We start from the raw sequence: 55,836 nt of genomic DNA on the forward strand, positions 1-55,836 counted from the left end.
GGCTCCCAGTAGACGACTGGGTTGATAGGCCGGATGTGGAAGCCCAGTAATGGGTGGAGCTGACCGGTACTAATAGGCCGAGGGCTTGTCCTCAGTTGCTCGCGTCCACTGTGTTGTTCTGAAACAACGACCCCACACCGTCAGGACGGGTGTGGTGCGGTTGACAGTTTCATAGTGTTTCGGTGGTCATAGCGTGAGGGAAACGCCCGGTTACATTCCGAACCCGGAAGCTAAGCCTCACAGCGCCGATGGTACTGCAGGGGGGACCCTGTGGGAGAGTAGGACGCCGCCGAACAATTTTTCAGAGAAGCCCCGACCGGGAAACCGGTCGGGGCTTCTCGCATTTCCGGGGATTTCCACCGAAGAAATTTTCCGGCCGAGCTGACAGAACCCTCGGTCACTCCGCCACCCGCCGCTGACACGGCGTAAGGTCGTGCCATGACTGCCTCGAACTCCCACGCGGCCGCCAACGCCGGCCAGCACCCGCAGCCCCGCCGTTCCCGTTCGGTGAACCTCGGACAGGTCGAGAGCCTGGTGGTCACCTCGCCGGTGCTCTCCGAGGGCGAGTCCCGTGCCGCTGCCGAGATCCTCGGGGTGGCGGCGGTGACGGACGAGCGCCAGGCGGTGTCCGAGCAGGGGCGGCTGCGGCTGAAGGCCTCGGAGCCGCGGGCCGGGATCGTGCATCTGCTGCAGTCGGCCGTCCAGGGTGACCACCGCGAGGACGTCGGGTACGCGCAGCTGGAGACCCCGGGTGAGGGGAAGTCCGGGACGGCCGAGCTGGCGGTGGTGCCGGGGCAGCGCGGGCGGGGCTTCGGGCGGGATCTGGTCGATGCGGTGCTGGCGGCCGCCGCGGAGGCGGCGCCCGATGGTGCGGTGGAGTTCTGGGCGCACGGGGGGCACCCGGCGGCCCGGCACCTGGCGGAGGTGTACGGCGCGGAGCTGGTGCGCGAGCTGCGGCAGATGCGGCGGCCGTCCACGCCGGCCACCGAGGCGGCGGAGCTGCCGCCGCTGCCCGAGGGTGTGACGGTGCGGACCTTCCGGCCGGACCGGGACGGGCCGCAGTGGCTGGCGCTCAACGCGCTGGCCTTCGCCCACCACCCGGAGCAGGGCGCCTGGACGGAGCAGGACCTGGCGGACCGGGTGGCCGAGCCGTGGTTCGACCCGGAGGGCTTCTTCCTCGCCGTCCGGGGCACGGGCGCGGACGAGAAGGTGGTCGGCTTCCACTGGACGAAGGTGCACCCGGAGGGCCTCGGCGAGGTCTACGTGGTCGGGGTGGACCCGGCGGAGCAGGGCAACGGACTGGGCCGGGCGCTGACGGCGATCGGCCTGCGCCACCTGGCGCTGGAGCGCAAGCAGGACACCGTGATGCTCTACGTGGACGCCGACAATTCGGCCGCCGTCCGGGTGTACGAGAGGCTTGGTTTCACCATCCACGAGATCGACCTGATGTACAGGGTGGAGAGCGCCGGCAAGCGGGGCTGACGCGGCACCTCACGCTGGGTGTTGCGGCGGCTCACGGGGGTGACCGACTCAGCTTTCCTCCTGGCCATGCGGTGTTTACCGTGGATTAAATTGCCGCCGCGAAGATCACAGGATGACGTCAGCAGTGCCTCGCCCGCGCGCGGCCGACCGCACCCCGGGAGACCCCCGGGAGGACGGTCGGCCGACGGCCGCGCCCGGTGGTTGGGAGTTGGTCCCCCACTCGGACGGGTACCGGGACAGACACTCGGACCTCGTCCTGCTGGAGGAGCTGGAACCCATGAGCGTCCCCCGCCCTGCCCACCTTGCCCGGGAGACCGGTGGCGCCCAAGGCGCCGGCCAACCGGGCTCGACGGCCACCACCGTCGCCACCTCGCTCCCCCTCGAGTCCCTCAACGGCGTCAGCCACGCCATCGACCTGACGGAGCTCGGTGAGCTGCCCGAGGGCCGCTTCCTGGACCGCGAGCGCAGCTGGCTGGCGTTCAACGAGCGGGTCCTGGAGCTGGCCGAGGACGCCCAGATCCCGCTGCTCGAGCGGGCCAAGTTCCTGGCGATCTTCGCGAGCAACCTGGACGAGTTCTTCATGGTCCGGGTGGCCGGCCTGAAGCGCCGGATCGCCACGGGGGTGGCGACGCGTTCGGCCTCCGGCCTGCAGCCGCGCGAGGTGCTGGACCAGATCTGGACCCGCTCGCGCGAGCTGATGGCCCGCCACGCGGCGACCTTCCAGCACGAGGTGCTGGCCGATCTGGCGGCCGAGGGCATCGAGCTGGTCCGCTGGTCGGAGCTGACGGACAAGGAGCAGGGCCGCCTGCACACGCTGTTCCGGGCGAAGATCTTCCCCGTGCTGACCCCGCTGGCGGTCGACCCGGCGCACCCGTTCCCGTACATATCGGGGCTGAGCCTCAACCTGGCCGTCGTGGTGCGCAACCCCGTCTCGGGGCACAAGCACTTCGCCCGGGTGAAGGTGCCGCAGTCGCTGGCGCGGTTCCTGGAGGCGTCGCCGCAGCGGTACGTGCCGCTGGAGGACGTGATGGGGGCTCACCTGGAGGAGCTCTTCCCGGGGATGGAGGTGCTGGCGCACCACGCCTTCCGGGTCACTCGCAACGAGGACCTGGAGGTGGAGGAGGACGACACCGAGAACATCCTGAAGGCGCTGGAGAAGGAGCTGATGCGCCGTCGGTTCGGGCCGCCGGTGCGGCTCGAGGTGGAGGAGTCGATCGACCCCTACATCCTCGACCTGCTGGTGCGCGAGCTGAACATCACCGAGGCCGAGGTCTTCCCGCTGCCGGGGCCGCTGGACCTGACCGGGCTGTTCGGGATCGCGGGTCTGGACCGGCCGGAGCTGAAGTACCCGAAGTTCGTGGCGGGCACGGCGCGCGGGCTGACCGACGTGGAGTCGGCCTCGCAGCCGGACATCCTGGCGGCCATGCGCGAGCGGGACGTGCTGCTGCACCACCCGTACGACTCGTTCTCGACCTCGGTGCAGGCCTTCCTGGAGCAGGCCGCGGCCGATCCGGACGTGCTGGCGATCAAGCAGACGCTGTACCGCACCTCGGGTGACTCGCCGATCGTGGACGCGCTGATCGACGCGGCCGAGTCCGGCAAGCAGGTGCTGGTTCTGGTCGAGATCAAGGCGCGCTTCGACGAGCAGGCCAACATCAAGTGGGCCCGCAAGCTGGAGGAGGCGGGCTGCCATGTGGTGTACGGCCTGGTGGGGCTGAAGACGCACTGCAAGCTCTCGCTGGTGGTCCGGCAGGAGGGTGACATCCTGCGGCGCTACTCGCACGTGGGCACCGGCAACTACCACCCGAAGACGGCCCGCCTGTACGAGGACATCGGCCTGCTGACGGCGGACCCGCAGATGGGCGCGGACCTGTCCGACCTGTTCAACCGGCTGTCGGGGTACAGCCGCCGGGAGTCGTACCGACGGCTGCTGACGGCGCCGCGCGGGCTGCGGGACGGGCTGGTCTCCCGGATCCACGGGGAGATCGCGCACCACCGGGCCGGGCGGCCCGCCGGGGTGAAGCTGAAGCTGAACTCGATCGTGGACGAGGAGCTGATCGACGCGCTCTACCGGGCCTCCCAGGCGGGGGTGCCGGTGGACGTGTGGGTGCGCGGGATCTGCGCGATCCGGCCGGGGGTGCCGGGTCTGAGCGAGAACGTCCGGGTGCGCAGTGTGCTCGGGCGGTTCCTGGAGCACTCGCGGATCTTCGTGTTCGGCAACGGGGGTGAGCCGGAGGTGTGGTTCGGCAGCGCCGACATGATGCACCGCAACCTGGACCGCCGGATCGAGGCGCTGGTGCGGGTGACCGACCCGGCGCACCGGGCCGAGCTCTCCGGGTTGATCGACCTGGGGATGTCGGACGAGACCGAGTCCTGGCACCTGGGCCCGGACGGGACGTGGACCAGGCACTCGCAGGACACCGAGGGCAGGCGCCTGCGGGACGTCCAGGAGCTCCTGATCGACTCCCGGACGCGCCGCCGGAGCTCCTCCGGGACGCGCTGACCCCGCCGTCGGCGCACCGACCACCAGTGCACCCAGCCAGCAGCACCGCCACATCAGCCCCCGGGGACGTCCCCGGGGGCGAGGCCCTCGGGGGACGAGGTTTACCTGCCATGACCGACGTGCCGATGCCGGCCCGGACGACGGCCGACGCCAGCGCCACCGCCGGGGAGTTGCTCTCCGGCCACCTCACCGCGCAGGCGGGGGTGTTCCTGCGTGCCCTGCCGCAGGCGGTCGGGGAGGCCGGGGCGAGACCGGGGGAGCGGGCGGCGTCCGGGGCGGCCGGTACGGCGGAGCTGCTGCGCTGCGTGCGGCGGATCGGCGGTGCGCTGCACACCTTCGGCGCGGCCTTCGAGCCGGCCTGGGCGCAGGAGACCAGGGCGGAGCTGCGCTGGCTGCTGGACCTGCTGGCGCAGGAGCCGGCGCTGGTGCGGCGGGGCGAGCGGCTGCTGGCGGCGGTGGACTCGCTGAGCGAGACGGATCCGGGCGGCCCGGGGATGCTGGCCGGCCACGCGGGTGCCCCGAAGGCCCGGGCGCTGCTCGAGCGCCAGCTGACGCTGGCCCGGACGCGTGCGCACAGCGCGCTGCTGCAGGAGCTGCGGTCGGCCCGGCTGCACGCGCTGGCGGACCGGATGACGCTGCTGGCGGGCGAGACGCCGCTGGTGCCGGGGGTGCGGGCCCAGCGGGCGGGGGTGCTGCTGCCGCAGGCGGCGGCGGCGCTGGCGGCGCTGGGGGCGGGGGTCGAGCTGCTGCCGTTGCTGCGCTCGGCCACGCCGTACGGCGGTGAGGGGCTGCACCGGCTGGGGCTGCGGCCGGCGCTGGTGCCCCAGGCGCGGGGCGCCGAGCCCAGGGACGGGGACGCGGTGGTGGCGGCGGACGACGCGCCGTGGCTGCGGGTGCGGATCCTGGTGAAGCGGGCCCGGTACGCGCTGGACGTGTGCGGGGCACCCTCGGCGGAGCTGGACGAGGCGGACGGGACGCTGGCCCGCCACCAGGAGGCGGCGGACGCGGCGGTGACGGTGGCGACGGCGGCTCGGACGCCGAGGATCACCCCGGCGACGGCCTACGTGCTCGGGGTGGTGCATGCTGATCAGCGACTGGAGGTGGAGGCGGCCCGGTACGCCTTCGGCCACCAGTGGCCGAAACTCCCGCATCACGGATGGCATGCATGGGCGACCGTCTGAGCGCACCGCAGCGCTCGTACCGCAGCGACTCCTTCGGCGTGGCCGCGCCGCTGCCCCGGCGGCGCTCCACGGTGTTGGCGGCGGGGGCGGTGCTGTGGGTGCCGGGGCCGTTGAAGAAGGACGGCTGGACGCGGAAGAAGCCCCGGCTGGCGCTGGTGCACCGGCCGAAGTACGACGACTGGAGCTTCCCGAAGGGCAAGCTGGAGCCGGGGGAGGGCTGGCGGGCGGCGGCGCTGCGCGAGGTCCGGGAGGAGACCGGCCTGTCCTGCCTGCTGGGGGCGGAGCTGCCGACGCAGCACTACCGGGCCCAGGGGCGGCCGAAGGAGGTCCGGTACTGGGCGGCGGTGCCGACCGACGGGGTGTTCGTGCCCAACCGTGAGGTGGACCGGTTGGAGTGGCTCTCGCCGCGCAAGGCGCGGGAGCGGCTGACCCATGAGCGGGACCAGGTGTTGGTGGACGCGTTGCTGGCGGCGCTCGCGGGGTGACCGGCAACCTGGTTGACCTTGCCGAGTCTTGGCCGTGACGCAACCGTTACTACCGGGCGGTGTTTCCTGTCATCCGTTCGAGGTTCACCGTCCGTTCACTTACGACCGCCTGATGCGTCACCTACCCGGCCTAACTTCGGTATCACCGGAGGGCCGTACGGGCCCCGGACCACAGCAAAACCTCCCCCGCCGCAAGGCCTTTTCAGGTCTGCCGGACGGAGGTTGAGCCACAGAAAGGGACACCCTGTGAAGCTCCAGCGGAACGGCCGCACCAAGGCCCTCGCAATCGGTGCCATGGCGCTCGTCAGCTCGCTGTCGCTCGCTGCGTGCGGCTCCGACAACAACCCGGCCCCGACCCCGAGCGGTTCCGCGGCCGGCTCCGCCGCCGCGTCGAAGATCGACTGCGGCAAGGGCGGCAACCTGCTCGCCGCGGGCTCCACCGCGCAGGGCAACGCGATCGACGTCTGGAAGGCCGCCTTCGGCAGCGCCTGCTCCGGCACCACGATCACCTACGGTGGCGGCGGCTCGGGCGCCGGTGTCCAGCAGTTCAACCAGGGCAAGATCGCCTTCGCCGGCTCCGACTCGGCCCTCAAGCCGGCCGAGGTCGAGGCCTCCAAGGCCGTCTGCAAGACCGGCCAGGGCATCGACCTGCCGATGGTCGCCGGTCTCGTCTCGATCGTCTACAACGTGGACGGCCTCGACAACCTGGTCCTCGACGGCCCGACCACCGCGAAGATCTTCGACTCGCAGATCACCAAGTGGAACGACCCGGCGATCGCCAAGCTGAACCCGGGCGCCACCCTGCCGGACGCCCCGATCCAGGCGATCCACCGCTCGGACGACTCGGGCACCACGGCCAACCTCACCACCTACTTCTCCAAGGCCGGTGGCGGCGCCTGGACCTACGACCCGAGCAAGACCTGGAAGGGCAAGGGTGGCCAGGCCGCCGCCCAGTCCGCCGGTGTCTCGGCCCAGGTCAAGCAGGTCAAGAACTCGATCTCCTACGTCGAGCTCTCCTACGCCCAGACCAACAACCTGAAGAGCGCGCAGATCGCCACCGGCGCTGCCAAGCCGGTCGAGGCCACCGCCGCCAACGCCGCCACCACCTTCGCGAACGCCAAGGTCGCCGGCACCGGTGCGGACCTGGCCCTCTCGCTGGACTACGCGACCAAGGCCGAGGGTGCCTACCCGATCGTCCTGGTCACCTACGAGATCGTCTGCGACAAGGGCAACAAGCCCGAGACGCTGGACGCCCTCAAGTCCTTCCTGAACTACACCATCAGCGACGCCGGCCAGCAGGCCATCGGCGCCAAGGGCTACGTGCCGCTGCCGGCCGAGCTCGCCGCCAAGGTGAAGGCCGCCGTCGGCGCCCTCGCCTGACCCTCCAGCACCACCCGCGGGACCAACTGAACACCGGCCGGGCGGCCCTCATCGGGGGGCAGGGCCGTCCGCCGGTCAGAACCACGAAGCACGTCCGGGGCACCGCCGCCAGGTGCCGCCCTCCACGGGGCAGCGCCGCCAGACCGGAGTAGACCATCATGACTTCATCCCCCCCTACCGCCACACGCGGCAGGGACCGCCGCCGGTCGGACAGCCGACGCGGCGACGCCGTGTTCTTCAACCTCTCCCGGGGCGCGGGCATCCTGCTGCTGGTGGTCATGGCCGCCATCGCGGGCTTCCTGGCCTGGCGCTCGGGCCTGGCCCTCGGCAAGAACCAGGGCAACTTCCTCACCACCTTCGAGTGGGACCCGGACAACATCACGAAGCCGGTCTTCGGCGTCGCCGTCCTGGCCTTCGGCACGGTGGTCAGCGCGGTCATCGCGATGGCGATCGCCGTGCCGGTCGCGATCGGGATCGCGCTCTTCATCTCGCACTACGCGCCGAAGAAGATCGCCCAGCCATTCGCCTACCTGGTCGACCTGCTCGCCGCCGTCCCCAGCATCGTCTACGGCCTGTGGGGCGTGCTCTGGCTGGTGCCGCACATGGCCGGCCTGACGTCCTGGATGGACACCTACCTCGGCTGGACGTACGTCTTCGACCAGACCCAGGCCGGGGTCACCCCGCGCAACCTGTTCACGGTCGGCGTGCTGCTGGCGATCATGATCCTCCCGATCATCACCGCCGTGACCCGCGAGGTCTTCCGGCAGGTGCCGCGGACGCACGAGGAGGCGGCGCTCGCCCTCGGCGCGACCCGCTGGGAGATGGTCCGCACCGCGGTGATCCCCTTCGGCAAGCCCGGCATCATCTCGGCCTCGATGCTCGGCCTGGGCCGTGCGCTCGGCGAGACCGTCGCCGTGGCCACCGTGCTCTCGCCCAACAGCAAGCTCTCGCTGCACGTGCTCGACCTGGGCAGCGGCACCTTCGCGCAGAACATCGCGCTGAAGTTCGGCGAGGCCTCGTCCTTCGGCCGGGACGCCCTGATGGCCTCCGGTCTCGTCCTGTTCGTCATCACCCTGCTGGTGAACGGCGCCGCCCGTCTGATCATCGCGCGCCGCAAGGAGTACTCGGGGGCCAACGCATGAGCGAGCGGAGCGAGCGAATCATGGAGAGGCGCGCATGGTGCTCTTGCACCCCGACGAGCGCAGCGAGGAGGGTCGCATGAGCACCGTGACCGTTGACTCGCGCCCCGCTCCGCAGCTGAGCCGCAACCTCACCAACGCCCGGCTGCCCAAGTGGGCCCCCGCCGGGGTGGCCGTCCTGTCGGTCGCGCTCGGTGCCGCCATCGGCGCCGGGGGCGGACTGAAGAGCCACCTGCAGTGGGGCCTGATCGCCGCTGTGCTCTTCCTGGTCATCAGCTACGGCGTCTCGGCCAAGGTCGAGGGCCGCCGCCAGGCCAAGGACCGGCTCGCCACCTCGGTGGTCTGGGTCGCCTTCGTGGCCGCCGTGCTCCCGCTCGCCTCGCTGACGATCTACACCGTCCAGCAGGGCGCCAAGGTGGTGGACGGCAACTTCCTCAGCCACTCGATGCGCAACATCATCCCCTCCGGCCCCGGTGGCGGTATCTACCACGCCATCATCGGCACGCTGGAGCAGGTCGGCCTCGCCACCGCGATGGCCGCACCGATCGGTCTGCTGACCGCCGTCTACCTGGTGGAGTACGGCCGCGGCCGGCTCGCCAAGGCGGTCACCTTCTTCGTCGACGTCATGACGGGTGTGCCGTCCATCGTCGCCGGTCTGTTCGTCCTCTCGGTCTGGAACCTCGCGCTCGGCTTCCAGTACTCCGGCTTCTCGGGCAGCCTCGCGCTGGCCATCCTGATGCTGCCGGTCGTCGTGCGCTCCACCGAGGAGATGCTCAAGCTCGTCCCGAACGAGCTGCGGGAGGCCTCGTACGCACTCGGTGTGCCGAAGTGGAAGACGATCCTGCAGATCGTCATCCCGACGGCCATCGGCGGGATCACCACCGGCGTCATGCTCGCCGTGGCCCGTATCACGGGCGAGACCGCCCCGGTGATGATGCTGGTCTTCGGTGCCGACGCGATCAACACGGATCCGTTCAACGGCCCGCAGGCCAACCTGCCGCTGTTCATCTGGCAGCAGTACGCCAACGTCAACAACGACTTCGGCTACGCCCGAGCCTGGGGTGCCGCCCTGGTGCTGATCGTCTTCGTGATGGGTCTCAACCTCATCGCGCGAGGCATCGCCCGCTGGCGCTCGCCCAAGGCCGGCCACTGACCGCCCGACTGACGAAGAAGACTGAAGGAAACATCATGGCCAAGCGCATCGACGTCAGCGGACTGTCCGCCTACTACGGCACCACCAAGGCCATCGAGGACATCTCGATGACCATCGAGCCCCGCTCCGTGACGGCCTTCATCGGCCCCTCCGGCTGCGGCAAGTCGACCTTCCTGCGCACGCTCAACCGCATGCACGAGGTGATCCCCGGCGCCCGGGTCGAGGGCAAGGTCCTGCTGGACGACGAGAACCTGTACGGTGCCTCGATCGACCCGGTCGCCGTGCGCCGCACCGTCGGGATGGTCTTCCAGCGCCCGAACCCCTTCCCGACCATGTCGATCTACGAGAACGTGGTCGCCGGTCTGAAGCTCGCCGGGGTCAAGAAGAAGTCCGTCCTGGACGGCGTGGTGGAGAAGTCCCTCCAGGGCGCCAACCTCTGGAACGAGGTCAAGGACCGCCTGAACAAGCCGGGCTCCGGCCTCTCCGGCGGCCAGCAGCAGCGGCTGTGCATCGCCCGCGCCATCGCGGTCGAGCCCCAGGTCCTGCTGATGGACGAGCCCTGCTCGGCGCTCGACCCGATCTCGACCCTCGCGGTCGAGGACCTGATCAGCGAGCTGAAGTCGCAGTTCACGATCGTCATCGTGACGCACAACATGCAGCAGGCGGCCCGCGTCTCGGACCGCACCGCCTTCTTCAACCTGGCCGGTGTCGGCCAGCCGGGCAAGCTGATCGAGCTGGACGACACCCAGCGGATCTTCTCCAACCCGTCCGTGCAGGCGACCGAGGACTACATCTCCGGCCGCTTCGGCTGAACCGCTCCATCCCCCACGACTACTCCGTGGCGCTGCATGGCGGTGCCGCCACGGAGTACGAAGAGCCCGCCCCCGTGATGTGGGGGCGGGCTCTGCTCTTTCTCGTACCCGGCTCTAGCCGAAGATCGCGTTGGTGATCCAGTAGCAGACCGCCGCGACGAGCGCGGCGGCCGGCATGGTGATGAACCAGCCGAGCACGATGTTCTTCGCCACGCCCCAGCGCACCGCGCGGACCCGCTTGGTGGCGCCCGCGCCCATGATCGCCGAGGTGATCACGTGGGTGGTGGAGATCGGCGCCTTGAAGACGAAGGACGTGATGTACATGATCGTCGCGGCCGTCGCCTCGGCGGCGAAGCCCTGCGGCGGGTCCAGCTCGATGATCTTGCGGCCCAGGGTGCGCATGATCCGCCAGCCGCCCGCGTAGGTGCCCAGCGAGAGCATGGTGGCGCAGGAGATCTTGACCCAGATCGGGATCTCGTGGCCGTGCTGGTGGCCCGAGATGGTGAGCGCCATGACCACGATGCCCATCGTCTTCTGGGCGTCCTGGAGACCGTGCGCGAGCGCCATCGCGGCCGCCGAGGCGGTCTGCGCGACCCGGAAGTTGCGCTTGGCCCGGTGCGGGTTGGCCTTCCGGAAGATCCACAGGATCGCCAGCATCACCAGGAAGCCGGCGATCAGGCCGACCACCGGCGAGACGATCATCGGGACGACGATCTTCTCGACCACGCCGTGCCAGATCACCTCGGTGCCCCCGGCCAGCGCCGCGCCCACCATGCCGCCGAAGAGGGCGTGCGAGGAGGAGGACGGGAGGCCGAAGTACCAGGTGATCAGGTTCCAGGCGATCGCGCCGACCAGGGCGGCGAACAGGATGGTCATGCCCTGCGAGCCGGTCGGGGTCTCGATCAGGCCCTCGGAGACGGTCTTGGCGACGCCGGTGCCGAGGAAGGCGCCGGCCAGGTTCATCACGGCGGCCATCCCGAGCGCCGCCCGGGGGGTCAGCGCCCGGGTGGAGACCGAGGTCGCGATCGCGTTGGCGGAGTCGTGGAAGCCGTTGGTGTAGGTGAAGAAGAACGCCACCCCGACGACGGCGATGAGTGCTGCCATGTCCACGCGGTCAGGACTCCTTGACGGCGATGGTCTCCACCGTGTTGGCCACGTGCTCGAAGGCGTCGGCCGCCTCCTCCAGCACGTCCACGACCTGCTTGAGCTTCAGCACCTCGATCGCCTCGTACTGGCCGCTGAAGAGGTGGGCGAGCAGCTTGCGGTGGATCTGGTCGGCCTGGTTCTCCAGCCGGTTGACCTCGATCCAGTACTCGGTGAGGTTCGACATCGAGCGCAGGTTCGGCATCGCCTCGGCGGTCAGCTCGGCGGCCCGGGCCAGCACCTCGATCTGCTGCTCGACACCCTTGGGGAGGGTCTGGATGTCGTAGAGGACGACCAGGTCGACGGCCTCCTCCATGTAATCCATGATGTCGTCCAGCGAGGACGCGAGGTTGTAGATGTCCTCGCGGTCGAAGGGCGTGATGAACGAGGAGTTCAGCTGGTGGAAGATGGCGTGGGTGGTGTCGTCTCCCGCGTGCTCGGCGGCGCGCATGCGCTCGACGATCTCCGCGCGGCCGGCCACGTCTGAACCCAGCAGTTCCAGCAGGAGCTTCGATCCGACGACGAGGTTCTCCGCTGCCGCGGCGAACATGTCGTAGAAGCTCGTCTCCTTCGGGGTCAGGCTAAAACGCACGGAGGTCTCCGATGTGCGGGGGCGGGACTGAACGATGCTAGGCGCACTCCGGCCCATCTGCACAAACCGGGTGACACCTCGGAAGGTGTCGGCCGCTCGTACGGGGTAACCTACCGCCGCCCGTCAGGATCCCGGCGGCGCCTCGCGGTCCAGCAGCACCTCGTCGATCCGTTCGGGGGCCAGCCGCTCCTCCGGGCTGGCGGTCGCGGCGATCATCAGCTCACCCGCCAGCTCGATCTCGTCGAGTGCCGCCTGGTCGTGCCCGCCCTGACGGGCCTCCGAGGACGCGACCATCTGCCATCCACCCCCTCCGACCGAGCCCGCAGGGGTCGGCTGCCCCCGGGTCCAGCGTAGGCAGCGGGGCGGTCGCCCCCCATGGCACGGACGGGTCATCTCTGCCGCCGCGCCGGGCTACTCACTTGGCCGGGGTGGCCGGTGGCGGGGAGTAGAGCTGATCGCCCGTCGGCTCGGCGGCCTCCACCGGCTTGCCGAACTCGGTGAGGGAGACCGTGGAGACCACCTTGACCTGGTCCTTCGGGTCCTTCGAGCCGGCCACTCCGGCGAAGGTGAAGTTCTCCACCAGCTTGTGCACCCGGCCCTGGCCGTCCAGCCACACCTCGTACGGGACCTCCTTCACCACGAAGGTCTGGGCCGCCATCCGCAGCCCGTCCGCCCCGCGGCCGCCGGTGGCCTCGGCGGCCTTGGCGAGGTCGAGGGTGCCGCGGTAGTGCTTGAGCTCCTCGCCGCCGACCGTCTCGGGGCCGACCAGCTCGGCCTTGAGCACCCCGCGCAGGGCGCCGGTGGCGCTGGCCGGGTCGGTGGCGCCGCTGGAGACCAGGTTCCCGTCGGGGAGCTGACGGACGTCCAGCTTGACCCACTTGCCGTCGGGGATCTTGGTGCCGCTGTTCTGCGCGCCGCTGTTCTGCAGGTAGACGATGCCGGGCATGACCACCTCGGCGATCTTGCCGGTGGTGGCGGCGCCGGGCGGGACGTCCACGTCGAGCCGGCCGATCCGCTTCACGTAGTCGTAGCCGCCGGTGCCGGTGAAGGAGGCCTTCTTGGCGCTGGACTCGGTGGTCAGCTCGGTGGCGGCGTGGACGGAGCCGGTGCGGCCGGTGATGTCGGCGGCGTCGCGGACGGCGGTGACCGGGTCGGCCGAGAGCTGGTCGGCGGCGGCGTCCTGGGAGCGGGGGGTGCCCCCGCCCCCGCAGGCGGTGAGCGCCGCGACCAGCAGCGCGGCCGCGGCGGCGGCCCGGACGGCCCTGGCAGGTGCGGCCGTCGTCGGTACGGCCGTCATTGTCGATACAGGCTGCAAAGGAACGGAACCCCCTCGGGCCGGTGCCCGGCAAGCAGCCACCCCGGATGGGCGGAGCTCTTGCCTTGCCAACGACCTGACGGAGCGGCGGTTACGTCCTCCCCGGCGCATGGGTCCCTTCGCACGCCGGGGGGCGCTCAGGCTACGGTGAGGCACGTGCCCACCGAGAAGCCGGCCGAGAGCCACCAGGTGACCGTGACCGAGAAGGGCTCCTTCTGCACCGCCAGCTGCACCTGCGGCTGGTACGCCCCGGCCCGCAGATCCCGCGACCGCGCCCGCCGGGACGGCGAGGAGCACCTGGCACGGGAGAGCGGCTAGGCCGCCAGGTCCGTCTCGCCCCGGCTCTCCTCGACGGGGGCCCGGCGGCGGCGCCCCCGGTCCGGTGCGGCGATCAGCGGGGCCAGGGCGGTGCGGGTCAGCGCGTGGCAGAGCGGGACGAGCACGGCCATCGCGATCGGGGCGAGCAGCAGGACCACGGCGGTGGCCAGGGCGTAGCCGCCGATCACGTCGGTGGGGTAGTGGACACCCATGAACATCCGGCAGAAGCCCTGGAGCAGGGCCAGGCCCCCGGCGATCAGGCCGAGCCGCTTGTTGACCAGGTAGAGCGCGACCGCGATGCCCATCGACATCGCCGAGTGGTCGGAGACGAAGGAGAGCGTCCCGGCCTTGCCGGAGACCAGCACGTCGAGGTCGGGGTGGTCGACGAACGGCCGGGGCCGGTCGACGATCCGGGAGATCGGCAGGTTGGCCAGCTCGCACAGGGCCACCGCCAGCGGCGCCCAGAGCAGCCCGGCCACCGCGACGGGCGCGTTCGGCTGTCTGCGGGCCTGCAGCCAGCCGAGGGCGCAGAGCGCGGCGAGCCCGAGCAGGATGCCGTACTCGCCGATCCAGGAGACCGTGCCGTCCAGCCAGGCGGGGGAGGCCTTGGCCAGCCCGTTCACGGCCTCGAGCAGGTCGAGATCGGGGCCGGACGTGTCGGCAAGCAGCGTCGACACGCCGCACCTCCCTTTCGCTCACCGGCGCGCTGTGCCGCGCCACCGGTCACAACGCGCTCCCCCCGCCCCTGGTTTCCCCGGAAACCCCCTGTTATGGAAACTTGACTGAGTGTCCACAGCAGTGACACACACCGTCAGAACCGGGGCGGCTCAGGCCTTCGGCTGGCTGGGGGCGATCACGGCCCCGGTCTTCGGGTCGCGGGTGGGCAGCGCCTGGGCGCCGTCGGGGGTGACCCGGGTGGCGCCGAAGTAGTCCCGCCCGTCGATCTTGTCGTACCGGACCAGGGCGCCGGTGTGCGGGGCGTCGAGCATGTACCCGCCGCCGACGTAGATGCCGACGTGGTGGATCGAGCGCGGGTCGTTCATGTCGGTGGCGAAGAAGACCAGGTCACCCGGGCGCAGCTGGTCGCGGGAGGGGTGCGGCCCGGAGTACCACTGGTCGTTGGCGACGCGGGGCAGCTCGATGCCGACGCTGTGGAAGGCGGCCTTGGTGAGGCCGGAGCAGTCGAACCGGCCGTTGTCGTCGGCGCCGCCGTCGCCGCCCCACTTGTAGGGGGTGCCGAGCACGTTCTGGGCGAAGTAGATGGCTCCGGCGGACTGCGCGGAGAGCCCGATGGCGGTGACGGGGGCGGTGAAGTTCCGGGCCAGTGCCTTGATGTTGCGCACGTACCCCTGGGTCTCCTGGTAGGAGGGGACGCCGCCGGCCTTGATGACGGCGTAGGGGCCGGCGTTGTAGGCGGCCAGCATGTTGGCCTGCTTGTCGCCGGGCACGGCGGCCACGTCCTTGGCCAGCGCGCAGTCGTAGGTGGCGGCGGAGGCGATGGCGTCGGAGGGGTTCCAGATGTCCTTCTTGCCGTCGCCGTCGGCGTCCACCCCGTAGGTGGCCCAGGTGGCCTCGAGGAACTGGGCCATGCCGTAGGCCTTGGCAGGGCTGCGGGCGCCGGGGTCGAAGCCGCTCTCCTGGTAGAGCTGGGCGGCGAGCATCGGGGGCGAGATCTCGGGGCAGAGCGTGCCCCACTTCTGGATCACCGGCTGGTACGCGGCCGGGACGCTGCCGGAGGAGAGCGCGAGGCTGTTGCCCGCGGTGCGGGGGGTGCCACTGGCGGCGAATGTACCGAGAGTGACCACGCCGACGAAGCCGACGGCCACAACCCCTGCAGCGACAGCGGCAGTGCCTGCCTTCCGGAGTACCATCAGCACCATCCCGACGTGGCGTCAGTTCTCTATGCACTGGAAGGCGTTGCTCAGCGCAATCATCGCAGATACGAAGAGTGAGCGGTATCCTTCGTACGGTGGACATCCTGTCGTACGTGTCCGGCGTCGCACGACCAATCCGTGAGAAGTAGCCAAGTCGACATCAGATCTGGCCAAGAATAGGTCCTGGCCCTTCGCGAACCCGTGCTCCTGGGCCTTGAATTTGCCTGATCGGGCGGTGAGATGGAAATGAACCTGAGCGTAGGCAGCAAGGTCGTCGGCCAACTGGCCGCGGACCCACCCAAGAAGGCCAATATCGACACCATCATCGGTGGCATCGCCCCCGACTGGGGGCCGTTCGCCAGCCTGGGCTCGGAGGCCCGGGTGATGGTGGAGGTCGTGATGGCCGTGGCCATCCTCGGCTGCCTCGCGATCGCCGTCTGGGGGGCGGCCAAGCAGCGGATCGGCGCCACCGCGATGAGGGACACCTTCAGCGCCGAACAGGGCAAGGGGCTGATCATCGCCGGGCTGACCGGCGTGTTCATCATCGGTTCGCTGGGCACGCTGTTCACCATTGTCTACGGTATGGCGATCTGACGATCACTAGAGTCAGCGGGGCCAGGCTGTGACCAGCAGCTGACCCGCGACCAGCCCGTCCGGGCTCACCCGTTCACTCGGGGCCCGCCCGGGCCCCCCGCACCAGGAGGGGCCGCCGTGCCGGTGTCCGACGACCAGCCGCACACCCGTACGCGGCTGCCGGTCGCCGAACAGTCCGTCTACCAGCCCAGTGCCCGGCGCAGCCGTCCGCTCCGGACCCTGCTGGCCGTGCTGGTGGTGGTCACCCTGCTGGTGCTGGCGATCTCGATCGTCAACCGGAACAAGCCCGCCCCCTCCGCCGCGCCGCCCTCGGCGGACCGGGCCACCCCCGCCCCGGCGGGCACCGCCGCCAGCGGGCAGGAGCCGGTCACCACCACCAGCCACGGCATCGGCAGCGGGTACCCGCACTCCGACCAGGGGGCGCAGTCCGCCGCCGCCAACTACGCGGCCGCGCTGGGCTCGGCCGAGATGTTCCAGCCCGCCACCCGGCACACCATCGTGGCCACCGTGGCCGACCCGAGCGTGGCCGACGGCCTGCAGGGGCGGCTGGACCAGGCGTACACGGCGCAGACCTTCGCCTCCTTCGGCCTCGACGCGCAGGGCAAGGCGCCCAAGGGGCTGACCTTCGTCAGCCGCACCGTGCCGGTCGGCACGAAGACCACCAACAGCGCCGACACCGCCACCAAGGTCGGCGTCTGGTGCACCCGGCTGACCGGCCTGGCGGGCGAGCACTCCACCCAGCCGGTCTCGGCGACCTGGTACACGCTCGATCTGACCATGCGTTGGACCGGCAGCGACTGGAAGGTCACCGACTTCACGCAGACCCCCGGCCCGGCCCCGGTCCCGGGGGACCAGCAGGCCGCCACCGCAGACGAGATCACCCGCGCCGTCCAGGACTTCGGAGGCTTCCGCTATGCCCGCTGACGGTACGTCCTCGCTGCGCCGCCGGGTGGTCGCGGTCTCGACCGCGTTCACCGGGCTGCAGGTCTCGCTGCTGCTGGCCGCCGGCCGGGCCTTCGCCGACCCGACGCCGAGCCCGAGCTGCAGCATCAACCTGCCGATCCCCTCGGCCGCCCAGGCCTGCGGCGCCACCGTGGTGGGGCCCGGCGGCGCGGGGGCGGTCGGCGGGGTCGGCGGCACGGTGGGCGACGTCACCGACCCGCTGGGCTCGCTGGCCAAGGGCTGCGCCCAGGCCGCGGCCTGGGTGGTGCGCAAGCTCTCCAGCGCGATCGACGGCACCACCCAGGTGGACTTCACCAACGCGGCCTTCCTGCAGCAGTACGCGGTGGTCTTCGCCGGGTCGACCGTGATCACCCTGGTGCTCTGGCTGCTGGCCGTCACCAAGCGCGCGGTGCGCGGCGCCTCGCTGACCACGGCGATCTCCGAGGCGGTGGGCTTCCTCTGGCTCACCGTGGTCGCCTCGGCCTTCACCCCGCTGATCCTCTACACCGTGGTGAGCGCCACCGACGGGCTGACCACCGCCATCGCGGCGGGCACCAAGTCCGACACCGGCACCTACCTGGGCGGCTTCGCCGACACCCTGGAGAAGGGCAACCTGGGCGGCGGGCCGCTGATCCTGATCATCGTCTCGCTGGTCGCCGTGCTGGCCGCCGCCGTGCTCTGGATCGAGCTGCTGATCCGGGCCGCGATGCTCTACGTCGGCGCGCTGCTCGGCACCGCCGTGTACGCCGGGCTGGTGGACAAGCAGCTGTGGAAGCACGTCCGCCGCTGGGCCGGGGTGATGGTCGCGGTCGACCTGGCCAAGCCGATCATCGTGATCATCCTCGGGCTGGCGGGCGCCGTCGCGGGCGCCGCCGGGGCGGGGGACGACTTCTCCCACGTGCTCTCCGGCCTCGCGATCCTCTTCCTCTCCATCTTCGCCAGTGCCTCGGTCTACCGCTTCGTGCCCGGCTTCGGCGACGAGATGCTGCAGATGCGCCGGGCCCGGGCCAGTGCCGTGTCCGCCGGGTCCGCGATGATCAACGGCCCGGCCAACCTGGTCAAGCAGGGCATCAGCACGCACGGCTCGCGCGGCGGCCCGCAGACGGCCAACGCCTCCACCGGTTCCGGCGGCGGCTCGGTCGCCCCCGGCATCGCCGCCCACGCCGGCCGCACCCCGGCCGCCGCCCCGCCGCCGCAGGCCCCACCGATCGCCACCCAGGCCAACAACCCAGCGAAGGGAGGGTGACGGGGTAGATGAGCACGGAGACCCGCTACGGCACCCAGTACGCCCAGCCGTACGTGCACCAGCGCCGCACCTATCTGATCGGCAAGTCCCGGCCGAACGCGCCGATCGGCCGCAACCGGGAGTCCGGGGAGATCATCCTGATCATCTTCGGGGCCTTCCTCGGCATGATGTGGGGCCTGCTGATGCCCGTCCTGCCGCTGCGGATCGCCGGGCTCGTCGGCCTGCCGGTGCTCGCCATCATGGCGGTCTACGTGCCCTACCGGCGCCGCACCTTCTACAAGTGGGTGGAGATCAACCGCAGTTACCGCCGGGTGGTGCGCAGCGGCCGCGCGGTCTGGAAGTCGGACGTGATCGACGCCGGCACCCGCCTGGACGGCCGCGAGGTGGAGATCGGGCCGCCGCCGGGGGTGGGCCGGCTGCGCTGGCTCTCCGCGCCGTTCGGGCCGGACGAGGTCGGCGTGCTGATGCACCTGGAGCGCCGCACCGTCACCGCCGCGATCGAGATCGAGGGCCCGGGCGTGGGCCTGCGCGACTCGGAGGACCAGGAGGCGCTGGTCGACCGCTTCGGCACCCTGCTCAAGCACGTGGCCAACGGCGACGGCTTCGTCACCCGCCTGCAGATCCTGGCCCGCACCCTCCCGGCCGACCCGGACGCGCACGCCAAGGACGTCGAGCGCCGGGGCGACCCGCAGGCGCCGAACTGGCTCAAGGACAGCTACGACCAGCTGCAGTCGATGGTCTCCACCTCCTCCGAGCAGCACCGCGCGTACCTGGTCGCCTGCATGCACTACAACCGCGACCTCGCGGCCGAGGCGTACGCGATGGGCCGCAGCGCCTATGGCCGGGGGGCCGTCGGCGCCCGCCAGCGCGACGACGAGGGCCTGGCGGCCGTGATGGCCCGTGAGCTCACCGACATCTGCGCCCGGCTCGCGGAGGCCGACATCCGGGTCCGCCAGCCGCTCGGCCAGGCCCGGCTCTCCTCCCTGCTGCACTCGATGTACGACCCGGACCACCCGATCGACCACATCCAGGCGATGAGCCGCCGCAACGCCTGGCCGGCCGAACTGGACGCCACCCACCCGCAGTTCCTCACCGCGAAGACCCGAGAGTCGGCCACCCGCGAGCCCTGGTGCCACGCCACCGCCTGGATCAAGGAGTGGCCACTGACCCCGGTCGGCGTCAACTTCCTGGCCCCGCTGCTGGTGCACACCCCGGACGTGATCCGCACCGTCGCCGTGACGATGGACCTCGAGCCGACCGATGTCGCGATCGAGCGGATGCTCACCGAGAAGACCAACGACGACGCCGAGTCCAGCCGCGCCGCCAAGATGAACCGCACCGTCGACCCGCGCGACCTCGCCCACACCGGCCGGGTCGACCAGCGCGGTGACGACCTGGCCTCCGGCGCCGCCGGGGTCAACCTGGTCGGGTACATCACGGTCTCCTCCCGCAGCCCCGAGGCGCTGGCCCGGGACAAGCGGACCATCCGGGCCTCGGCGGGCAAGAGCTACCTCAAGCTGGAGTGGTGCGACCGCGAGCACCACCGCGCCTTCGTCAACACCCTCCCGTTCGCCACCGGCATCCGCCGCTAGACCCCTTTCGGAGGCCTGTCCATGGCGATCGGCAGTCTGACCGACGCGTTCACCAGCCTGATGTTCGGCAAGGTCGAGACGACCAGACTGCCGGTCCGCACCTCCACCGGCCAGGCCCAGGCCGTCTACCTGCCCACCGCCGCACCGGGGTTGGGCGACTCCGGCGTCATCATCGGCCGCGAGGTGTACAGCGGCAAGGGGTACGTCTACGACCCCTTCCAGCTGTACGGCCAGCAGCTGCCCGCCCCGCACTGGCTGGTGCTCGGCGAGTCCGGCAACGGCAAGTCGGCGCTGGAGAAGACGTACGTGCTGCGCCAGCTGCGCTTCCGCGACCGCCAGGTGGTGGTGCTCGACGCCCAGGGCGAGGACGGGGTCGGCGAGTGGAACCTGATCGCCAACGCGCTGGGGATAAAGTCCATCCGGCTCGACCCGCTGGCCGCCCGGGACGGCGGGGTCAAGCTCAACCCGCTGGACCCGGCGATCACCACCACCGGCCAGCTCTCGCTGCTGCGCACCATCATCGAGGTGGCGATGGGCCGCGGCCTGGAGGAGCGGGCCGGCTTCGCGCTCAAGGCCGCCCACGCCCACGTGGTCGCCACGGTGACGGACCGCCAGCCGGTCCTCAACGACATCATCGACACGCTGCGCAACCCCGATCTCTCCTCGGTGGAGTCGCTCGGCGTCGCGGTGGACGACGTGCAGTCCTGGGGGCTGGACGTGGCGCTGGTGCTCGACCGCCTGGTCGACGGCGACCTGCGCGGCATGTTCGACGGCTCCACCACCGACGGTATCGACCTGGACGCGCCGCTGATCGTCTTCGACCTCTCGCACATCGACCGCAACTCCATCGCGATGCCGATCCTGATGGCGATCGTCGGCGTCTGGCTGGAGCACACCTGGATCCGCCCCGACCGGAAGAAGCGCATCTTCCTGGTCGAGGAGGCCTGGCACATCATCAACAGCCCGTTCGTGGCCCAGCTGTTCCAGCGGCTCCTCAAGTTCGGCCGCCGCCTCGGCCTCTCCTTCGTCGCCGTCGTCCACCACCTCTCCGACGTGGTGGACGGCGCGGCCGCCAAGGAGGCCTCGGCGATCCTCAAGATGGCCTCCACCCGCACCATCTACATGCAGAAGGCCGAGGAGGCCAGAGCCACCGGCCGCGTCCTCGGCCTGCCGCGCTGGGCGGTGGAGATCATCCCGACCCTCTCGCCGGGCATCGCGGTCTGGGACGTCAACGGCAACGTGCAGGTGGTCAAGCACATCATCACCGAGGCCGAGCGGCCGCTGGTCTACACCGACCGGGCCATGACGGAGGACGCGGTGCTCGAGCGGGACCGGGCGGAGCGTCAGCTGGCGGCCGAGCCCGGCATGTGAGCCGCTCTCATCATTCGGGTGCACGAAACCCTCTTGTTACTCACAACATCCTGACAGCTACGCGCGTTGACCCTAGGCTGCACTCCGTCAGGTCCACTTCCGGGCCCCACGGGCCCCGACGGTGCAGAGGACTCTCATGCCCAACTCCGGTCGCCAGCCGGCGCCCCGCCGTGGCCTTCGCCGCGCCACTCTGATCACCTTCGCCGCCGCCGGCCTGCTCGGCAGCCTGGTCGCGCCGAACATGGCCGCGGCCAGCTCCGCCCCCAAGCCCCGGGTCGAGGACCTCCAGCTGCTGGCGATCAACGACTTCCACGGCAACCTGGAGCCCCCGGCCGGGTCCTCCGGCACCATCAAGGAGATGGACCCCAAGACCGGCCAGGTCGTCTCCACCCCCGCCGGCGGCATCGAGTACCTGGCCACCGAGCTGCGCCAGGCCCGCGAGGGCAAGCGCAACTCGATCACCGTGGCCGCCGGTGACATCGTCGGCGCGAGCCCGCTGCTCTCCGGCCTGTTCCACGACGAGCCGACCGTCGAGGCGATGAACAAGCTCGGCCTCGACGTCACCAGCGTGGGCAACCACGAGTTCGACGAGGGCTCCAAGGAGCTGCTGCGCATGCAGCGCGGCGGCTGCCACCCGGTGGACGGCTGCTACGCGGACGGCCGCACCTTCGAGGGCGCTTCGTTCAAGTACCTGGCCGCCAACGTGACCAGCGACAAGACCGGCAAGCCGATCCTCCCGCCGTACTGGATCAAGAACGTCCGGGGCGTCAAGGTCGGCTTCATCGGCGTCACGCTGGAGGGCACGCCCAACATCGTCACCGCCGAGGGCGTCAAGGGCCTCAAGTTCGGCAACGAGGTCACCACGATCAACAAGTACGCCGCCGAGCTCAAGGCCCGGGGCGTCAACTCGATCGTCGCGCTGATCCACGAGGGCGGGTACCCGGCCAGCAGCACGTACAACTACGACTGCGGCCCGGCCGGTGAAGGCATCTCCGGCCCGATCGTCGACATCTCCCGCCGGATCGACCCGGCCGTCGGCGCGATCGTCACCGGCCACACCCACAACGCGTACGCCTGCACCATCCCGGACCCGAACGGCGTGCCGCGCTCGGTGACCAGCGCCGCCTCCTTCGGCCGGCTCTACACCGAGATCGACCTCAAGCTGGACAAGACGGACGGCACGATCATCCGGCCGTCGGTGACCGCGGCCAACCACGTCGTGCGGCGGGACGTGCCGAAGGCGCCGGACATGACGGCCCTGATCGCGTACTACAACAAGCTCGCCGCCCCGATCGCGAACCGCCCGGTCGGCTACATCGGCGCGGACATCAACGGCCGTGGCTCCACGGACCTCGAGAAGCCGCTCGGTGACGTGATCGCCGACGCGCAGCTGGCCGGTCTCTCGGCGAAGGACAAGGGCGGCGCGCAGGTCGCCTTCATGAACCCCGGTGGCATCCGCTCCGACCTGGTCTACAAGGCCAGCGGCGCCGAGGGCGACGGCGTGGTCACCTACGCCGAGGCCTTCACCGTCCAGCCCTTCACCAACATGATGCAGGTCAAGACCCTGACCGGTGCCCAGTTGATCGCCCTGCTCCAGCAGCAGGTCAGCGGCCTCAACGACGCCAACCCGAAGATCCTCCAGCCTTCGGCCGGACTGACCTACACCCTGGACATGAACAAGAAGGGCGCCGACCGCATCGTCGTCCCCTCCGTCCAGCTGAACGGCACCCCGGTCGACCCGGCCGCCTCCTACCGCGTGGCCGCCAACGAGTTCCTCGCCGGCGGCGGCGACGGCTTCCCCGCCTTCGCCACCGGCACCGACAAGCTCGTCGGCCCCTCCGACCTCGACCTCCTCACCGCCTACCTCACCACCAACTCCAAGCCGGGCACCCCGCTCACCGTCCCGGCCCAGACCCGCATCAAGATCATCGGCGTCGGCCAGGACCAGGACTGACCCCCTGTAGCTGACCCCCGGAGGGGGCGCCGGGACATCCCGGCGCCCCCTCCGGCGTCATCGGGCAGCAGGCTGCTGCCCAGTTGTTGGCGTGAGCCGCGTGCTACTGCTCCTGGTATGCGTCCAGCACGTCGTGCGTGACCTTCGCCAGCTCCTCGCCGGTCGGCAGCAGCTCCCGCATCGCGGGCGGCAGCGTCTCGTACGTGCTCACCGCCATCGGCTGAGTAGTGCCGCTCAGCGAGTACTGGACCACCTCCTGGTCGCGGTCGGCCGCGATCAGGATCCCGAGCGTCGCATCGTCGCGCTCGGGGTCGCGGACCTTGTCGTCCACCACGGCGGTGTAGAAGGCGAGTTGGCCGACGTGCGCGGGCTGCGCCGGGCCGGTCTTGAGCTCGATGACGACGTAGCGGTGCAGGCGCAGGTGGTAGAAGAGCAGGTCCATCCGGAACTCCTGCCTGCCCACCTGCAGTGGGTACTGCCGCCCCACGAAGGCGAAGCCGACGCCGAGCTCCTGCAGAAAGCGGACCACGTGCTCCACGAGCGCGTCCTCCAGCTCCCGCTCGGCGTGGTCGGTGCCCAGGTGGGTGAAGTCCAGGACGTAGGGGTCCTTGGTGATCTCCCGCAGCAGGTCCGAACCCTCGGGGAGGGTCCGGTCGAAGTTCGAGATCGCCGCGCCTTGGCGGAGGTGAAGTTGGCTGGACACCATATTGGCCAGCACGTTCCTCGACCAGCCGTGCTGCACAGCCTGCTCGGCATAGAAGTCCCTGGTCACGCGGTCTTCGACGTAGTCGAGCAGGACCGTGACGTGTCCCCAGGGCAATTGTGCAACAGCCTGTTGCACAATTGGCTCGGGCCAGCTCCTGGCCATCCGCTGCATGTACTGGAGCGACCGGACCGACAGACCGCGCTGGCCCGGGAAGGCGGTCCGCAGGTCCGTCGAGAGCCGCTGGACGACCTTCGTGCCCCAGCCCTCCCGCTCCTGGCGGTCGAGGATCAGTCGGCCGAGGCGCCAGTAGTGGCAGATCATCTCGGTGTTGACGATCCGCCGGACGCGGATCTGGGTTGCCTGGATCTCGGCCTTCAGGTCGCCGAGCAGATCGGCGTAGCCGACGGGCAGGTCCTCGGCCGTCGCTTGGGCCGGCAGCTTGGCCTTCGCAGTGATCTCGTTGCTCATGGCGCGGAGCCTTGCAGCGGCTACCCGACGGGCCTTCGGAAAACGGCCTCCGTTCGCCCGATCGGTGGGCGCTTGTGGGCAGTTGGTGGCGCTGGTCAGGCGAAATCCGCCGGTTGAGTGCGCTGGCGCTTCAGGCTCGTGGCCGCCCAGGTGGTGGTGGCGGCTGTGAGGAGGAGGCCGGTGGCGGTGAGGGGGTGGTGGGTGGGGGTGGTGAGGAGGTCGAGGGCCAGGAACGGGGTGGTGGCGAGGGCGGTTGCGGCGAGGGCTCCGGTGGAGGTTAGGCGGGAGTGGACGTAGGCCAGGTATTCGGCGGTGGGGCGGCCTGAGCGGATGCCCGGGATGAAGGCGCCGTACCGCTTGAGCTGGTCCGCCAGCTGCTCCGGATCGAAGGCCGCTGCCGCGCCGAAGGCGGTGCAGGCCAGGGTGAGGACGGCGAACGCCACCACGTACCAGGGACTGCTAAGCCAGTTGGGGGTGACCAGGGCGGGGAGGGAGAGCAGGAGTGCCACGCTCGCGGCCGTGAGCCCGGTGCGGGCGAAGGTGACGGGCAGGTAGGTTGCGGTGAAGCCGAACGGGCGTCGGCCGATCAACCGCTTCGCGTACTGGACCGGAACGCGGCGCTCGGCCTGCCGCAGCAGGTGGGTCAGGGCGACCAGCAGCACCAGCAGGGCCACCACGACAGTCCCGGCGGCCCATCCGCTGCTGGTCCACAACTCCTCGATCTGGCCCGGGAGTACGGCGAGGAACTGGACCAGCATCAGCACCGCGAGCCCGTCCCCGAGCCCCCGCGCGGAGATCAGCTCGGCGAGCGCCATGGCGAGCACCGTGCCGGCGGTCATGCAGAGCACCGGCACCGGGTCGCCGTCGACCAGATGCCGGCCGGCGGCGAACGCGACGAGCCAACCGCCAAGGCCCGCGCCGCACAGGACGGCCGGCACCCGGATGTACCGGTTCAGCAGCCGCCTGCCCGCCGCGCCCTCGGCCGCCAGTGCCGCGACCCGGGGAATCAGCGGAGTGGCCACCCCGAGCAGCAGACTTCCCAGCCAGATCGGCAGCACCCCGAACGGCGCGTACGACAGCCGCAACAGCCCACCCCCGGTGAGCAGTTCACCCAGCCCGTACAGCGGGTCGGTGCGGGTCGAGGCGGCGAAGTCACGGGCGGCGGCCGGGTGCGCGCCCACCACCGGCAGCACCTGCACGATCCGGAAGCCCACCACCGCCAGCAGGGTGACCACCGCCCTGCGACGCACACCCGGCCTGGTCCACATCCGCTCCGCCCCCCAGCAACGTCGGTACCGGCAGAGGAAGGGACGACGCTGGGTGCGCGCCGGTTGCATGCGGAAGGGGCGTGGGAGGAATCCCACGCCCCTTTCAGGTCAAGCTACTTGGCGGTGTTGGTGAAGTAGCCGAAGACGTCGGCTACGGTGTCGGTGGTGCCGAAGCGGTTGTAGAGGGAGATCGAGCCGTCCGTGCCGAGGCCGGTGGTGAGGTGGTTCGGGACGACCTGCTTGGCGGTGAAGTTGACGCTGGAGGTGCCGGGGCGGGAGGCCCCGGTCGGGTAGGCGGTCAGGTAGCCGCCGAAGGAGGCGTCGACGGCGGTGAGGTCGAGGACGGCGCCGGTGGCGTCGGCCGGGACGCCGGCCCGGCCGGCCACGGGCAGGACGCGGGTGGCGTCCTGCCCGATCGGCGAGCCGGCCCGGGTGTCGAGCAGCCGGGCCGGGGGGACGGGCTTGAAGTGGTCACCGGCGGTGCCGTAGAAGCCGGTGAGGTCGGCGACCACGTGGGTGTGGCCGACGAAGTTGGCGACGCAGGCCTGGCCGTTGGTGACGGGCAGGATGACCTGGTTGGCCACCGTCTCCTGGGGCTTGAAGTTGAGCAGGGAGGTGCTCCAGGGCGTCTGCCCGGGTGCGTTGTTCGTGAGGTAGCCGCCCTGGTCGGAGCCCGTGGCGGTGAGGTTGAGGACCAGGCTGCGCGCGGTGGCGGCCGAGGCGGGGACGGGGACGCAGACCTGGCCCTGCGGGCCGGCCGGGGCGGCGTGGCCGGTGCCGGTGCCGTTGCGGGTGTCGAGGATCCGGGTGGGCGGCAGCGCGGTGAAGCCGGCGAGGGTCTCGGCGGTGGAGGAGTCCACGTGCTGCGGCGTGTAGAAGGCGACCAGGTCGGCGACCACGTTCACCGTGCCGTAGCGGTTGTAGATCTTCACCGTGCCGTCGGCGCCGATCGGCACCGTCACCAGGTGGGCGACGGTCTGCCCGGGCACGAAGTTGCTGTTGGAGGTGGTGGGCCGCTCCTGGCCGGAGGGGTAGACCGTCAGGTAGCTCCCCGCGTCCGGATTCACGGCCGTCAGGTTGAGCACGGCGGCGGTGGCGTTCCGGTCGGTGATCGGCGGGTTGTACGGGGTGTTGGACGGTCCGGAGAGGTTGAGCGTGAGCTCCTGCCCGGGGCCGAGGCGGCCGGCGGGGGCGCCGGTGCCGTTGCGGGTGTCCAGCACGCGCTGGGGGTGGTCGGTGGTGAGCAGACCGGGCCGGTAGGCGGCGGTCACCGCGACGGTGCTGCTCGCGGTGGCGCCGGTCGAGTCGGTGACGGTCAGCTTCGCCTGGTAGACCCCGGGCTTGGCGTAGGTGTGCACGCAGGTCGCGCCGTAGTTGCCGGTCGGGTTGGCGGGGCACTCGTGGGCGGGCGTGCCGTCGCCGAAGTCGATCACGCGCTTGGTGATCCGCCACGGGCCGCCCGAGCGGGAGGTGTCGAAGTCGTAGGAGAGCGGTGCGGTGTAGGCGGTGTCGTCCTGGTACGAGAGCGTGGCGTGCGGCGGCCCGGGCGGGGAGACCTTGACCGGGCTGTCGGCCAGGACCCGGTACTTGCTGCCGAAGTTGTCGCTCGCCGTGACGACGGGCACGAAGACGCCCGTCGCCTGGTAGACGTGGCTGACCTGCTGACTGGTCGTCACCAGCGCGGGGGTGCCGTCGCCGAAGTCGTACGAGTAGCTGAGCGTGCCACCCGGCCACAGCTCGGAGACCTGGGCGGTGATCTCCACGGTGAGCGGGGCGGCGCCCACCGGGGTGCTCCCGTAGCCGAGGCCGCCGGTGACGATGCCCTGGCGTTCCGAATCTCCCCGGTCGCGGGTGGAGGCTCCGTTCGGCGCGACCGGGTCGTCCACGGCGGGTACGCCGATCCGGTCGGTGGCCAGCTCGCCGGGGGCGTTCGGGTCGGCGGAGTCGATCGCGGGAGACCCCGGTTGCAGCACGCCGTTGCCGTCCATCTTCAGATCGGCGTTGAGGTCGTGGCCGCCCTGGCCGGTCCCGGCCAGCAGCGCGGTGGCGTCGGCGTAGGCGGTGCCCGCCCAGTTGTACGGGTTGGTGCTGTGCACCGCGTTGTAGTCGGCCTTGGTGCCGCTCGCCGCCCCGGCGGTGACGCTGAGGTCGGCGGGCACCTGGTCGGCGGCGCAACTGCCCCAGGGGAGGCCGCCGGTGGTGTGGGCGAGCACGTTGTTCTCGACGGTCGCGCCGGCCGAGCCGTCACCGAGCGAGACCTCGGGCGCGCAACCGCCGGCGATCGTGTTGCTGGTGACCACGGTGCCAGGGGCGCCTGAGGCGATGACACCACCGTGATTGGCCCTGAGGCCGTTGGTGGTCACGGTGGTGCCGCTGACCCCGGCGTCCAGCTGGATGCCGGGCCCGCGCGTCGCCCCGACGGAATTGCGGCGCACCACGGCGCCGGTCGTGCTGCCGGTCAGCCGGATGCCGGCGAGCGGGCCGTCGCCACCCCGCTGGATCGCGGAGTTGTGCTCCAGCGTCACCTGGTTGGAGTCCTTGACCAGGAACGGCTCCCCGGAGGCGCTCGCGTAGAGGTCGCGGACCACCACGTCGTGCACGCCGGTGAGCGTCACGGCGGGCTGGTCGAGGCCTTGGGCCTCGATGCCCCCGAAGTACGCCTCGCCACCCACTCCCGCGAAGGTGATCGGCAGGCCCGGCTTGCCGGAGCGGGTGATCGCCAGCTGTTCCCGGTACGGCGTGTCGCCGCCGATCAGCACGGTCTGCCCCGGCTGCGCCAGCGCCGTCGCGGCTGCCACGGTGCACAGCGGCGTGAGGCTGTCGCTGCCCGGCCCGGCGTCGGTGCAGTCCTGGTTGTTGTGGTCGACGTAGAGCGTGGCCGGCAGGTCGGTCGCCGCGGCCGGGAGGGCGGGCAGGCCGCCGGAGAGGATCGTGGTGCCGACGGCTATGGCGCCGGCCAGTCTGCGGAGCCGCATGGGCTGGTCTTCCCCCTGGGAGAGTGCGGTGCACACGGCCCCCGGCCGGGTGCGAGCAGCAGTATGCCGGAGGGGTCCGGGGTGCTGATCAGCGCCATGCCGTTGCTCTGACCGGTGCTGGTGGCTGTCACTCTCGACCCGGTTCCGTCACAGTGGCGTGGAAGGATCCCGCTGTGATCGATCCGCCGAAGAACGTCATCAACCCAGTGATCCCGCCTGTAGCGGCCTCATGGAAGCGCATCGACGCCTGGCTCGCCCAGCACGCTCCGGCCAGCTTCGCCGCGCTCCGGCCGCCTGCCACGCCTGATGCCATCGCCCGAGCGGAATCGCTCATCGGCATTCCGCTGCCGTCCGACCTGCGTGAGTCGTTGCTCTGTCACAACGGCGACGTCTTCCCTGGTGCACTGCCGTGCGGACCCCTGTATCCGGTCGAGGAGGTCGTTGCGATCCGCCTCATGCGGATGGGGATCTGGGAGCCCGATGACGCTGATCAACTTGAGACGCCCTGGTGGGGCATGTCGTGGGTCCCGTTTGCGGGTGGTGATGGCGATGACCACTTCATCGACGCCGGGCCCGGGACGTGGCACAACCACCTGGGGTACGCGGCCCATGACGACCAGGGCTATTTCCTCGGCTGGCCGACCTTCGGCGTCTGGCTCCACCACGTCGCCGACGCGATGGAGCACTTCGAACGGCGGGAATCCTTTGGCGCCGTCTCGCGTCCTACGCTGACCGACGACGGCGAGGTCGACTGGTAGGACACGTCGAAGTCCGCCAGCCATGCCCGTTGCCTCGGGCCGGCTCGCCCTGTTGGCGGGGTGTGGCTCTTCGAGGCGGCCCGGGTGGCCGGCTGGGGTCGGGGCCCTGCGCCGGGCCCGTGCCCGGCTCGGTCCGGAGCCACTGGAGTCCTTGTTCCGGGGCATCGCCGGGAGGCTGGCCACCCCGGACACGCAGGCCGCCGGCCGCCGGGTGGACGAGGTTGTGGTCGGCGGACTGGCCGGTGCAGGCTGACGGAGTGGCGTTGGGGCCGTGGGTGATGAGGTTGTTGTGGACCGACGAACCGGTGGCGCCGTCGCCGATGGTGATCTCGGGGGCGTAACCGTTCCAGACGGTGTTGCCGCCGGTGACGGCGGTGTGCGTGCGGTACCGACAGCCACGGAGCCGACGAATCTGCGGATCCGCATGTGGTCCGTCCCCTTGTGAAGACACCCCGGGGCCACCACAGTTGGGGCCCGGTCGGATGCGAACAGCAGCGTTCAGCAGAGAGCTGACCAGCCGTCGGCCAGGGTCGTTACTGTGGCACGTCCGGCTGGCCCGGGATGCGGACGGTCGCGAGGGCGCCGGGGCCGCCGTCGGTGGCGGGGCCGAGGGTGACGGTGCCCTCGCAGTCCTGCACGGTCTGGGCGACGATCGAGAGGCCGAGTCCCGAGCCGGGCAGCTGACGCGAGGAGGGGGAGCGCCAGAACCGGTCGAAGACGTACCCCAGCTCCTCGGCGGGGATGCCGGGGCCGTGGTCCCGGACGGTCAGCACGCCTGCGCGCAGGGCGACTTCGACCGTGCCGGCGGGCGGGCTGTACTTGACGGCGTTGTCGAGGAGGTTGATGACGGCCCGCTCGAGGGAGGGCGCGTCGCCCGCCACGTACCAGGGGTTGATGTCGACCTCGAAGACCAGGCCCGGCCCGCGCAGGCGGGCGCGTTCGACCGCGCGGTCGGCGATCTCGTGCAGGGCGACGACGGTGTGCGGGCGTTCCTTCTTGGCGGAGTCGGGGCGGGAGAGCTCGAGCAGGTCGCCGATCAGGAGGGTGAGTTCCTGCATCTGGGCCTTCATGTTGCCCAGCATCTTGGTCCTGGTCGCCTCGGGCAGCGGGCGGCCGGTCTGGTCGCTGCGGATCAGGAGGTCCACGTTGGTGCGCAGGGAGGTCAGGGGCGTGCGGAGTTCGTGTCCGGCGTCGGCGATCAGGCGGGTCTGGCGGTCGCGGGAGTTGGCGAGGGCCGTGCTCATGGAGTTGAAGGAGGAGGAGAGGCGGGCGATCTCGTCACTGCCGTGCACGGGGATGGTGGAGCCGACCTCTTCGGTGCGGGCGATGTGCTCGACCACGTCCGTGAGGTCGTCCACCGGCTTGAGCGCCGACCGAGCGACGATCCGCCCGGTCAGTCCGGCACCCACCACGCCGAGGGCGGCGACGCCGAGGAGGATGAGCGCGAGGCTCTGGAGCTGGTCCTCGACACCCTGGGTCGGGACGGCGGTGAGCAGGACGAGCGGCCGGTGGGTTACGGGCTCGGTGCTGAGGGCGACCCGAACGCGAGCACGGCTGCCGTCGAGAAAGGTGCCGTCCCGGAGAAAGGGGCGCCCGTGCGGTTCGGTGTCGTCCGGGACGGTCTTGATCCCCTTGGAGGAGCCGAAGGCGAGACACACCTTGTCGCTGAAGATGGCCTCCTCGGTCTGCTGGCTGTGCCGACCGGGGTCGTTCTGCTCGGCGGTCTGCTGTGCCACGGCCGGGGTCGGCCCGCAGAACACGAACGGGGAGATCAGGCCTTGGTTGGTAGGGAGCGCGGGGAGCTTCGACGGTGCGCCGGCCAGGCTGTCGTCGACCTGGTGGTAGAGCCGATCGCTGACCACGAAATAGCAGGCCAGCGCGGCCAGCGCGATCGCCACCGCCACGGCGGCGGCCGTGAGCATGGCCAGCCGGGTCCGCAAGGACCGGCCGCGGAACCAGCCGGCCAGTTGGTGCAGAGGCTTCACGCTGCGGCGCCCGCGGCCGGGCGCAATGCGTAGCCGACGCCGCGGACGGTCTGGATGAGGCGGGGCATGCCGCCCTGCTCGGTCTTGCGGCGCAGGTACATGACGTAGACGTCGAGGGAGTTGGAGGAGGGCTCGAAGTCGAAGCCCCAGACGGCCTTGAGGATCTGTTCGCGGGTCAGCACCTGGCGGGGGTGGGAGAGGAACATCTCGAGCAGCATGAACTCCGTCCGGGTCAGCTCGATCGGCTTGCCCTCGCGGGTGACCTCGCGGGTCGCGGTGTTCATCCGCAGGTCGGCGAAGGCGAGCACCTCGCTGTCGTCCTCCTCGACGGCGGCGCGGGCGGCCTCGGTGGCGATGGCGCTGCGCCGCAGCAGGGCGCGGACGCGGGCCAGCAGCTCGTCCAGCTCGAAGGGCTTGGCCAGGTAGTCGTCGGCGCCGACGTCCAGGCCGGTCACGCGGTCGCCGACGGCGTCGCGGGCGGTGAGCATCAGGACGGGCGCGGTGTCACCGCGCGAGCGCATCCGGCGGACGGCGGTGAGTCCGTCCATCCGCGGCATCATGATGTCGAGCAGGACCAGGTCGGGGCGTTCGCGCTCGACGGCGTCCAGGGCCTCGTACCCGTCGGTGGCGGTGAGCACCTCGTACCCCTCGAAGGCGAGGCTGCTCTCCAGGGCGTCCCGCAGCGCGGGCTCGTCGTCGACCACGAGCAGTCGGGCGGGGGCGCCCAGGCCCTCGGGGGTGCGGTCGTCGGCGGGGGGAGTCATGGGCGCGGGCCCTTTCTGAATCCGGTGAGCTGCTGCGGGCTGTGGGTGGTCCGGTGGTGCCATTGTCCGCCGTCCCGGGCGGCACGGGGTGGAACTCAGATGCTCTGTCCGGCCTGGAGCTGGGGGAGCACCCGCTTGATGTCGTTGATCGGGATGGCGAAGCCGAGGCCGACGCTGCCCGCGCTGCTGGAGCCGGAGGTGGAGTTGGAGCCGCTCGCCGAGTACATCGCGGAGTTGATGCCGATCACCTGGCCGTTGGCGTTGATCAGCGGGCCGCCGGAGTTGCCGGGGTTGATCGCGGCATCGGTCTGGAACGCCTTGTAGGTGGCGGTGTCCGCACCGGAGGAGCCGGAGGAGCCGGAGGAGCCCGAGGAACCGGAGCCGCTGCCCGAGCCGCCGCCGAAGCCGCCGAGGCCGAAGCCGGGCAGCTGGGGGAGGCCGAAGCCGCCGTTGCCCCGGGTGCTGCCTTCGTCCACCTGGACGCTGACCTGGCGGTCCTTGGCGCTGATGATGCCGGAGGTGACGGTGCCGGTGAGGCCCTCGGGGTTGCCGATGGCCACCACCGAGTCGCCGACGGCGACGGCGTCGGAGTCGCCCAGGGTGGCGGGGGCCAGGTTGCCGACGCCCTTGGCGGTGATCACGGCGACGTCGAGCTTCTTGTCGGTGCCGGTCACGGTGGCGCTCGCGGTGGAGCCGTCCTTGAAGGTGACGGTGACCTGGCCGCCTTCGTCGACGGCGCCGGAGATGACGTGGAAGTTGGTGAGGATCTGGCCGCCGGAGGTGAGGATCACGCCGGTGCCGGTCGCGGTGCCGCTGCCGGTCTTCACGGTGATCTGCACGACGCTCGGCGAGACGGCCTTGTTGACCGCCGCCGCGTCGGCCGTGCCGTCGGTCTTGGCCGAGACCGGGCTGACGATGGTGCTGGAGCCGGCGGCGGCGCTGCGGCCGTCGCGGCCGTCGGCCAGCACCCCGCCCGCGACCCCGCCGAGCACGGCGGCGACGGCGGCCACGGCGGTGACCAGGGCCAGGCGGCCCTTCAGGAAGCCGCGGCGGGCGTGGCTGCCCCGGGGAGCCTCCGGTGAGGAGGCCGAACTGTCGAGGACGGTGCCTTCGATGACGTTGCCCTCGGCGAGGTGCGGGCCCTGGGAGGCGTACGCACCGGCGGTGGTCTGCTCTGCGGAGTCACGCTGCTGCTCGGTCATGGGCACTAACCTCGGGCCCCCGGATGAAGACCGGATGAGAGCCCGCTCAGAACCGACCGAGAAGCCCGTTGGGTTCTCATAAGGCCAGGTCAAGGGCGTATAAAAGGCCAGGCGCCTCAGCAGCCGCAGGAACGCCGCACGACCAGCCGGGACGGGAACTTCCGTACCCGCTCGGTGTCCGAGCCCGGCACCATCAGCGAGTCGTCGAGCACCAGGTCGACGGCCGCGCGGGCCATCGCGTCGCGGTCGGAGGCGACGGTGGTCAGCGGCGGGTCGGCGAGCGCCGCCTCGGGCACGTCGTCGAAGCCGGCCACCGCGAGGTCCTCCGGCACCCGCAGCCCGACCTCGCGGGCGGCCCGCAGCACGCCGATCGCCTGGTCGTCGGTGGAGCAGAAGATCGCGCGCGGCCGGTCGGCGGAGCGCAGCAGCCCGAGGGCGACCTCGTACGCGCCGTACCGGTGGAAGGGGGCGTCGACCAGCAGGTGCTCGCTGGGCAGGCCGTGCGCGTCCATCGCGCGCTGCCAGCCCTCGACGTGGTCGATGACCGGGTCCCCGGGGACGGGCGTGTCGACCGGGCCGCCGAAGCAGGCGACGGTCGGGTAGCCGTGCACCTCGAGCAGGTGACGGACCGCCAGCTCCGCGCCGCCCACGTCGTCGGTGACCACCGAGACGTCGTCGATCGCCTCCGGGCGGCGGTGCAGCAGCACCACCTTCGCGCCCTCTATGGCGGCGAACTCCTTGGCGGCCTGCTGCGGGGCGCCCTGGCTGACCAGGATCAGGCCGGAGACCCGCATGCCGAGGAAGGCGCGGACGTAGTGCATCTCGCGGTCGTCGACGTAGTCGGAGTTGCCGATCAGGACGAGCTTGCCGCGGTCGGAGGCGGCGCGTTCGACGGCGTGCGCCATCTCGGCGAAGAAGGGCTGGCGGGCGTCGGGGACGACCATGCCGATCAGGTTGGTGCGGCGGGAGGCCATCGCCTGGGCGACGCTGTTCGGCCGGTAGCCGAGCTCCTCGATCGCGGCGAGGACCTTCTCCCTGGTCGCGGGCGCGACCGGGCGCGGCCCGTTGTTGATGACGTAGGAGACGACCGCGGTCGAAGTCCCAGCCAGTCGGGCTACATCGTCGCGCGTCACCTTGGCCACGGAGGGAGTCTACGCGGGTCGTCCAGCCCCCAGGCGGGGGATATGGGCCGGATCACAGCGCGCTCAGGACACAATCCGGCATACCCGGACAACCCGGATGGGCGTCGGCCGGACGGGCCGTCGGTCACGAGAACGGGCCGTCGGTCACGAAGCGGCGCAGCTGCCCGGCGAAGGCCTCGGCCTCGCCGGGGGCCCAGCCGTCGAGGCTGCCGGCGATCCGGGCGGCCAGCCGTTCGCGCAGTTCGGTGACGGTGCGCTCGCCCGCCGGGGTGAGCACGAGCAGGGCGGCCCGGCGGTCGGCCGGGTCGGGCTCGCGGCGGACCAGGCCGGCGGCCTCCAGCCGGGAGGCGCGGCGGGTCACGCCGGAGCGGTCGAGGCCGACGTCGGCGGCCAGGTCGGCGGCGCTGCGGGGCCCGGTCCGGGCGAGGGCGCTGAGTACGGGGTAGGTGAGCTCGTCGACCGCCTCCCCCAGGCCCTCGGTGAGGCTGCGGTGCAGCTGCTCCCGGGTGGTGCGGCGCAGCAGTACGCCCAGCGCCTCGGCGATCTCGTGACCCGTCCGGTTGTCCATGCCCTCAAGAATAGCGTGCGCAGCGCACGCATCTAGTGCTACGGTCTTACTCATAAGCGTGCGCCGCGCACGCTTCTTCGTGCCGAGGAGGCCGTCATGACCGACATCCGCTCCGCCCTGACCGACCTGCTGCTGACCCCCGCGCTCCCGCTCGCCGAGGCGCTGGAGCGCCACTTCACCCCGGACTACCGCCAGCGCACCGACGGCTCCTGGGCCGACCGCGACGCCTTCGCCGAGCACATCGCCCACCTGCGCACGCTGGTCGCCGAGGGCCGGATCGAGGTGCACGACGAACTGCGCGACGGCGACCGCTACGCCGACCGCCACACCGTCCACCTGGTGAAGCACGACGGCGCGGCCGTCAGCGTCGAGGTCTACGTCTTCGCCGAGCTGGCCCAGGACGGCCGCTTCCGCCGCATCGAGGAGACCACCCTGATGCTGAGCGGAACCGAGGCGGACCGGAAGATTGGCAGCGCACGCGCCTAGCTAGCCGAACGCCTGGCCGGCGTCAGGCCTCGCGGGCGCCGAGGGCGGTGCGCTGCTCCCGTCCGGGCCGCTCTCCTTTGTCGGGCTTCTCCGGCACCACGAAGCGGTAGCCGACGTTGCGCACGGTGCCGATCAGCTGCTCGTGCTCGACGCCGAGCTTGGCCCGCAGCCGCCGGACGTGCACGTCCACCGTGCGGGTGCCGCCGAAGTAGTCGTAGCCCCAGACCTCCTGCAGCAGCTGCGCCCGGGTGAAGACCCGGCCGGGGTGCTGGGCGAGGTACTTGAGCAGCTCGAACTCCTTGAAGGTGAGGTCGAGCACCCGGCCCTTGAGCTTGGCCGAGTAGGTGGCCTCGTCCACCGAGAGGTCGCCGTTGCGGATCTCCATCGGGCTGTCCTCGGAGACGACCTGCAGCCGACCGGTGGCCAGCCGCAGCCGGGCCTCCACCTCGGCGGGCCCGGCGGTGTCGAGGAGCACGTCGTCGATGCCCCACTCGGCGGTGACGGCCGCCAGGCCGCCCTCGGTGACGACCAGGATCAGCGGGCAGCCGATCCCGGTGGAGCGCAGCAGCTGGCAGAGGCTGCGGATCTGCGGCAGGTCCCGGCGGCCGTCGACGAGGATCACGTCGGCGCTCGGGGTGTCGACCAGGGCCGAGCCCTCGGCCGGGGCCACCCGGACGTTGTGCAGCAGCAGGCCCAGGGCGGGCAGTACCTCGGCCGAAGGCTGCAGGGCGTTGGTGAGCAGGAGGAGAGAACTCATACCCGGTTAGTCCCCTTTCCGGGTCGTCGCGGTCACCGGGGCGGGCCGGCCGTCGCACGTGGCGGGCCCGGTCGCGGTGGCGGGTGGGGGCGGGGCGTCCGAACGGTGAGACCAGGCCCCGGCCGAGCCGCGCACCGTGGCGTGCCGGAGGTCCCGCAACCCCTGGCGCCGCGTCACCGCACTGCTCATCCGTCGAACCTTCCGGTCTGCTCAGGCGCCGGGCGCGCGGCCCGGCGCAGGCACTGCCGCTCCCGGTCGCAGGCACCTCGTCGTGCCGCTACCGCGGGGCGGTCCCGCAGGCCGGCGCGGGTGGGGCGCCGACTGGTCGGGACGTTCCGTACGTGCGTCCTGAAAGCACAAAAGGACCCGGGGGCGACTCTGCCCAGGTCCCTCATCTCCACGAGAATAGCCGACCGCCACCGGCGGTGGGAGGGAATCCGTACCCGGCTACGTCACATCGGGGCCCTCCCGGCGGGGCTCCGTGAACAGGGGGGGTTGCCGGGGCGGGTGGCGCCCGGTCCATCATGGGAGCCGCACCGGCCGCACGGTACGTGTACACCTTGGACGTGGGCGCACAGGCACCAGGAGCCTGTCCGCCGCACCGGGCGAGAGCGAGAGGAGCGCCGCCGTGAGCGCGACCACCACCGGCACCGCCGGGACTTCAGCCGCGCGGGTGACACCGGGCGGGGCCGGCCCGGTGACGACCGGGACGATCCACTTCTGGGCCGCCGCCAAGGCCGCCGCCGGCACCGCCGAGGAGCCCTACCGGGCCGCCACCCTCGCCGAGGCGCTGGACGCCGTCCGGGCCCGGCACGCCGACCGCCCCCAGCTGCTGCGCCTGCTCGGCCACTGCTCGTACCTGGTCGACTCGGCCCAGGTCGGTGCCCGCCCGCACGCCGAGGTCGCGCTCACCGAGGGCGGCACCGTCGAGATCCTCCCGCCGTTCGCGGGCGGCTGAGCGCGGAACCCGGCCGTACGCCCCGCACGTCTAACCCCGAGGACCACACGACGGACGGGGACACGACATGCGCGGCGTACTGAAACTGACCATCGGCCTGGCGGTGCTGGCCGGACTGCTGGTCGGGGCGGACCGGATGGCCGTGGGGGTCGCGGAGGGCGAGGCGGCCGACAAGCTGGTCAGCAGCGGCCGGCTCGGCGCACGCCCGCACGTCTCGATCGAGGGCTTCCCCTTCCTGACCCAGGCGGCCGCCGGCAGCTTCGACCAGGTGCGGCTCTCCGGTGACGGCGTGACGGTCAGCGACGGGCGCCAGCAGGTCGCGCTGCGCTCCTTCGACGCCCGGCTGACCGGCGTCAGCCTCGGTGACGGCTACCGCAGCGCGACCGTCCGCAGCGCCAGCGGCTCCGGGCTGGTGCCCTACCCGGACGTGTCCCGGCTGATCCAGGGCGCCCAGCCCCTGGATCTCTCCTACGGCGGCCCCGGGCTGGTCAAGGCGAGCCTGGCGGGGGTGCCGGTCGGGCAGGGGCGGCTGCACAGCAGCGGCAACACCATCACCGCCGACGGCTTCCAACTGCCCGGCGTGGCCGCCCTGCTGGACGGCGCGGCCAACGCCGCGCTGGGCCCGCGCAGCCTCACTCTGACCAACCTGCCCGCCGGCCTGAGCCTGGCCACCGCCGAGCCGCGCCCGGACGGCCTGCTGCTCACCTTCCAGGGCCACGACCTGCGGGTGCTCGGCTAGCGGGTCGGCCGGCGTCCCGATCTTTGAGACGGGTGGTCCACTTCCGTCCCGACCCGTGGTCTCCCCAGGCCCGCCAAGGGCCCCGGCTGCCCTGCCGCCAGGCCTCCGGCGTGCGGAAAGTCGGCGAATCCCAACTGGCGAGCGAATCGGTCTCAATATTCGACACGCTGATGACAGCCCCCGCTCCCGGTCCCTAGCATCGTCGGCATGAAGCGACAGGCGGACCTCACGAAGCGGCGGGCGGTAGACCTGTGCCGCGTCTCCGCCTGCCTGTGTCGAATGCGCTGACAGGGCGGTTCTGACCGGTACTTCCGGCCCGCCCGAACCCTTGCCCCCGGCTTGACCTGGCACGCTTGCGCCTGCGAGCAGCCAGACGCACCCCGAGCACTCTCGAACGACAGCACGGCGCCATCCCAGCTCGACCAGTCTCAGTATTCGGACACAAGTTCGGACCGACCGGCCCAGCGTGGCTCGCCGCGCCCCTTCTGAGCAGCACTCTTCCGCCAACCGCCCCCGGATGGAGAACAGACCATGAGCCGCAGTGACGTCCTGGTAGACGCCGACTGGGTCGAGAAGCACCTGGACGACCCGAAGGTCGTCGTCGTCGAGGTCGACGAGGACACCTCCGCCTACGAGAAGAACCACATCCGCAACGCTGTCCGGATCGACTGGAAGCAGGACCTCCAGGACCCGGTCCGCCGCGACTTCGTCGACCAGGCCGGCTTCGAGGCCCTGCTGAGCCGCAAGGGCATCGGCAACGACGACACCGTGGTGCTCTACGGCGGCAACAACAACTGGTTCGCCAGCTACGCCTTCTGGTACTTCAAGCTGTACGGCCACGGTGACGTCCGCCTGCTCGACGGCGGCCGCAAGAAGTGGGAGCTGGACGCCCGCGAGCTCGTCGCCGCCGTGCCCGAGCGCGCCGCGACCGAGTACAAGGCCCAGGCTCAGGACACCTCGATCCGCGCCTACCGCGACGACGTGCTGGCCGCCATCGGCAGCCTGAACCTGGTCGACGTCCGCTCGCCCGACGAGTTCGCCGGCCGCCTGCTCGCCCCGGCCCACCTGCCGCAGGAGCAGTCGCAGCGCCCGGGCCACGTCCCGTCCGCGAAGAACATCCCGTGGGCGAAGAACGCCAACGACGACGGCACCTTCAAGAGCGACGACGAGCTGCGCGCGCTCTACCAGGCCGAGGGCGTCGACCTGTCGAAGGACACCATCGCCTACTGCCGCATCGGCGAGCGCTCCGCGCTCACCTGGTTCGTGCTGCACCAGCTGCTCGGCCAGCAGAACGTCAAGAACTACGACGGGTCCTGGACCGAGTACGGCAGCCTGGTCGGCGTGCCGATCGAGCTCGGCGACTGATCCCCGGTAACGACCACCAAGTCATAGAGGAGCAAGACATGTGCGGTGCACTGCCGGGTGGCCCGGACCTTTCGGGAGTTGACGTGGCCAAGGAGACCATCATCCAGGGCTCGGTGACCAAGGACGGCGTGCCGGTCAACGGTTACGTCCGCCTGCTCGACGCGAACGGCGAGTTCACGGCCGAGGTCCCGACCTCCGCCACGGGCCAGTTCCGTTTCTTCGCCCGCCCGGGCACCTGGACGCTGCGCGCCCTGGTCCCCGGCGCCACGGTCGACCGTCAGGTGGTGACCTCCAAGGAGGTCAACCCGACCGAGGTCGCGATCGCGGTCTGAAGCCGCTGACGTGAGCGAGGCCCCCTGCCCAGGCGGGGGGCCTTCGCCGTACCGTGGAGCTGTGCGGGCTCACCGGCGGCACGTCCGCTACTTCGTCATGATGGGCGTCTGCCTGGCGCTCTTCGTCCTGGCGTGGGGCGTGGTGCGGTTCTGGTCGGTGCCCGCCGCGATCGGGATGTGCGTGGTCGCGATGGTGATCCCGCCCGTCGCCGCGATCGCCGTCAACCGGCGCGACCCGGACGACGACTGGTGGAACGACCCCCGCTGGGACGACCCGGACTGGGACGGCCCCGGCCACGACCGGGACCGCCCGGACCACGAGGACCGCCCGGACCGCCCGGACCGTCAGTAGACGAGCGCCTGCACGTCGTCGGCCATGATCTCGCTGACGAAGACCTGCGCGCCCGCGATCCGGACGCCGTCCAGCACGTCCTCCTGGGTGATCCCGCGCCTGGTCGCGCACTGGGTGCAGAGGGTGACCTGGCCGCCCGCCAGCAGCGAGCCGAGCAGGTCCGGCAGCGGGGCCGCGTGGGGCAGCTCGAACTCCGCCGCCTTTCCCGGCAGGGCGAACCAGGAGGACTCGCCGGTGAGCCAGAGCGAGACCTCGACCCCGCTGGCGACGGCGACCGCCGCCACGGTGAAGGCCTGCGAGCAGCGCTCCGGGGCATCGGCCCCGGCGGTGACCTTGATGACCAGCTTCTTCGACATAGTCGACACCCTAACGGCGACGTGTCGGCCCTCACCGAGACCGGGGAATCCCCGCCGGATAGACTCGTCGCCGTCGTACCGCCCGTCCCCCGACACCTATCCCCGCCGCACCTGGGAGTGCCTCGTGAGCTCGCTGGAAATCTTCTTCGATTCGCTGCTCGCCCTCATGGCCGTGCTGATCACCTGGTTCGCCATCTTCTCGGTGATGAAGCTGTACCAGGGCCAGCGCTGACTTCTGCCCTACCGTAGAAGCCGCCCCACTCGACGACTCGAACCAGGACCATGATCGAGATCCCTTCCGACCTCCACAAGGACGTCGTTTCGCTGGCCTTCCTCCTCGGTACCTGGGAGGGCGCGGGCGTCTATGCCCCTCTGCCCGGTGAGGGGGGCCCTGGTGCTGAGAAGTGCAACTTCGGCCAGGAGGTCGTGTTCCGTCACGACGGCCGCCCCTTCCTGGAGTTCCGCTCCCGGACGTGGGTGCTGGACAACGACGGCGAGAAGGTGCGCCCGCTGGAGAATGAACATTCATTCTGGCGGGTGACGAGCAACCAGCACGGCACGAGCGGCGAGCGGGAGATCGAGATCTCCTCCGTCCGCGACGACGGCACGGTCGAGATCTGGTACGGCAAGCTGCACGACGGCAAGCCGCAGATCGACGTCGCGACCGACGCCGTGGCCCGGATCGAGGGCTCGGCCCCGTACAGCGGCGGCAAGCGCCTGTACGGCATGGTCAACGAGGAGCTGCTCTGGGTCGGCGAGAAGGCCGCTCCCGAGGTGCCGCTGCGCCCGTACATGTCGGCGCAGCTGAAGAAGGTGCTCAGCCCCGCGAAGCTGATCCAGGACATCGCGGACCTGCCGGACGACGGCATCGCCTTCTTCAAGTAAGAACGCTTCCGAGTGTAGGGACCGGTCACCGACCGGTCCCTACACTTGTCTCCACGACTTCGACGCGGGCAGGGACAGCACAGTGGCGAACGCGGACACCCCCACCTCGGGCGACTGGAAGGCCGACCTGCGCGAGCGCGGGTACCGCCTGACGCCGCAGCGCCAGCTGGTGCTCGAGGCGGTGGACGCCCTGGACCACGCCACGCCGGACGAGATCCTGCACCAGGTCCGCCGGACCGCCAGCGGGGTCAACATCTCCACGGTCTACCGCACCCTGGAGCTGCTCGAGGAGCTGGGCCTGGTCTCGCACGCCCACCTCGGCCACGGCGCCCCGACCTACCACCTGGCCGGCCGGCACACCCACCTGCACCTGGTCTGCCGGGACTGCGACTCGGTGACCGAGACCGGGACGGAGATCGCCGCCCCGCTGGTCGACAGCCTGCGCGAGCGGCACGGCTTCGACACCGACCTCAAGCACTTCGCGATCTTCGGCCGCTGCGCCGACTGCACGGCGAAGCTCGCGGCCGGAGAGCCCACGTAAGCTTCCCGGTATGACTTCCGGTATGACGATGAGCCCGCTCCTTGCGCTGCCCGGTGCCGTGCCCGCCGAAGGGCCCGACGAGGGCGTCGCCGCGCACTACGGCGAACTCTTCCGGGAGCAGCGGGCGCTGGCCGAGGGCCGGGGCTTCGTCGACCTCTCGCACCGGGCCGTGGTCACCGTGACCGGCCCGGACCGGCTCGCCTGGCTGCACCTGCTGCTGACCCAGCACGTGAGCGCCCTGCCACCGCACCAGGCCACGGACGCGCTGATCCTCTCCCCGAACGGCCACGTCGAGCACGCGCTCTACCTGGTGGACGACGGCGCCACCACCTGGGCGCACGTCGAGCCGGGCACCCAGGGCGAGCTGCTGAAGTACCTGGAGAGCATGAAGTTCATGTACCGGGTCGAGCTCAAGGACGCCACGGACGGGTACGCGGTGGTCCACCTGCCGGCCGGTTCGACGGCCCCCGTCGAGGGCGCGGCGGCCGTCCGCTCGCTCCCGTACGGCACCGACCTCTTCCTGCCGCGCGCCCGCCTCGCCGAGCTCACCCGGGCGTACGGCCCGGCGGCCGGCATCTGGGCGTACGAGGCGCTGCGGATCGAGCAGCACCGGCCCCGGCTCGGCTTCGAGACCGACCACCGGACCATCCCGCACGAGGTGGACTGGCTGCGCACCGCCGTGCACCTGCAGAAGGGCTGCTACCGGGGCCAGGAGACGGTCGCCCGGGTGCACAACCTGGGCAAGCCGCCGCGCCGGCTGGTCTTCCTGCACCTGGACGGCACCGAGGAGTCGCTGCCCCCGCACGGCACCGAGCTGCGCCTGGCCACCGAGCCGGAGGGCCGCGCGCTGGGCTTCGTGACCTCCTCGGCCCGCCACCACGAGCTGGGCCCGATCGCGCTCGGCATCGTCAAGCGCAACGTGCCGCTGGACGCGGTGCTGCTCGCCGGGGCCGTCCCGGCCACCCAGGAGGTCGTCGTCCCGCAGTAGCGGGTCAGACCTCGAGCAGGACGGTGAACGGGCCGTCGTTGACCAGCGCCACCTTCATGTCCGCCCCGAACCGGCCCGTCTCCACCTTCGCGCCCAGCGCCCGGAGTTCGGCCACCACGGCCTCGACCAGCGGCTCGGCGACGGGGCCCGGGGCGGCCGCGTTCCAGGTGGGGCGGCGGCCCTTGCGGGCGTCGCCGTAGAGGGTGAACTGACTGATCACCAGGAGCGGGCCGCCGAAGTCGGAGCAGGACAGCTCCGCCTCCTCGCCCTCGAACAACCGCAGTGACCAGAGTTTGCGGGCCAGCTGGGCGGCCTGGGCGGGGGTGTCCTCGTGGGTCACCCCGACCAGGACGCACAGGCCCGGCTCCTCGATCGCCCCGACCACCTCGCCGCCGACGGTCACCCTGGCCTCGGTCACTCGCTGCACCACTGCTCGCATGCCGCCATTGTGCCGGAGGCGTCCGCGCGTTCCGGGGGCGCGTTGCCCTTGCTGCACGCCGGGGGCGCACGGGGAGTGCCGGCGGGGTGGCGCCGCTGCCTGCGGAATGCGCCAGTCGTATCAGCCACCCCCTTTCGCCAGGGGGCCGTTCGGGTGGCCGGACCGTGCGCCGCTGACGCTCCGGGTGGCAGGCTGGGGGCGGCACGGCCCGGTGGCCCCTCGCGTTCGACCCCGTCGAACGGCCGTGCTGGCTGCGGTCGCTCAAGTGGGTGGTGCCGTCGGCCGGGGGGAACTCACGGGGGCGTGCCGCGCGTGCACCAGGGCGAGGGCCGGCCCCCGCCATGAGTGCAGGGGACAGCGTGACCAGGACAGCGGCAGGTGGTTGGTTGATGGACACGAGCAGCACGGCCCACGAGCGGATCCCGGATCCCGCCGCCATGGAGCCGGCCCGCTTGGAGCTGGAGGAGCTGCGGCTGCTCCGCCGCGACGCGCTGGAGCAGGAGGCCGACCTCTCGTACCTGCGGCGGCTGCTCCAGGGCCGCACCGACATCCTGCGGGCCGAGCTCGACCGGCGCCAGGGTGGCGGGCCGGTGCCGGCCGCCGCGCCCGACCCGGCGGAGGGCGACCCGGGGGAACTGCTCGACCGGCTGCCCGCCATCCTGGCGGACGCCCCCGCCTCCGTCCGCCGCCCGGCCCGGCACCTGACCCTGGGCCCGCCGCGCGGCGAGGGGTACCAGCGGGAGGCGGACGCACTGATGGGTGACGTCCAACTGGCCGATCTGGCCGCCCACCCCACCGAGGAGCTGCTGGCCGCCGTGGAGCGCCTCGCCGTCCACGAGCGCGAGGTCTCCGGCCGCCGCCAGCGCCTGCAGCGGACGGCGGACGACTGCGGGGCGGAGATCACCCGCAGGTACCGTGAGGGGGAAGCGCGGGTCGACGACCTGCTCACCGGCGGCTGACCACCCCGGTGGGGCGGCCCGGGCTGACCACCCTCACCGCACCTCACCCGTGGAGCACGCCCCGATGCCGCAGCCATCCGCCCTGCCCGTCCTCGCCGACGTCATACGCTCCGGCTTCACCGAGGGCCACCACCGCGGCTCGCTGGTGCTCCTGGGCACCGACGGCTCGGTGGAGCTGGCCCTCGGCACCCCGGACGCGCCGGTCTTCCCCCGCTCCTGCGGCAAGCCGTTCCAGGCCGTCGCCACCCTGCGGGCCGGGCTGGCCCTGGCGGGCCCCCAGCTCGCCCTGGCCGCCTCCAGCCACTCGGCCGAGGCCTTCCACCTGGCGGCCGTCCGCGAGCTGCTCGGCTCGGCCGGGCTCACCGAGGCCGATCTGCGCACCCCGGCGGACCTGCCACTCGACGAGGTCGAGGCCGAAGCGGTGCTGGCCGCCGGCGGGCAGCGCGCGCCGATCCTGATGGACTGCTCCGGCAAGCACGCCGGCTGGCTGGCCGCCTGCGTGGCCAACGGCTGGGACACCGCGACCTACCTCGACCCCGAGCACCCGATCCAGCGGCTCGTCCTCGCGGCCCTGGTCGAGTTCACCGGCGAGACCCCGACGGCGCTCGGCACCGACGGCTGCGGCGCCCCGCTGTGGACCGTCTCGCTCACCGGCCTGGCCCGCGGCTACCGCGCCCTGCTCGCCGCCGAGCCCGGCACCCCCGGCCGCCTGGTCGCCGACGCGATGCGGGCCCACCCGGAGTACGTGGCCGGCACCCGCCGCGCCGACACCTGGCTGATGCGGGCCGTGCCCGGCCTGCTCGCCAAGATGGGCGCGGAGGCCGTGCAGGCCGTCGCCCTCGCCGACGGCCGGGCCCTCGCGTTCAAGATCGACGACGGCGCCGAGCGGGCCCGCGGCCCCGTCCTGGCCGAGGCCCTGCGCCGCCTCGGCGCGGACGTCCCCGCCGAGACCCTGGCCCGCCTCGACGACTCCCCGCTGCACGGCGGCGGCGCCGTGGTCGGCGCCACCCGGGCGGCCTTCTGACTGGTGGCCCGGCCAGGTGTGCGGCACGGTGGACCGGGGGGCCGTGCCGCGCCACCACCAGGGAGCAAGCCATGACCGACCACGTCTACCGCGTCACCGAGATCGTCGGCTCCTCGCCCGAGAGCATCGACGCCGCCATCCGCAACGGCGTGGACCGCGCGGCCCGCACCCTGCGCAACCTCGACTGGTTCGAAGTCACCCAGATCCGCGGCCACCTCGCCGACGGCCGCGTCGCCCACTACCAGGTCGGCCTCAAGCTCGGCTTCCGCCTCGACGACGAGGACTGAGCACCCGGGTGATCCACCGGGTCGGTTCCGGGCAGCACGAAGGCCGGGGCGAGCGGTGCTCACCCCGGCCTTGTCAGTCCCGGAGGGACCTGGGGAGGGACCGGCTCAGTGGCCGGACTCCTCCAGACGCTTGATCGAGGCGGTGATCTCCGCCTCGGCCTCGGCGCGGCCGACCCAGTCGGCGCCCTGGACGGACTTGCCGGGCTCCAGGTCCTTGTAGACCTCGAAGAAGTGCTGGATCTCGAGGCGGTCGAACTCCGACACGTCCTGCAGGTCCTGCAGGTGGCTCCAGCGCGGGTCGGTGGCCGGGACGCAGAGCAGCTTGTCGTCGCCGCCCGCCTCGTCGGTCATGTGGAACATGCCGATCGCGCGGCACTTGATCAGGCAGCCGGGGAAGGTCGGCTCCTCGAGGATGACCAGCGCGTCCAGCGGGTCGCCGTCGTCCGCGAGGGTGCCCTCGACGTAGCCGTAGTCGGCGGGGTAGCGGGTCGACGTGAAGAGCATCCGGTCGAGGCGGAGGCGACCGGTCTCATGGTCGACCTCGTACTTGTTCCGCGAGCCCTTCGGGATCTCGATCAGGACGTCGAACTCCAACGGTTCCTCCAAAGTAGGGACTGACAGAATCCAAGTGTCTCCTACGGCAAGGTGTGCTCAGGAAAGGGGCCGGTCGGTGCGGCTAGGTACAGGGGCGGGACGCGGACGCAGGGCGGCGCTCGCGGGGGTGCTCGGGGCGGCCCTGACGGCGGGTGCCCTGACTGCTGGTTGGGGAGCGGTGCAGGCGGAGGCCGCGCCCACGCCCCCGCCGGGCCACAGCTCGGGCAAGCCCGGCACCAAGGCGGCGCAGCCCGCCCAGAGCCCGAGCCACCAGGCGCCGCCCGCCGCCGCGCGGCCGGCCGTCGCCACCAAGGGCCCGGTGCTCGCACCGGTGGTCGAGGGCGAGGACGGCCTGCCGACCACGGCCGGCCTGCAGCGCGAGCTGGCCCCGCTGCTGCAGGACAAGGCGCTCGGCACGCTGACCTTCGCCGTCGCCGACGGCGCCACCGGAAAGCTGCTGTACGGCCAGGGCGAATCCACCCCGGCCACCCCGGCCTCCACCACCAAGCTGCTCACCAGCCTGGCCGCCCTCTCGCTGATCCCGGCCGAGACCCGGATCGCCACCACGGTGGTCGCGGGCGCGGCCCCCGGCGAGATCGTGCTGGTCGGCGGGGGAGATCCGACGGTCACGGCGCTGCCGCGCGACCAGGTCCGGATCGGCGGCATGCCGGTGGACGACGACTCGGCCCCCGCCTCGATGGCGGACCTCGCCAAGCAGACGGCCGCCGCGCTCAAGGCGGCGGGCACCACCTCGGTGAAGATCTCCTTCGACACCTCGCTGTACTCCGGCCCGATCCTGCACAAGGAGAACGACTCGATGAACATCGCGGCCGTGGTGCCGCTGATGGTCGACGAGGGCCGGATCAACGCGCTCTCCACCGACGAGGCCCCCGCCCGGGTCTTCGACCCGGCCGGCCAGGCCGCCGACAGCTTCGCGGCGATGCTGGGTGCCCAGGGCATCACCGTCCAGGGCAAGCCCAAGGCCGGCCAGGCGGCGGCCGGGGCCAAGCAGCTGGGCAAGGTCCTCTCGCCCACCCTGCCGCGGCTGGTCGAGCGCCTGCTCACCACCTCCGACAACACCCTGGCCGAGGCGGTGGCCCGGCAGGCCGCCCTGGCCGCTCACCAGCCGGCCAGCTTCGACGGCGGTGTCGCGGCGGTGACGGGCGCGCTCACCAAGCTCGGGCTGCCGATGGCGGGGGTCGTGCTGCACGACGGCAGCGGCCTGCACACCCAGAACCTGATCCCGCCGCTGGTCCTCGCCAAGGTCATCGGCCTCGCGTCGGCGCCCGAGCACCCGGAGCTGCGGCCCGTCCTCACCGGCATGCCGATCGCCGGCTTCACCGGCACCCTGGTCAACCGCTTCGGCGCCACCTCCGGGGCCCAGAGCGCGGCCGGCATCGTCCGCGCCAAGACCGGCAGCCTCAGCGGCATCAACACCCTGGCCGGCACCGTCGTGGACGCGGACGGCCGCGTGCTGGTCTTCGCCATGATGACCAAGACCACCGCCGCCGCGGACACGGCCCGCTCGGCCGTGGACCGGATCGTCGCCAAGATCGCCGCCTGCGGCTGCAAATAACCGGGGGCCAGTTGCACCATCAGGGGCGCGGGGAACTGCGCGCAGCGGCAGGCCTCAGGCCGGCGCCTTCCGACCTCGCGCAGTTCCTCGCGCCCCTGGACAGTGCAACTGAGCCTCTGCGGTGGGCCGCAGACGGTGCATGGTCGGCCGCGCCGTTCCCCGCGCCCCTGACGTTTGCAACTGCCTCTCCCCGCACAACTGCGGGTCCGCGTACGGTGAGGGCATGACGAGCGCGAGTGGCGGTGCGGACATGGTCGACTGGGATCTCGCGGTCTCGACGGCGACCAGGTTGGCCAGGTCGGGGCCGGAGATCACCCGGGGTGAGGCGCGGGAGGTGGTCGCCGAGCTGCGGCGGCACGCGCTCGAGGCCGAGGGACACGTCCGCGAGTTCACCGGCATGCGCTCCGGCAGCCTGCGGCAGGCCGCCGCGACCCCGGTGCTGGTGGTCGACCGGCCGGGGTGGGTGCGGGCCAACGTGGCCGGGTTCCGGACGCTGGTGCAGCCGCTGGTGGCGAAGCTGGCCGCCCGGCGGCCGGACACGCCGGGGGCGGCGGTGTTCGGGAGCCTGGGCGAGAAGGCGACCGGCGTCGAGCTCGGCGCCGTGCTGGCGTTCCTGTCCACCAAGGTGCTCGGCCAGTACGAGACCTTCGCCCCGGCCCAGCTGCCGGAGCCCACCACCCCGGACAGCCCCGCCGCCCTGTTCGAGCGGCAGGAGCCGCCGCAGCCCGGCCGCCTGCTCCTGGTGGCCCCCAACATCGTCCAGGCCGAGCGCGAGCTCGACGTGGCGCCGCACGACTTCCGGCTCTGGGTCTGCCTGCACGAGGAGACCCACCGCACCCAGTTCACCGCCGTGCCCTGGCTGCGCGACCACATCCAGTCCGAGGTGCAGTCCTTCCTCACCGAGACCGACCTGGACGCCGCCGCCTTCCTCGAGCGGGCCCGCGACGCCTTCGGCAGCGGCCTGCCGGGCCTGGGCCGGGGGGACGGTTCGGGCCCGGGCACGCTGCTCGAGGTGGTGCAGTCGCCCGTGCAGCGGGAGATCCTCGGGCGGATCACGGCCGTGATGTCGCTGCTCGAGGGCCATGCGGACGTGGTGATGGACGGGGTCGGCCCGGCCGTGGTGCCCTCGGTCGCGGAGATCCGGGAGAAGTTCCAGCGCCGCCGGGACAAGGGCGCGACCAGGCTGGACCAGCTGCTGCGCCGGCTGCTCGGGATGGACGCCAAGCTGCGCCAGTACCAGGACGGCGCGGTCTTCGTCCGGGGCGTGGTGGACCGGGTCGGGATGGCCGACTTCAACCGGGTCTGGACTTCGCCGAACACCCTGCCGACCAAGGAGGAGATCCACGACCCGGCCGCCTGGGTGGCGCGCGTCATCGGGTGAGCGCGGGCCGGGCACACCCCCGCACGGGTGGCGCAGCCGTACATCCGGGGGTCGCAGATACGTTTCTCCATTCACCCGTACGTGGGACCGTGGTCGTACCGGTGGCGCGGGTGGCGTAGCCCGGGCCCGGATTCTGCGACCATCTGTGAGCGTCCGGTGACAGTGTGCTGACTCAGCGTCATCGACTGTTGCCGTCCGCCCGTCCCACCCCCTCACTCCGCCGAGGAGCTTCCCCGTGGGCCCACACCCCGCTGTCGCGGCGATACGTCTCGCCGTCCGCCGCACGCTCACCGACCTCGCGGTCGAGGCCGGTGCCACCTTCGGCGCCCCCGTCCGCGCCCCGCGTACCCCCCAGCCCGTGACCTCGCAGCCGGTGCCCGTCCTGCAGGGCCAGGGGGCGGGCACGTTGATCGGGAACGCCCGCCGTCACCCCTCCGGGCTGCCCCGCACCCCCGCCGCGCCCGGCTCCCCGCTGGTGCTGGTCGCCGTGAGCGGCGGCGCCGACTCGATGGCGCTGGCCACCGCGACCGCGTTCGAGGCCCCCAAGCTCGGGCTGCGGGTCGGGGCCGTCACCGTCGACCACGGTCTGCAGGAAGGTTCGACCGAACGCGCGCTGCAGGTGGCCGACCGGCTGCGCGAGCTCGGGCTCGACCCGGTGGAGGCCATCCCGGTGCTGGTCGGCCGCCAGGGCGGCCCGGAGAACGCCGCCCGGGACGCCCGCTACGCCGCCCTCGACGAGGCCGCGGACCGGCATCGCGCCGTCGCGGTGCTGCTCGGCCACACCCGCGACGACCAGGCGGAGACGGTGCTGATGGGCCTGGCCCGCGGCTCCGGCGCCCGCTCGCTGGCCGGGATGCCGGCCCAGAAGGGCCGCTACCGCCGCCCGCTGCTCGAACTCGACCGCTCCGCCACCCGGCAGGCCTGCTCGGCGCAGTCCATCCCGGTCTGGGACGACCCGCACAACACCGATCCGGCCTACACCCGCTCCCGGGTCCGCCACGAGGTGCTGCCGGTGCTCGAGAAGCACCTGGGCACCGGCGTGGTGGAGGCGCTGGCCCGCACCGCCCGGCTGTTCCGGGACGACGCGGACGCGCTCGACCAGTGGGCCGCCCTGGCCGAGCGGGACCTGCGCACGGCCGAGGGCGCGCTGGACGTGGCCCGGCTGGCCGAACTGCCCTCCGCCGTACGGCGGAGGGTGCTGCGGCGGGCCGCGCTGCGGGCCGGCTGCCCGGCTGGCGACCTGTTCGCCCGCCACCTGGAGACGGTGGACCTGCTGGTCACCGGCTGGCGCGGCCAGGGGCCGCTGCACCTACCCGGGGGGGTGGAGGCGACCCGAAGGTGTGGCACGCTGGTCTTTCGGCGACAGAGCGACTAGCGGGTGACCCCCGCCGGACGCGGGGCCGCCGCCGACACAGGACCCCGAACGTTTGAGGACGTATCCCCGGTGGACGAAAAGGACATGGGCGCCGACCTGGCGAAGGTGCTCATCAGCAAGGCCGAGATCGACGCCAAGCTCGCGGAGCTGGCCGAGCGGATCGACCAGGACTACGCCGGGCGCGATCTGCTGATCGTCGGCGTGCTCAAGGGCGCCGTGATGGTCATGGCGGACCTCGCCCGAGCGCTGCACTCCCAGGTGACGATGGACTGGATGGCGGTCTCCTCGTACGGGATGGGCACCAAGTCCTCCGGTGTGGTGCGGATCCTCAAGGACCTGGACACCGACATCGCCGGCCGGGACGTCCTGATCGTCGAGGACATCATCGACTCCGGTCTCACCCTCTCCTGGCTGCTGGGCAACCTGGGCTCGCGCGGCCCGGCCTCGCTCGAGGTCTGCACCCTGCTGCGCAAGCCGGACGCCGCGAAGGTGGAGATCGACGTCAAGTACGTCGGTTTCGACATCCCGAACGAGTTCGTGGTGGGCTACGGCCTGGACTACGCCGAGAAGCTGCGCAACCTGCCCTTCATCGGGACGCTGGCGCCGCACGTCTACGGCGGCTGACACTTTCGCCTATTCGGTCGACGGGCGGGAACAGCAGGCTCTTCCCGCCCGTTGAGCCGGGGTAGGAAAATACGTCGTGCCGTCGTGCTCCCGCCACCCGCGGGGGCTCCTGCGGTACGGTCCCATTAACCGCTCTTCTCATGAGCACATACCCGGATGCGCCGACGGCCCCACAGTCGCAGGCGCCGTTGAGTGGCAGGAGGGACGGGGCGGCAACGCCCCGCATGGATGGACGTCAAGCGATACTTCCGTGCGCCGATCATGTGGATCGTGCTGGCCGTCCTAGCCGTCGTGGTGCTGATGCAGGTCGTTTCGGACTCGAACGGCTACAAGACAGTGGACACGGGGCAGATCGTCGCGGCGATCGAGGCGAAGCAGGTCAAGTCGGCGCAGATCACCACCGGTGACTCACAGACCATCAAGATCCAGCTGAAGGACGGCGAGAAGCTGCCCACCGCCGGCACGGGCAAGGCCCAGTCCGGCAGCAAGTTCCAGGCCTCCTACATCGGTGCGCAGGGCAAGGACCTCGCGTCGACTCTGCAGTCGCAGATCAACGACAAGGACTCCAGCACCCTGCCCGAGGGCTACACCGTCAGCCCCGAGAAGCAGTCGACCTTCGTCAGCCTGCTGCTCTCGATGCTGCCGATCGTCATCATCGTCCTGGTCTTCCTCTTCCTGATGAACCAGATGCAGGGCGGCGGCTCCCGGGTCATGCAGTTCGGCAAGTCCAAGGCCAAGCTGCTGACCAAGGACACCCCGAAGACGACCTTCGCGGACGTCGCGGGTGCCGACGAGGCGGTCGAGGAGCTCCACGAGATCAAGGAGTTCCTGCAGGAGCCGGCCAAGTTCCAGGCCGTCGGCGCCAAGATCCCCAAGGGTGTGCTGCTCTACGGCCCGCCCGGTACCGGCAAGACCCTGCTGGCGCGTGCCGTCGCGGGCGAGGCCGGGGTGCCGTTCTACTCGATCTCCGGCTCGGACTTCGTGGAGATGTTCGTGGGTGTCGGCGCCAGCCGCGTCCGCGACCTCTTCGAGCAGGCCAAGGCGAACGCCCCGGCGATCGTCTTCGTCGACGAGATCGACGCGGTCGGCCGCCACCGCGGCGCCGGCCTCGGCGGTGGCCACGACGAGCGCGAGCAGACCCTCAACCAGCTGCTGGTCGAGATGGACGGCTTCGACGTCAAGGGCGGCGTGATCCTGATCGCCGCGACCAACCGGCCGGACATCCTCGACCCGGCGCTGCTGCGCCCGGGCCGGTTCGACCGGCAGATCGCGGTGGACCGCCCCGACCTGATGGGCCGCCTGGACATCCTCAAGGTGCACCAGAAGGGCAAGCCGGTCGCGCCGGACGTCGACCTCAAGGCCGTCGCCAAGCGCACCCCCGGCTTCACCGGCGCCGACCTGGCCAACGTGCTCAACGAGGCCGCGCTGCTGACGGCCCGTTCGGACAAGAAGCTGATCGACAACGGCACCCTGGACGAGGCGATCGACCGCGTGGTCGCGGGCCCGCAGAAGCGGACCCGGATCATGTCGGACAAGGAGAAGAAGATCACCGCGTACCACGAGGGCGGCCACGCCCTGGTCGCGGCGGCCTCCCCGAACGCCGACCCGGTGCACAAGATCACCATCCTGTCCCGGGGCCGAGCCCTCGGCTACACCATGGTGCTGCCGGACGAGGACAAGTACTCGACCACCCGGAACGAGATGCTCGACCAGCTGGCCTACATGCTGGGCGGGCGCGCGGCGGAGGAGCTGGTCTTCCACGACCCGACCACCGGCGCCTCGAACGACATCGAGAAGGCCACCGCCACGGCCCGGGCGATGGTCACCCAGTACGGCATGAGCGAGCGCCTCGGCGCGATCAAGTTCGGTTCGGACGCCTCCGAGCCGTTCCTGGGTCGCGAGATGGCCCACCAGCGCGACTACTCCGAGGAGGTCGCCGGGCTGGTGGACGAGGAGGTCAAGAAGCTCATCGAGAACGCGCACAACGAGGCCTGGGAGATCCTGGTCGAGAACCGCGACGTGCTCGACAACCTGGTGCTGGAGCTCCTCGAGAAGGAGACCCTCAACAAGGAGCAGGTCGCCGAGATCTTCTCCACCATCGTCCGGCGCCCGGCCCGCCCGGCCTGGACGGGTTCGGCCCGCCGCACCCCGTCCACCCGCCCGCCGGTGCAGTCCCCGAAGGAGCTGGCGCTGACCAACGGCGCCGCCGAGGCCCCCTCGGTCGACATCGTGAAGCTGCCGCCCACCACGGGTGACGGCGAGAGCTGACGGGCTCGTACCGTCGGAATGGAAGCCGCGCCACCGGGGTTTGTACCCTGGAGGCGCGGCTTCCGTGCTGCTCCGACCCCTTCTGATGACCAAGCGAGGCAGTGATGATCGACCCGGTGACGCTCGACGGCGAGGCCACCGTCGGCAAGTTCGATCAGAAGCGGGCGGAGAACGCCGTCCGCGAGCTGCTGATTGCCGTGGGCGAGGACCCGGACCGCGAGGGCCTGCTCGAGACCCCGGCCCGGGTGGCGCGGGCTTACCAGGAGATATTCGCCGGGCTCTGGCAGCAGCCGGAGGACGTGCTGAGCACCACCTTCGACCTCGGCCACGACGAGATGGTCCTGGTCAAGGACATCGAGGTGTACTCCACCTGCGAGCACCACCTGGTGCCGTTCCGCGGCGTCGCCCACGTCGGGTACATCCCGTCCACCAGCGGCAAGATCACCGGCCTGTCCAAGCTGGCCCGGCTGGTGGACGTCTACGCCCGCCGCCCCCAGGTGCAGGAGCGGCTGACCACCCAGGTCGCCGACGCGCTGATGCGGATCCTGGAGCCGCGCGGCGTGATCGTGGTGATCGAGTGCGAGCACATGTGCATGTCGATGCGCGGCATCCGCAAGCCGGGCGCCAAGACCCTCACCTCGGCCGTCCGCGGCCAGCTGCGGGACTCGGCCACCCGGGCCGAGGCGATGAGCCTCATCATCGGGCGCTGAACCCGGACCCTCTGCGAGCCCCGTCGGTGACTACTGGCGGGGCTCGCGGTCCTGCGGGGGCTTGAGGTGGTCGCTCATCCACTCCAGGGCGGCCGGCAGCTCCCGGCGCCAGGTCTCGAAGCTGTGGCCGCCGTCGTCCAGGAAGAGCGAGTCGACCCGGAACTCCGGGTGCGCCTCGGCGACCGGCTGGGCCACCGACAGGAACTGCTGGGTGGCCGGGAAGTCCTCCTCCGTCCGGGTGCTGATCACCAGCAGCGAGACCTTCGGCGCGGGCAGGTTCTGCAGCCGCCAGACGTCGTCGCTGTGCTGGGCCGCGAGCTTGTCCCCGCCGAACAGGTCACCGTCCGTCCAGCGGTCGTTCGGCACCTGGTAGTCGGCGTGCATCGCGGTGGCGTTCGGGTAGCTGCCGGGGTTGCGCAGGGCCAGCCGCAGGGCGCAGCTGCCGCCGGTGGAGTAGCCGAGCACGCCCCAGGAGGCGGGGGAGCGGCTGACCCGGTAGCTGGCGCGCAGCGCGGCCGGGAGGTCCTTGGCGAACCAGGTCTCGGTCTTCGGGCCGTTCGCCACGTCCACGCACTCGGTGTTGCGCGGCGGGGCGACGCTCGGGCGGGCCATCACGATCACGGTGGGCGCCATCCGGCCGGTCCGCTCCAGCTCCCAGGCCGTCTGCGGCACCCGCAGCCCCTCCACCAGGTGGAGCGAGGGCCCCGGGTACCCGGCCAGGGCGAGCAGCACCGGGAAGCGCTCCCGGGCGTAGCGGGGCACGAAGTACTCCGGCGGCAGGTAGACGAAGACCTGGTCCGAGAGGCCGGACTCGGTGCCCGTGATCTTGACCGAATCGACCCGTCCGACCTCCTCGGGCTTCCCCTGGGGGAGGTCCTTGACCGTCTCCAGGCCACCCTCGGTGCTCGGCTGGACCAGCGCCCCGGCCTTCGGGGCGGCGGCCTTGGGGTGCTCGGCGGCGGCCAGGGCGAGGGGGGTGCCGCCGGGGTGCAGCAGGTCGTTCCAGGAGGTGTAGAAGCCGTAGCTGTTGTTGACCGACAGGGCCAGCACGCTGACCACGGCGACCTGTGCGACCGTCAGCAGCCCGATCCGGGCGAGCACCACCACCGGGTGCTGCCGGGCCAGCCGGGGCCAGAGCCAGAGGATGGCGAGCAGACTGACCGAGGCCAGCGCGACCAGTGAGTACACCAGCGCCCTGCTGGTCAGTTCCATGCCTTCGCCTTCCCTGTGGCGGCTGTGCGAGCCAGGGTTCATCGTGCGGGGGCCGCGCCCGGGCGGCCAGCGGGGTGGGCCGGGTGGTGGAAAATCGGTTGCACCGGGCAGGCGGGCCCGCTGCGGCCGACGCAACCGAGGCTCTAGAATGCGGCGTCCACCGTGTGTAACGCGTGCGCCGCCGTCCCGTAGCGCCCGCGGTGAGGCCCACCCTGTCCCCCAGGCCCTGTCACTCCGGGAATGCCACTCCGCGGAATTACCGTCCGCGGAAGCTTTCTTGACGAGTTGATTGCCAGACGAAGGAATTGCCATGAAGGTCCCTCTCATCTCCTCCTACGGAGTGACAGGTGAGTCCGGCACAGCCCCTACGCTGAACAACCATGAGCGTTCCCGTGTCCGTTGAGCCGTCTCCCGAGCAGCACCGCCGCAGAGGTCTGCAGACGCTCCGTAACCAAGCCGCCGCCGTGCCCCGGGCCTGGCTCCCGGGCGCCGTGGGGTACGCCTGCCTGCTGATCGGGCTGGTCAACATCGCCAGCGCGATCTTCCCCAAGCTGCGCAAGACCAAGGTGCACACCTGGGCGGGCCAGCTGCCCGGCGGCACCACCACGCTCGCGGCCGCGGGCACCCTGATGGTCGGCATCCTGCTCGTGGTGCTGGCGCACGCGCTGCGCCGCCGCAAGCAGCGGGCCTGGCGGGCCGTCTGCGTGCTGCTGCCG

At 71.6% G+C, this 55,836-nt stretch carries 55 protein-coding genes and 2 rRNA genes (1 of these 57 only partly in view); 38 read left to right on the forward strand and 19 right to left on the reverse strand.

Annotated features, from left to right (window positions below; genetic code table 11):
* From ABT095_RS10480 to pstB, 10 genes are all read left to right on the forward strand, one after another.
* Positions 1–93 (forward strand): 23S ribosomal RNA (locus ABT095_RS10480); the annotation flags it as partial.
* Positions 94–178: 85 nt separating this feature from the next.
* Positions 179–295 (forward strand): 5S ribosomal RNA (gene rrf, locus ABT095_RS10485).
* A 143-nt stretch (positions 296–438) separates the two neighbouring features.
* Entirely contained in the window at positions 439–1,482 is a 1,044-nt protein-coding gene (gene mshD, locus ABT095_RS10490) for a mycothiol synthase (protein WP_502884850.1), read from the forward strand.
* Positions 1,483–1,759: 277 nt separating this feature from the next.
* A complete protein-coding gene (locus ABT095_RS10495; protein WP_350528938.1) occupies positions 1,760–3,985 on the forward strand; it encodes an RNA degradosome polyphosphate kinase in 2,226 nt (741 codons plus the stop codon).
* Positions 3,986–4,095: 110 nt separating this feature from the next.
* Complete coding sequence (locus ABT095_RS10500) at positions 4,096–5,166, forward strand: CHAD domain-containing protein (RefSeq protein WP_350528939.1); 1,071 nt, start codon at positions 4,096–4,098, stop codon at positions 5,164–5,166.
* Positions 5,151–5,651: an NUDIX hydrolase gene (locus ABT095_RS10505; RefSeq protein ID WP_350528940.1), complete on the forward strand. Its 501-nt coding sequence runs from the start codon at positions 5,151–5,153 to the stop codon at positions 5,649–5,651. Before ABT095_RS10500 ends, ABT095_RS10505 begins: the two co-directional genes overlap by 16 nt.
* Positions 5,652–5,897: 246 nt before the next feature.
* On the forward strand, positions 5,898–7,031 hold the full coding sequence (gene pstS, locus ABT095_RS10510; RefSeq protein WP_350528941.1) for a phosphate ABC transporter substrate-binding protein PstS: 1,134 nt from the start codon (positions 5,898–5,900) through the stop codon (positions 7,029–7,031).
* A 158-nt stretch (positions 7,032–7,189) separates the two neighbouring features.
* Positions 7,190–8,173, forward strand: coding sequence for a phosphate ABC transporter permease subunit PstC (gene pstC, locus ABT095_RS10515; protein WP_350528942.1), 984 nt, complete (start codon positions 7,190–7,192; stop codon positions 8,171–8,173).
* A gap of 76 nt (positions 8,174–8,249) precedes the next feature.
* A complete protein-coding gene (pstA, locus tag ABT095_RS10520; RefSeq protein WP_350528943.1) occupies positions 8,250–9,323 on the forward strand; it encodes a phosphate ABC transporter permease PstA in 1,074 nt (357 codons plus the stop codon).
* Positions 9,324–9,358: 35 nt separating this feature from the next.
* Entirely contained in the window at positions 9,359–10,135 is a 777-nt protein-coding gene (gene pstB / locus ABT095_RS10525) for a phosphate ABC transporter ATP-binding protein PstB (protein ID WP_350528944.1), read from the forward strand.
* A 114-nt stretch (positions 10,136–10,249) separates the two neighbouring features.
* On the opposite strand, the gene ABT095_RS10530 is transcribed toward pstB, so the two are convergent.
* The 4 genes from ABT095_RS10530 to ABT095_RS10545 all read right to left on the reverse strand — a co-directional run bounded on the left by ABT095_RS10530 (position 10,250) and on the right by ABT095_RS10545 (position 13,167).
* The gene (locus tag ABT095_RS10530) at positions 10,250–11,245 is read right to left on the reverse strand and encodes an inorganic phosphate transporter (RefSeq protein WP_350528945.1); all 996 of its coding nucleotides are present in this window, start codon (positions 11,243–11,245) and stop codon (positions 10,250–10,252) included.
* Between the two features lie 4 nt (positions 11,246–11,249).
* Positions 11,250–11,870, reverse strand: coding sequence for a DUF47 domain-containing protein (locus ABT095_RS10535; protein WP_104817749.1), 621 nt, complete (start codon positions 11,868–11,870; stop codon positions 11,250–11,252).
* A gap of 123 nt (positions 11,871–11,993) precedes the next feature.
* Positions 11,994–12,164, reverse strand: a complete 171-nt coding sequence (locus ABT095_RS10540; RefSeq protein WP_350528946.1) for a hypothetical protein — start codon at positions 12,162–12,164, stop codon at positions 11,994–11,996.
* Positions 12,165–12,285: 121 nt separating this feature from the next.
* Positions 12,286–13,167, reverse strand: coding sequence for an SCO4651 family lipoprotein (locus ABT095_RS10545; protein WP_350528947.1), 882 nt, complete (start codon positions 13,165–13,167; stop codon positions 12,286–12,288).
* A 174-nt stretch (positions 13,168–13,341) separates the two neighbouring features.
* On the opposite strand from ABT095_RS10545, the gene ABT095_RS10550 reads away from it, so the two are divergent.
* Entirely contained in the window at positions 13,342–13,503 is a 162-nt protein-coding gene (locus tag ABT095_RS10550) for a hypothetical protein (RefSeq protein ID WP_350528948.1), read from the forward strand.
* Here ABT095_RS10550 and ABT095_RS10555 read toward each other — a convergent pair.
* Together ABT095_RS10555 and ABT095_RS10560 are read right to left on the reverse strand one after the other, a co-directional pair.
* Positions 13,500–14,180 (reverse strand): phosphatase PAP2 family protein, encoded by a 681-nt coding sequence (locus ABT095_RS10555; protein WP_350528949.1) that lies wholly within the window; start codon positions 14,178–14,180, stop codon positions 13,500–13,502. The genes ABT095_RS10550 and ABT095_RS10555 overlap by 4 nt on opposite strands.
* A 150-nt stretch (positions 14,181–14,330) precedes the next feature.
* Positions 14,331–15,374: a C40 family peptidase gene (locus tag ABT095_RS10560; RefSeq protein WP_350528950.1), complete on the reverse strand. Its 1,044-nt coding sequence runs from the start codon at positions 15,372–15,374 to the stop codon at positions 14,331–14,333.
* Positions 15,375–15,623: 249 nt separating this feature from the next.
* Here ABT095_RS10560 and ABT095_RS10565 point away from each other — a divergent pair, with 249 nt between their 5' ends.
* The 6 genes from ABT095_RS10565 (at position 15,624) to ABT095_RS10590 (ending at position 23,076) form a co-directional block, all read left to right on the forward strand.
* Complete coding sequence (locus ABT095_RS10565) at positions 15,624–15,971, forward strand: DUF8827 family protein (RefSeq protein WP_350529120.1); 348 nt, start codon at positions 15,624–15,626, stop codon at positions 15,969–15,971.
* 117 nt (positions 15,972–16,088) lie between these two features.
* Positions 16,089–16,895, forward strand: a complete 807-nt coding sequence (locus ABT095_RS10570) for a hypothetical protein (protein WP_350528951.1) — start codon at positions 16,089–16,091, stop codon at positions 16,893–16,895.
* Positions 16,885–18,159: a hypothetical protein gene (locus ABT095_RS10575; protein WP_350528952.1), complete on the forward strand. Its 1,275-nt coding sequence runs from the start codon at positions 16,885–16,887 to the stop codon at positions 18,157–18,159. The genes ABT095_RS10570 and ABT095_RS10575 overlap by 11 nt, the downstream gene beginning before the upstream one ends.
* An 8-nt stretch (positions 18,160–18,167) precedes the next feature.
* Positions 18,168–19,751 carry an SCO6880 family protein gene (locus tag ABT095_RS10580; RefSeq protein WP_350528953.1) on the forward strand — a complete coding sequence of 528 codons (1,584 nt, stop codon included), beginning with the start codon at positions 18,168–18,170 and terminating at the stop codon, positions 19,749–19,751.
* A gap of 21 nt (positions 19,752–19,772) precedes the next feature.
* Entirely contained in the window at positions 19,773–21,122 is a 1,350-nt protein-coding gene (locus ABT095_RS10585; protein WP_350528954.1) for an ATP-binding protein, read from the forward strand.
* A gap of 136 nt (positions 21,123–21,258) precedes the next feature.
* The gene (locus ABT095_RS10590; protein ID WP_350528955.1) at positions 21,259–23,076 is read left to right on the forward strand and encodes a 5'-nucleotidase C-terminal domain-containing protein; all 1,818 of its coding nucleotides are present in this window, start codon (positions 21,259–21,261) and stop codon (positions 23,074–23,076) included.
* A gap of 103 nt (positions 23,077–23,179) precedes the next feature.
* Here ABT095_RS10590 and ABT095_RS10595 read toward each other — a convergent pair whose 3' ends face one another.
* The 3 genes from ABT095_RS10595 to ABT095_RS10605 form a co-directional block, all read right to left on the reverse strand.
* Entirely contained in the window at positions 23,180–24,250 is a 1,071-nt protein-coding gene (locus tag ABT095_RS10595) for a PDDEXK nuclease domain-containing protein (RefSeq protein ID WP_350528956.1), read from the reverse strand.
* Positions 24,251–24,345: 95 nt separating this feature from the next.
* Positions 24,346–25,500: a SecY family transport protein gene (locus tag ABT095_RS10600; RefSeq protein WP_350528957.1), complete on the reverse strand. Its 1,155-nt coding sequence runs from the start codon at positions 25,498–25,500 to the stop codon at positions 24,346–24,348.
* A gap of 131 nt (positions 25,501–25,631) precedes the next feature.
* The gene (locus ABT095_RS10605) at positions 25,632–28,493 is read right to left on the reverse strand and encodes a PKD domain-containing protein (RefSeq protein WP_350528958.1); all 2,862 of its coding nucleotides are present in this window, start codon (positions 28,491–28,493) and stop codon (positions 25,632–25,634) included.
* 173 nt (positions 28,494–28,666) lie between these two features.
* On the opposite strand from ABT095_RS10605, the gene ABT095_RS10610 reads away from it, so the two are divergent.
* Complete coding sequence (locus ABT095_RS10610; RefSeq protein WP_350528959.1) at positions 28,667–29,251, forward strand: SMI1/KNR4 family protein; 585 nt, start codon at positions 28,667–28,669, stop codon at positions 29,249–29,251.
* Between the two features lie 533 nt (positions 29,252–29,784).
* Here the strand turns inward: ABT095_RS10610 and ABT095_RS10615 are convergent.
* The 5 genes from ABT095_RS10615 to ABT095_RS10635 all read right to left on the reverse strand — a co-directional run bounded on the left by ABT095_RS10615 (position 29,785) and on the right by ABT095_RS10635 (position 34,912).
* A complete protein-coding gene (locus ABT095_RS10615; protein WP_350528960.1) occupies positions 29,785–31,236 on the reverse strand; it encodes a sensor histidine kinase in 1,452 nt (483 codons plus the stop codon).
* Positions 31,233–32,000: a response regulator transcription factor gene (locus tag ABT095_RS10620; RefSeq protein WP_350528961.1), complete on the reverse strand. Its 768-nt coding sequence runs from the start codon at positions 31,998–32,000 to the stop codon at positions 31,233–31,235. The genes ABT095_RS10615 and ABT095_RS10620 overlap by 4 nt, the downstream gene beginning before the upstream one ends.
* A gap of 95 nt (positions 32,001–32,095) precedes the next feature.
* Entirely contained in the window at positions 32,096–33,202 is a 1,107-nt protein-coding gene (locus ABT095_RS10625; protein ID WP_350528962.1) for a S1C family serine protease, read from the reverse strand.
* A 116-nt stretch (positions 33,203–33,318) separates the two neighbouring features.
* On the reverse strand, positions 33,319–34,344 hold the full coding sequence (locus tag ABT095_RS10630; protein WP_350528963.1) for a LacI family DNA-binding transcriptional regulator: 1,026 nt from the start codon (positions 34,342–34,344) through the stop codon (positions 33,319–33,321).
* Between the two features lie 124 nt (positions 34,345–34,468).
* Positions 34,469–34,912 carry a MarR family winged helix-turn-helix transcriptional regulator gene (locus ABT095_RS10635; RefSeq protein WP_350528964.1) on the reverse strand — a complete coding sequence of 148 codons (444 nt, stop codon included), beginning with the start codon at positions 34,910–34,912 and terminating at the stop codon, positions 34,469–34,471.
* Positions 34,913–35,008: 96 nt separating this feature from the next.
* Here ABT095_RS10635 and ABT095_RS10640 point away from each other — a divergent pair, with 96 nt between their 5' ends.
* Entirely contained in the window at positions 35,009–35,398 is a 390-nt protein-coding gene (locus ABT095_RS10640) for a nuclear transport factor 2 family protein (RefSeq protein ID WP_350528965.1), read from the forward strand.
* A gap of 22 nt (positions 35,399–35,420) precedes the next feature.
* On the opposite strand, the gene ABT095_RS10645 is transcribed toward ABT095_RS10640, so the two are convergent.
* Positions 35,421–36,155, reverse strand: a complete 735-nt coding sequence (locus ABT095_RS10645; protein ID WP_350528966.1) for a response regulator transcription factor — start codon at positions 36,153–36,155, stop codon at positions 35,421–35,423.
* 712 nt (positions 36,156–36,867) lie between these two features.
* On the opposite strand from ABT095_RS10645, the gene ABT095_RS10650 reads away from it, so the two are divergent.
* The 6 genes from ABT095_RS10650 to ABT095_RS10675 all read left to right on the forward strand — a co-directional run bounded on the left by ABT095_RS10650 (position 36,868) and on the right by ABT095_RS10675 (position 39,901).
* A complete protein-coding gene (locus ABT095_RS10650; protein ID WP_350529121.1) occupies positions 36,868–37,113 on the forward strand; it encodes a MoaD/ThiS family protein in 246 nt (81 codons plus the stop codon).
* A gap of 67 nt (positions 37,114–37,180) precedes the next feature.
* Positions 37,181–37,852 (forward strand): LmeA family phospholipid-binding protein, encoded by a 672-nt coding sequence (locus tag ABT095_RS10655; protein WP_350528967.1) that lies wholly within the window; start codon positions 37,181–37,183, stop codon positions 37,850–37,852.
* A 207-nt stretch (positions 37,853–38,059) separates the two neighbouring features.
* Positions 38,060–38,140 carry a putative leader peptide gene (locus ABT095_RS10660; RefSeq protein ID WP_350529122.1) on the forward strand — a complete coding sequence of 27 codons (81 nt, stop codon included), beginning with the start codon at positions 38,060–38,062 and terminating at the stop codon, positions 38,138–38,140.
* Positions 38,141–38,383: 243 nt separating this feature from the next.
* Positions 38,384–39,217: a sulfurtransferase gene (locus tag ABT095_RS10665; RefSeq protein ID WP_350528968.1), complete on the forward strand. Its 834-nt coding sequence runs from the start codon at positions 38,384–38,386 to the stop codon at positions 39,215–39,217.
* Positions 39,218–39,255: 38 nt separating this feature from the next.
* Positions 39,256–39,549 carry a DUF1416 domain-containing protein gene (locus ABT095_RS10670; protein WP_350528969.1) on the forward strand — a complete coding sequence of 98 codons (294 nt, stop codon included), beginning with the start codon at positions 39,256–39,258 and terminating at the stop codon, positions 39,547–39,549.
* 61 nt (positions 39,550–39,610) lie between these two features.
* Positions 39,611–39,901, forward strand: a complete 291-nt coding sequence (locus tag ABT095_RS10675; protein ID WP_350528970.1) for a DUF3099 domain-containing protein — start codon at positions 39,611–39,613, stop codon at positions 39,899–39,901.
* On the opposite strand, the gene ABT095_RS10680 is transcribed toward ABT095_RS10675, so the two are convergent.
* On the reverse strand, positions 39,895–40,257 hold the full coding sequence (locus tag ABT095_RS10680) for a DsrE family protein (RefSeq protein WP_350528971.1): 363 nt from the start codon (positions 40,255–40,257) through the stop codon (positions 39,895–39,897). The two genes, ABT095_RS10675 and ABT095_RS10680, sit on opposite strands and share 7 nt — an antisense overlap.
* A gap of 282 nt (positions 40,258–40,539) precedes the next feature.
* Between ABT095_RS10680 and ABT095_RS10685 the strand changes: the two genes are divergently transcribed.
* From ABT095_RS10685 to ygfZ, 3 genes are all read left to right on the forward strand, one after another.
* Positions 40,540–41,142, forward strand: coding sequence for a heme-binding beta-barrel domain-containing protein (locus ABT095_RS10685; RefSeq protein ID WP_350528972.1), 603 nt, complete (start codon positions 40,540–40,542; stop codon positions 41,140–41,142).
* 82 nt (positions 41,143–41,224) lie between these two features.
* A complete protein-coding gene (locus ABT095_RS10690) occupies positions 41,225–41,683 on the forward strand; it encodes a Fur family transcriptional regulator (protein ID WP_350528973.1) in 459 nt (152 codons plus the stop codon).
* Positions 41,684–41,705: 22 nt separating this feature from the next.
* Positions 41,706–42,671, forward strand: coding sequence for a CAF17-like 4Fe-4S cluster assembly/insertion protein YgfZ (gene ygfZ, locus ABT095_RS10695; protein ID WP_350529123.1), 966 nt, complete (start codon positions 41,706–41,708; stop codon positions 42,669–42,671).
* 4 nt (positions 42,672–42,675) lie between these two features.
* Here ygfZ and dtd read toward each other — a convergent pair whose 3' ends face one another.
* On the reverse strand, positions 42,676–43,110 hold the full coding sequence (gene dtd, locus ABT095_RS10700; RefSeq protein ID WP_350528974.1) for a D-aminoacyl-tRNA deacylase: 435 nt from the start codon (positions 43,108–43,110) through the stop codon (positions 42,676–42,678).
* A 389-nt stretch (positions 43,111–43,499) separates the two neighbouring features.
* Between dtd and ABT095_RS10705 the strand changes: the two genes are divergently transcribed.
* From ABT095_RS10705 to ABT095_RS10715, 3 genes are all read left to right on the forward strand, one after another.
* Positions 43,500–44,069: an RsiG family protein gene (locus tag ABT095_RS10705; RefSeq protein WP_502884851.1), complete on the forward strand. Its 570-nt coding sequence runs from the start codon at positions 43,500–43,502 to the stop codon at positions 44,067–44,069.
* Positions 44,070–44,133: 64 nt separating this feature from the next.
* Positions 44,134–45,093, forward strand: a complete 960-nt coding sequence (locus ABT095_RS10710) for an asparaginase (protein WP_350528975.1) — start codon at positions 44,134–44,136, stop codon at positions 45,091–45,093.
* Between the two features lie 71 nt (positions 45,094–45,164).
* Entirely contained in the window at positions 45,165–45,380 is a 216-nt protein-coding gene (locus ABT095_RS10715) for a dodecin (RefSeq protein WP_350528976.1), read from the forward strand.
* Positions 45,381–45,485: 105 nt separating this feature from the next.
* Here the strand turns inward: ABT095_RS10715 and ABT095_RS10720 are convergent, their stop codons facing one another.
* Entirely contained in the window at positions 45,486–45,974 is a 489-nt protein-coding gene (locus tag ABT095_RS10720) for an inorganic diphosphatase (protein WP_350528977.1), read from the reverse strand.
* Positions 45,975–46,050: 76 nt separating this feature from the next.
* Between ABT095_RS10720 and dacB the strand changes: the two genes are divergently transcribed.
* From dacB to folE, 6 genes are all read left to right on the forward strand, one after another.
* Positions 46,051–47,550: a D-alanyl-D-alanine carboxypeptidase/D-alanyl-D-alanine endopeptidase gene (gene dacB, locus ABT095_RS10725; protein WP_350528978.1), complete on the forward strand. Its 1,500-nt coding sequence runs from the start codon at positions 46,051–46,053 to the stop codon at positions 47,548–47,550.
* 223 nt (positions 47,551–47,773) lie between these two features.
* Positions 47,774–48,931 carry an Rv3626c family coenzyme F420 biosynthesis-associated protein gene (locus tag ABT095_RS10730; protein WP_350528979.1) on the forward strand — a complete coding sequence of 386 codons (1,158 nt, stop codon included), beginning with the start codon at positions 47,774–47,776 and terminating at the stop codon, positions 48,929–48,931.
* A 235-nt stretch (positions 48,932–49,166) separates the two neighbouring features.
* On the forward strand, positions 49,167–50,306 hold the full coding sequence (gene tilS / locus ABT095_RS10735) for a tRNA lysidine(34) synthetase TilS (RefSeq protein ID WP_350528980.1): 1,140 nt from the start codon (positions 49,167–49,169) through the stop codon (positions 50,304–50,306).
* A gap of 69 nt (positions 50,307–50,375) precedes the next feature.
* The gene (hpt, locus tag ABT095_RS10740; protein ID WP_350528981.1) at positions 50,376–50,930 is read left to right on the forward strand and encodes a hypoxanthine phosphoribosyltransferase; all 555 of its coding nucleotides are present in this window, start codon (positions 50,376–50,378) and stop codon (positions 50,928–50,930) included.
* A 228-nt stretch (positions 50,931–51,158) separates the two neighbouring features.
* The gene (gene ftsH, locus ABT095_RS10745) at positions 51,159–53,198 is read left to right on the forward strand and encodes an ATP-dependent zinc metalloprotease FtsH (RefSeq protein ID WP_350528982.1); all 2,040 of its coding nucleotides are present in this window, start codon (positions 51,159–51,161) and stop codon (positions 53,196–53,198) included.
* 104 nt (positions 53,199–53,302) lie between these two features.
* A complete protein-coding gene (gene folE / locus ABT095_RS10750) occupies positions 53,303–53,908 on the forward strand; it encodes a GTP cyclohydrolase I FolE (protein ID WP_350528983.1) in 606 nt (201 codons plus the stop codon).
* A gap of 30 nt (positions 53,909–53,938) precedes the next feature.
* On the opposite strand, the gene ABT095_RS10755 is transcribed toward folE, so the two are convergent.
* The gene (locus tag ABT095_RS10755; RefSeq protein ID WP_350528984.1) at positions 53,939–55,120 is read right to left on the reverse strand and encodes an alpha/beta hydrolase; all 1,182 of its coding nucleotides are present in this window, start codon (positions 55,118–55,120) and stop codon (positions 53,939–53,941) included.
* 380 nt (positions 55,121–55,500) lie between these two features.
* On the opposite strand from ABT095_RS10755, the gene ABT095_RS10760 reads away from it, so the two are divergent.
* Positions 55,501–55,836, forward strand: partial view of a phosphatidylglycerol lysyltransferase domain-containing protein gene (locus tag ABT095_RS10760; RefSeq protein ID WP_350528985.1) — the start only. It continues 1,512 nt past the right edge of the window; the window shows 336 of its 1,848 coding nt (coding positions 1–336); its start codon is at positions 55,501–55,503; the stop codon falls past the right edge of the window.

The sequence above is a fragment of the Kitasatospora sp. NPDC002227 genome (assembly GCF_040296285.1).
Lineage (GTDB): Bacteria > Actinomycetota > Actinomycetes > Streptomycetales > Streptomycetaceae > Kitasatospora.

Bases quoted from the DNA above. Each gene is read 5' to 3' on its own strand.
- mshD (WP_502884850.1), top strand. From the start codon at position 439: ATGACTGCCTCGAACTCCCACGCGGCCGCCAACGCCGGCCAGCACCCG.
- ABT095_RS10495 (WP_350528938.1), top strand. From the start codon at position 1,760: ATGAGCGTCCCCCGCCCTGCCCACCTTGCCCGGGAGACCGGTGGCGCC.
- ABT095_RS10500 (WP_350528939.1), top strand. From the start codon at position 4,096: ATGACCGACGTGCCGATGCCGGCCCGGACGACGGCCGACGCCAGCGCC.
- ABT095_RS10505 (WP_350528940.1), top strand. From the start codon at position 5,151: ATGGGCGACCGTCTGAGCGCACCGCAGCGCTCGTACCGCAGCGACTCC.
- pstC (WP_350528942.1), top strand. From the start codon at position 7,190: ATGACTTCATCCCCCCCTACCGCCACACGCGGCAGGGACCGCCGCCGG.
- pstA (WP_350528943.1), top strand. From the start codon at position 8,250: ATGAGCACCGTGACCGTTGACTCGCGCCCCGCTCCGCAGCTGAGCCGC.
- pstB (WP_350528944.1), top strand. From the start codon at position 9,359: ATGGCCAAGCGCATCGACGTCAGCGGACTGTCCGCCTACTACGGCACC.
- ABT095_RS10540 (WP_350528946.1), bottom strand. From the start codon at position 12,164: ATGGTCGCGTCCTCGGAGGCCCGTCAGGGCGGGCACGACCAGGCGGCA.
- ABT095_RS10545 (WP_350528947.1), bottom strand. From the start codon at position 13,167: ATGACGGCCGTACCGACGACGGCCGCACCTGCCAGGGCCGTCCGGGCC.
- ABT095_RS10560 (WP_350528950.1), bottom strand. From the start codon at position 15,374: ATGGTACTCCGGAAGGCAGGCACTGCCGCTGTCGCTGCAGGGGTTGTG.
- ABT095_RS10565 (WP_350529120.1), top strand. From the start codon at position 15,624: ATGAACCTGAGCGTAGGCAGCAAGGTCGTCGGCCAACTGGCCGCGGAC.
- ABT095_RS10575 (WP_350528952.1), top strand. From the start codon at position 16,885: ATGCCCGCTGACGGTACGTCCTCGCTGCGCCGCCGGGTGGTCGCGGTC.
- ABT095_RS10580 (WP_350528953.1), top strand. From the start codon at position 18,168: ATGAGCACGGAGACCCGCTACGGCACCCAGTACGCCCAGCCGTACGTG.
- ABT095_RS10585 (WP_350528954.1), top strand. From the start codon at position 19,773: ATGGCGATCGGCAGTCTGACCGACGCGTTCACCAGCCTGATGTTCGGC.
- ABT095_RS10590 (WP_350528955.1), top strand. From the start codon at position 21,259: ATGCCCAACTCCGGTCGCCAGCCGGCGCCCCGCCGTGGCCTTCGCCGC.
- ABT095_RS10595 (WP_350528956.1), bottom strand. From the start codon at position 24,250: ATGAGCAACGAGATCACTGCGAAGGCCAAGCTGCCGGCCCAAGCGACG.
- ABT095_RS10605 (WP_350528958.1), bottom strand. From the start codon at position 28,493: ATGCGGCTCCGCAGACTGGCCGGCGCCATAGCCGTCGGCACCACGATC.
- ABT095_RS10620 (WP_350528961.1), bottom strand. From the start codon at position 32,000: ATGACTCCCCCCGCCGACGACCGCACCCCCGAGGGCCTGGGCGCCCCC.
- ABT095_RS10625 (WP_350528962.1), bottom strand. From the start codon at position 33,202: ATGACCGAGCAGCAGCGTGACTCCGCAGAGCAGACCACCGCCGGTGCG.
- ABT095_RS10635 (WP_350528964.1), bottom strand. From the start codon at position 34,912: ATGGACAACCGGACGGGTCACGAGATCGCCGAGGCGCTGGGCGTACTG.
- ABT095_RS10640 (WP_350528965.1), top strand. From the start codon at position 35,009: ATGACCGACATCCGCTCCGCCCTGACCGACCTGCTGCTGACCCCCGCG.
- ABT095_RS10645 (WP_350528966.1), bottom strand. From the start codon at position 36,155: ATGAGTTCTCTCCTCCTGCTCACCAACGCCCTGCAGCCTTCGGCCGAG.
- ABT095_RS10655 (WP_350528967.1), top strand. From the start codon at position 37,181: ATGCGCGGCGTACTGAAACTGACCATCGGCCTGGCGGTGCTGGCCGGA.
- ABT095_RS10660 (WP_350529122.1), top strand. From the start codon at position 38,060: ATGAAGCGACAGGCGGACCTCACGAAGCGGCGGGCGGTAGACCTGTGC.
- ABT095_RS10665 (WP_350528968.1), top strand. From the start codon at position 38,384: ATGAGCCGCAGTGACGTCCTGGTAGACGCCGACTGGGTCGAGAAGCAC.
- ABT095_RS10670 (WP_350528969.1), top strand. From the start codon at position 39,256: ATGTGCGGTGCACTGCCGGGTGGCCCGGACCTTTCGGGAGTTGACGTG.
- ABT095_RS10680 (WP_350528971.1), bottom strand. From the start codon at position 40,257: ATGTCGAAGAAGCTGGTCATCAAGGTCACCGCCGGGGCCGATGCCCCG.
- ABT095_RS10685 (WP_350528972.1), top strand. From the start codon at position 40,540: ATGATCGAGATCCCTTCCGACCTCCACAAGGACGTCGTTTCGCTGGCC.
- ygfZ (WP_350529123.1), top strand. From the start codon at position 41,706: ATGACGATGAGCCCGCTCCTTGCGCTGCCCGGTGCCGTGCCCGCCGAA.
- dtd (WP_350528974.1), bottom strand. From the start codon at position 43,110: ATGCGAGCAGTGGTGCAGCGAGTGACCGAGGCCAGGGTGACCGTCGGC.
- ABT095_RS10705 (WP_502884851.1), top strand. From the start codon at position 43,500: ATGGACACGAGCAGCACGGCCCACGAGCGGATCCCGGATCCCGCCGCC.
- ABT095_RS10710 (WP_350528975.1), top strand. From the start codon at position 44,134: ATGCCGCAGCCATCCGCCCTGCCCGTCCTCGCCGACGTCATACGCTCC.
- ABT095_RS10715 (WP_350528976.1), top strand. From the start codon at position 45,165: ATGACCGACCACGTCTACCGCGTCACCGAGATCGTCGGCTCCTCGCCC.
- ABT095_RS10730 (WP_350528979.1), top strand. From the start codon at position 47,774: ATGACGAGCGCGAGTGGCGGTGCGGACATGGTCGACTGGGATCTCGCG.
- ftsH (WP_350528982.1), top strand. From the start codon at position 51,159: ATGGACGTCAAGCGATACTTCCGTGCGCCGATCATGTGGATCGTGCTG.
- folE (WP_350528983.1), top strand. From the start codon at position 53,303: ATGATCGACCCGGTGACGCTCGACGGCGAGGCCACCGTCGGCAAGTTC.
- ABT095_RS10755 (WP_350528984.1), bottom strand. From the start codon at position 55,120: ATGGAACTGACCAGCAGGGCGCTGGTGTACTCACTGGTCGCGCTGGCC.